General features: G+C 55.4%; 54 protein-coding genes, 1 tRNA gene and 1 riboswitch (1 of these 56 cut by a window edge). Of the genes, 22 read left to right on the top strand and 33 right to left on the bottom strand.

Going from position 1 to position 56805, the window contains the following annotated elements; translation table 11 throughout:
• On the top strand, nucleotides 1-109 hold the 3' end of the coding sequence (locus ACR0EO_RS12030) for a DUF1285 domain-containing protein (RefSeq protein ID WP_480690176.1). It extends 470 nt beyond the left edge of the window; the window shows 109 of its 579 coding nt (coding positions 471-579); its start codon lies beyond the left edge, outside the window; it ends in the stop codon at nucleotides 107-109.
• Here ACR0EO_RS12030 and ACR0EO_RS12025 read toward each other — a convergent pair.
• Complete coding sequence (locus tag ACR0EO_RS12025; protein ID WP_480690174.1) at nucleotides 106-1041, bottom strand: DMT family transporter; 936 nt, start codon at nucleotides 1039-1041, stop codon at nucleotides 106-108. The genes ACR0EO_RS12030 and ACR0EO_RS12025 overlap by 4 nt on opposite strands.
• Before the next feature lie 180 nt (nucleotides 1042-1221).
• On the opposite strand from ACR0EO_RS12025, the gene ACR0EO_RS12020 reads away from it, so the two are divergent.
• Together ACR0EO_RS12020 and ACR0EO_RS12015 are read left to right on the top strand one after the other, a co-directional pair.
• A complete protein-coding gene (locus ACR0EO_RS12020) occupies nucleotides 1222-1971 on the top strand; it encodes a hydroxypyruvate isomerase family protein (RefSeq protein ID WP_480690172.1) in 750 nt (249 codons plus the stop codon).
• An 81-nt stretch (nucleotides 1972-2052) separates the two neighbouring features.
• Entirely contained in the window at nucleotides 2053-2283 is a 231-nt protein-coding gene (locus ACR0EO_RS12015) for a DUF2798 domain-containing protein (RefSeq protein ID WP_480690170.1), read from the top strand.
• A gap of 34 nt (nucleotides 2284-2317) precedes the next feature.
• Here the strand turns inward: ACR0EO_RS12015 and polA are convergent, their stop codons facing one another.
• The 3 genes from polA to ACR0EO_RS12000 all read right to left on the bottom strand — a co-directional run bounded on the left by polA (nucleotide 2318) and on the right by ACR0EO_RS12000 (nucleotide 6155).
• A complete protein-coding gene (polA, locus tag ACR0EO_RS12010; RefSeq protein WP_480690168.1) occupies nucleotides 2318-5116 on the bottom strand; it encodes a DNA polymerase I in 2799 nt (932 codons plus the stop codon).
• 106 nt (nucleotides 5117-5222) lie between these two features.
• Nucleotides 5223-5921: a YrbL family protein gene (locus tag ACR0EO_RS12005; protein ID WP_480690166.1), complete on the bottom strand. Its 699-nt coding sequence runs from the start codon at nucleotides 5919-5921 to the stop codon at nucleotides 5223-5225.
• Between the two features lie 54 nt (nucleotides 5922-5975).
• Nucleotides 5976-6155, bottom strand: coding sequence for a zinc-finger domain-containing protein (locus tag ACR0EO_RS12000; protein ID WP_480690164.1), 180 nt, complete (start codon nucleotides 6153-6155; stop codon nucleotides 5976-5978).
• Nucleotides 6156-6242: 87 nt separating this feature from the next.
• Here ACR0EO_RS12000 and ACR0EO_RS11995 point away from each other — a divergent pair, with 87 nt between their 5' ends.
• The gene (locus ACR0EO_RS11995) at nucleotides 6243-7235 is read left to right on the top strand and encodes an ABC transporter ATP-binding protein (RefSeq protein WP_480690443.1); all 993 of its coding nucleotides are present in this window, start codon (nucleotides 6243-6245) and stop codon (nucleotides 7233-7235) included.
• On the opposite strand, the gene ACR0EO_RS11990 is transcribed toward ACR0EO_RS11995, so the two are convergent.
• Nucleotides 7232-7699 (bottom strand): DUF1203 domain-containing protein, encoded by a 468-nt coding sequence (locus tag ACR0EO_RS11990; protein ID WP_480690162.1) that lies wholly within the window; start codon nucleotides 7697-7699, stop codon nucleotides 7232-7234. The genes ACR0EO_RS11995 and ACR0EO_RS11990 overlap by 4 nt on opposite strands.
• A gap of 120 nt (nucleotides 7700-7819) precedes the next feature.
• On the opposite strand from ACR0EO_RS11990, the gene ACR0EO_RS11985 reads away from it, so the two are divergent.
• The 3 genes from ACR0EO_RS11985 to ACR0EO_RS11975 all read left to right on the top strand — a co-directional run bounded on the left by ACR0EO_RS11985 (nucleotide 7820) and on the right by ACR0EO_RS11975 (nucleotide 12283).
• Nucleotides 7820-10831 carry an error-prone DNA polymerase gene (locus ACR0EO_RS11985; RefSeq protein WP_480690160.1) on the top strand — a complete coding sequence of 1004 codons (3012 nt, stop codon included), beginning with the start codon at nucleotides 7820-7822 and terminating at the stop codon, nucleotides 10829-10831.
• Entirely contained in the window at nucleotides 10788-11201 is a 414-nt protein-coding gene (locus ACR0EO_RS11980; protein WP_480690158.1) for a group III truncated hemoglobin, read from the top strand. Before ACR0EO_RS11985 ends, ACR0EO_RS11980 begins: the two co-directional genes overlap by 44 nt.
• Nucleotides 11202-11347: 146 nt before the next feature.
• Complete coding sequence (locus ACR0EO_RS11975; RefSeq protein ID WP_480690156.1) at nucleotides 11348-12283, top strand: DMT family transporter; 936 nt, start codon at nucleotides 11348-11350, stop codon at nucleotides 12281-12283.
• 58 nt (nucleotides 12284-12341) lie between these two features.
• On the opposite strand, the gene ACR0EO_RS11970 is transcribed toward ACR0EO_RS11975, so the two are convergent.
• Entirely contained in the window at nucleotides 12342-13454 is a 1113-nt protein-coding gene (locus ACR0EO_RS11970; RefSeq protein WP_480690154.1) for an S-(hydroxymethyl)glutathione dehydrogenase/class III alcohol dehydrogenase, read from the bottom strand.
• A 130-nt stretch (nucleotides 13455-13584) separates the two neighbouring features.
• On the opposite strand from ACR0EO_RS11970, the gene ACR0EO_RS11965 reads away from it, so the two are divergent.
• Together ACR0EO_RS11965 and ACR0EO_RS11960 are read left to right on the top strand one after the other, a co-directional pair.
• The gene (locus tag ACR0EO_RS11965; RefSeq protein ID WP_480690152.1) at nucleotides 13585-13875 is read left to right on the top strand and encodes an I78 family peptidase inhibitor; all 291 of its coding nucleotides are present in this window, start codon (nucleotides 13585-13587) and stop codon (nucleotides 13873-13875) included.
• A gap of 60 nt (nucleotides 13876-13935) precedes the next feature.
• Entirely contained in the window at nucleotides 13936-15588 is a 1653-nt protein-coding gene (locus ACR0EO_RS11960; RefSeq protein ID WP_480690150.1) for a DUF6504 family protein, read from the top strand.
• Nucleotides 15589-15604: 16 nt separating this feature from the next.
• On the opposite strand, the gene ACR0EO_RS11955 is transcribed toward ACR0EO_RS11960, so the two are convergent.
• A complete protein-coding gene (locus ACR0EO_RS11955) occupies nucleotides 15605-16330 on the bottom strand; it encodes an SDR family NAD(P)-dependent oxidoreductase (protein WP_480690148.1) in 726 nt (241 codons plus the stop codon).
• A gap of 167 nt (nucleotides 16331-16497) precedes the next feature.
• Here ACR0EO_RS11955 and ACR0EO_RS11950 point away from each other — a divergent pair, with 167 nt between their 5' ends.
• The 5 genes from ACR0EO_RS11950 to ACR0EO_RS11930 are packed head-to-tail and all read left to right on the top strand — an operon-like array spanning nucleotide 16498 to nucleotide 20704.
• On the top strand, nucleotides 16498-17832 hold the full coding sequence (locus tag ACR0EO_RS11950) for an NAD(P)/FAD-dependent oxidoreductase (RefSeq protein WP_480690146.1): 1335 nt from the start codon (nucleotides 16498-16500) through the stop codon (nucleotides 17830-17832).
• Entirely contained in the window at nucleotides 17783-18328 is a 546-nt protein-coding gene (locus ACR0EO_RS11945; RefSeq protein WP_480690144.1) for a hypothetical protein, read from the top strand. Before ACR0EO_RS11950 ends, ACR0EO_RS11945 begins: the two co-directional genes overlap by 50 nt.
• Nucleotides 18328-19551 carry an MFS transporter gene (locus ACR0EO_RS11940; protein WP_480690142.1) on the top strand — a complete coding sequence of 408 codons (1224 nt, stop codon included), beginning with the start codon at nucleotides 18328-18330 and terminating at the stop codon, nucleotides 19549-19551. The genes ACR0EO_RS11945 and ACR0EO_RS11940 overlap by 1 nt, the downstream gene beginning before the upstream one ends.
• Complete coding sequence (locus ACR0EO_RS11935; RefSeq protein WP_480690140.1) at nucleotides 19548-20165, top strand: DUF3833 domain-containing protein; 618 nt, start codon at nucleotides 19548-19550, stop codon at nucleotides 20163-20165. Before ACR0EO_RS11940 ends, ACR0EO_RS11935 begins: the two co-directional genes overlap by 4 nt.
• Nucleotides 20162-20704, top strand: coding sequence for a DUF3833 domain-containing protein (locus ACR0EO_RS11930; RefSeq protein ID WP_480690138.1), 543 nt, complete (start codon nucleotides 20162-20164; stop codon nucleotides 20702-20704). The genes ACR0EO_RS11935 and ACR0EO_RS11930 overlap by 4 nt, the downstream gene beginning before the upstream one ends.
• A 36-nt stretch (nucleotides 20705-20740) precedes the next feature.
• On the opposite strand, the gene ACR0EO_RS11925 is transcribed toward ACR0EO_RS11930, so the two are convergent.
• From ACR0EO_RS11925 to ACR0EO_RS11880, 10 genes are all read right to left on the bottom strand, one after another.
• Complete coding sequence (locus ACR0EO_RS11925) at nucleotides 20741-21814, bottom strand: energy transducer TonB family protein (protein ID WP_480690136.1); 1074 nt, start codon at nucleotides 21812-21814, stop codon at nucleotides 20741-20743.
• The gene (locus ACR0EO_RS11920) at nucleotides 21811-22188 is read right to left on the bottom strand and encodes an ExbD/TolR family protein (RefSeq protein WP_480690134.1); all 378 of its coding nucleotides are present in this window, start codon (nucleotides 22186-22188) and stop codon (nucleotides 21811-21813) included. Before ACR0EO_RS11920 ends, ACR0EO_RS11925 begins: the two co-directional genes overlap by 4 nt.
• A complete protein-coding gene (locus tag ACR0EO_RS11915; RefSeq protein ID WP_480690133.1) occupies nucleotides 22185-22511 on the bottom strand; it encodes an ExbD/TolR family protein in 327 nt (108 codons plus the stop codon). The genes ACR0EO_RS11920 and ACR0EO_RS11915 overlap by 4 nt, the downstream gene beginning before the upstream one ends.
• 31 nt (nucleotides 22512-22542) lie before the next feature.
• Nucleotides 22543-23208, bottom strand: a complete 666-nt coding sequence (locus tag ACR0EO_RS11910; protein WP_480690131.1) for a MotA/TolQ/ExbB proton channel family protein — start codon at nucleotides 23206-23208, stop codon at nucleotides 22543-22545.
• Nucleotides 23205-23636, bottom strand: coding sequence for a hypothetical protein (locus ACR0EO_RS11905; RefSeq protein ID WP_480690129.1), 432 nt, complete (start codon nucleotides 23634-23636; stop codon nucleotides 23205-23207). The genes ACR0EO_RS11910 and ACR0EO_RS11905 overlap by 4 nt, the downstream gene beginning before the upstream one ends.
• A 167-nt stretch (nucleotides 23637-23803) precedes the next feature.
• Nucleotides 23804-26356 (bottom strand): glycoside hydrolase family 9 protein, encoded by a 2553-nt coding sequence (locus ACR0EO_RS11900; protein ID WP_480690127.1) that lies wholly within the window; start codon nucleotides 26354-26356, stop codon nucleotides 23804-23806.
• 41 nt (nucleotides 26357-26397) lie between these two features.
• Nucleotides 26398-27321 (bottom strand): glycosyltransferase family 2 protein, encoded by a 924-nt coding sequence (locus ACR0EO_RS11895; protein ID WP_480690125.1) that lies wholly within the window; start codon nucleotides 27319-27321, stop codon nucleotides 26398-26400.
• Nucleotide 27322: 1 nt separating this feature from the next.
• The gene (locus tag ACR0EO_RS11890; RefSeq protein WP_480690123.1) at nucleotides 27323-28285 is read right to left on the bottom strand and encodes a glycosyltransferase family 2 protein; all 963 of its coding nucleotides are present in this window, start codon (nucleotides 28283-28285) and stop codon (nucleotides 27323-27325) included.
• 27 nt (nucleotides 28286-28312) lie between these two features.
• On the bottom strand, nucleotides 28313-29194 hold the full coding sequence (locus tag ACR0EO_RS11885) for a sulfotransferase family protein (RefSeq protein WP_480690121.1): 882 nt from the start codon (nucleotides 29192-29194) through the stop codon (nucleotides 28313-28315).
• 63 nt (nucleotides 29195-29257) lie between these two features.
• The gene (locus tag ACR0EO_RS11880; protein ID WP_480690119.1) at nucleotides 29258-30058 is read right to left on the bottom strand and encodes a WecB/TagA/CpsF family glycosyltransferase; all 801 of its coding nucleotides are present in this window, start codon (nucleotides 30056-30058) and stop codon (nucleotides 29258-29260) included.
• A gap of 263 nt (nucleotides 30059-30321) precedes the next feature.
• Here ACR0EO_RS11880 and ACR0EO_RS11875 point away from each other — a divergent pair, with 263 nt between their 5' ends.
• A complete protein-coding gene (locus ACR0EO_RS11875; RefSeq protein ID WP_480690117.1) occupies nucleotides 30322-32553 on the top strand; it encodes an exopolysaccharide transport family protein in 2232 nt (743 codons plus the stop codon).
• A gap of 34 nt (nucleotides 32554-32587) precedes the next feature.
• Here ACR0EO_RS11875 and ACR0EO_RS11870 read toward each other — a convergent pair whose 3' ends face one another.
• The 5 genes from ACR0EO_RS11870 to ACR0EO_RS11850 form a co-directional block, all read right to left on the bottom strand.
• The gene (locus tag ACR0EO_RS11870) at nucleotides 32588-32986 is read right to left on the bottom strand and encodes a GtrA family protein (protein ID WP_480690115.1); all 399 of its coding nucleotides are present in this window, start codon (nucleotides 32984-32986) and stop codon (nucleotides 32588-32590) included.
• An 87-nt stretch (nucleotides 32987-33073) separates the two neighbouring features.
• The gene (locus tag ACR0EO_RS11865) at nucleotides 33074-34561 is read right to left on the bottom strand and encodes a hypothetical protein (protein WP_480690113.1); all 1488 of its coding nucleotides are present in this window, start codon (nucleotides 34559-34561) and stop codon (nucleotides 33074-33076) included.
• Between the two features lie 43 nt (nucleotides 34562-34604).
• Nucleotides 34605-35906, bottom strand: a complete 1302-nt coding sequence (locus ACR0EO_RS11860) for a polysaccharide biosynthesis/export family protein (RefSeq protein ID WP_480690111.1) — start codon at nucleotides 35904-35906, stop codon at nucleotides 34605-34607.
• Between the two features lie 44 nt (nucleotides 35907-35950).
• Nucleotides 35951-36655: a sugar transferase gene (locus ACR0EO_RS11855; RefSeq protein ID WP_480690109.1), complete on the bottom strand. Its 705-nt coding sequence runs from the start codon at nucleotides 36653-36655 to the stop codon at nucleotides 35951-35953.
• A 933-nt stretch (nucleotides 36656-37588) separates the two neighbouring features.
• On the bottom strand, nucleotides 37589-38992 hold the full coding sequence (locus ACR0EO_RS11850; RefSeq protein ID WP_480690108.1) for an oligosaccharide flippase family protein: 1404 nt from the start codon (nucleotides 38990-38992) through the stop codon (nucleotides 37589-37591).
• Between the two features lie 458 nt (nucleotides 38993-39450).
• On the opposite strand from ACR0EO_RS11850, the gene ACR0EO_RS11845 reads away from it, so the two are divergent.
• The 3 genes from ACR0EO_RS11845 to ACR0EO_RS11835 all read left to right on the top strand — a co-directional run bounded on the left by ACR0EO_RS11845 (nucleotide 39451) and on the right by ACR0EO_RS11835 (nucleotide 42704).
• Nucleotides 39451-40674: an O-antigen ligase family protein gene (locus ACR0EO_RS11845; RefSeq protein WP_480690106.1), complete on the top strand. Its 1224-nt coding sequence runs from the start codon at nucleotides 39451-39453 to the stop codon at nucleotides 40672-40674.
• A 181-nt stretch (nucleotides 40675-40855) separates the two neighbouring features.
• Nucleotides 40856-41770: a glucose-1-phosphate cytidylyltransferase gene (gene rfbF, locus ACR0EO_RS11840; RefSeq protein ID WP_480690104.1), complete on the top strand. Its 915-nt coding sequence runs from the start codon at nucleotides 40856-40858 to the stop codon at nucleotides 41768-41770.
• Entirely contained in the window at nucleotides 41697-42704 is a 1008-nt protein-coding gene (locus ACR0EO_RS11835) for an NAD-dependent epimerase/dehydratase family protein (protein ID WP_480690441.1), read from the top strand. The genes rfbF and ACR0EO_RS11835 overlap by 74 nt, the downstream gene beginning before the upstream one ends.
• 19 nt (nucleotides 42705-42723) lie before the next feature.
• On the opposite strand, the gene ACR0EO_RS11830 is transcribed toward ACR0EO_RS11835, so the two are convergent.
• The 3 genes from ACR0EO_RS11830 to rfbC are packed head-to-tail and all read right to left on the bottom strand — an operon-like array spanning nucleotide 42724 to nucleotide 45555.
• Nucleotides 42724-44049 (bottom strand): protoporphyrinogen/coproporphyrinogen oxidase, encoded by a 1326-nt coding sequence (locus ACR0EO_RS11830; RefSeq protein WP_480690102.1) that lies wholly within the window; start codon nucleotides 44047-44049, stop codon nucleotides 42724-42726.
• Nucleotide 44050: 1 nt separating this feature from the next.
• Nucleotides 44051-44989, bottom strand: coding sequence for an NAD-dependent epimerase/dehydratase family protein (locus ACR0EO_RS11825; RefSeq protein ID WP_480690100.1), 939 nt, complete (start codon nucleotides 44987-44989; stop codon nucleotides 44051-44053).
• A 35-nt stretch (nucleotides 44990-45024) separates the two neighbouring features.
• Nucleotides 45025-45555, bottom strand: coding sequence for a dTDP-4-dehydrorhamnose 3,5-epimerase (gene rfbC, locus ACR0EO_RS11820; RefSeq protein WP_480690098.1), 531 nt, complete (start codon nucleotides 45553-45555; stop codon nucleotides 45025-45027).
• Between the two features lie 301 nt (nucleotides 45556-45856).
• Here rfbC and ACR0EO_RS11815 point away from each other — a divergent pair, with 301 nt between their 5' ends.
• Nucleotides 45857-47002: a glycosyltransferase family protein gene (locus tag ACR0EO_RS11815; protein WP_480690096.1), complete on the top strand. Its 1146-nt coding sequence runs from the start codon at nucleotides 45857-45859 to the stop codon at nucleotides 47000-47002.
• A 3-nt stretch (nucleotides 47003-47005) separates the two neighbouring features.
• Here the strand turns inward: ACR0EO_RS11815 and ACR0EO_RS11810 are convergent, their stop codons facing one another.
• The 3 genes from ACR0EO_RS11810 to ACR0EO_RS11800 form a co-directional block, all read right to left on the bottom strand.
• Complete coding sequence (locus ACR0EO_RS11810) at nucleotides 47006-47434, bottom strand: hypothetical protein (RefSeq protein WP_480690094.1); 429 nt, start codon at nucleotides 47432-47434, stop codon at nucleotides 47006-47008.
• On the bottom strand, nucleotides 47431-48843 hold the full coding sequence (locus tag ACR0EO_RS11805) for a GMC oxidoreductase (protein WP_480690092.1): 1413 nt from the start codon (nucleotides 48841-48843) through the stop codon (nucleotides 47431-47433). Before ACR0EO_RS11805 ends, ACR0EO_RS11810 begins: the two co-directional genes overlap by 4 nt.
• A 518-nt stretch (nucleotides 48844-49361) precedes the next feature.
• Nucleotides 49362-49437, bottom strand: a tRNA-Lys gene (locus tag ACR0EO_RS11800).
• A 211-nt stretch (nucleotides 49438-49648) separates the two neighbouring features.
• On the opposite strand from ACR0EO_RS11800, the gene dapF reads away from it, so the two are divergent.
• Both dapF and mtaB read left to right on the top strand, forming a co-directional pair.
• Nucleotides 49649-50491: a diaminopimelate epimerase gene (gene dapF, locus ACR0EO_RS11795; protein WP_480690090.1), complete on the top strand. Its 843-nt coding sequence runs from the start codon at nucleotides 49649-49651 to the stop codon at nucleotides 50489-50491.
• Nucleotides 50488-51744 carry a tRNA (N(6)-L-threonylcarbamoyladenosine(37)-C(2))-methylthiotransferase MtaB gene (mtaB, locus tag ACR0EO_RS11790; protein WP_480690089.1) on the top strand — a complete coding sequence of 419 codons (1257 nt, stop codon included), beginning with the start codon at nucleotides 50488-50490 and terminating at the stop codon, nucleotides 51742-51744. Before dapF ends, mtaB begins: the two co-directional genes overlap by 4 nt.
• Nucleotides 51745-51751: 7 nt before the next feature.
• Here the strand turns inward: mtaB and ACR0EO_RS11785 are convergent, their stop codons facing one another.
• The 4 genes from ACR0EO_RS11785 to petA all read right to left on the bottom strand — a co-directional run bounded on the left by ACR0EO_RS11785 (nucleotide 51752) and on the right by petA (nucleotide 55043).
• Complete coding sequence (locus ACR0EO_RS11785) at nucleotides 51752-52165, bottom strand: nuclear transport factor 2 family protein (RefSeq protein WP_480690087.1); 414 nt, start codon at nucleotides 52163-52165, stop codon at nucleotides 51752-51754.
• Between the two features lie 144 nt (nucleotides 52166-52309).
• Nucleotides 52310-53095 carry a cytochrome c1 gene (locus ACR0EO_RS11780; protein ID WP_480690085.1) on the bottom strand — a complete coding sequence of 262 codons (786 nt, stop codon included), beginning with the start codon at nucleotides 53093-53095 and terminating at the stop codon, nucleotides 52310-52312.
• A gap of 17 nt (nucleotides 53096-53112) precedes the next feature.
• On the bottom strand, nucleotides 53113-54444 hold the full coding sequence (petB, locus tag ACR0EO_RS11775; protein ID WP_480690083.1) for a cytochrome b: 1332 nt from the start codon (nucleotides 54442-54444) through the stop codon (nucleotides 53113-53115).
• A 14-nt stretch (nucleotides 54445-54458) separates the two neighbouring features.
• Nucleotides 54459-55043, bottom strand: a complete 585-nt coding sequence (gene petA / locus ACR0EO_RS11770) for a ubiquinol-cytochrome c reductase iron-sulfur subunit (RefSeq protein ID WP_480690081.1) — start codon at nucleotides 55041-55043, stop codon at nucleotides 54459-54461.
• 484 nt (nucleotides 55044-55527) lie between these two features.
• Here petA and ACR0EO_RS11765 point away from each other — a divergent pair, with 484 nt between their 5' ends.
• Nucleotides 55528-55971: a c-type cytochrome gene (locus ACR0EO_RS11765; RefSeq protein WP_480690079.1), complete on the top strand. Its 444-nt coding sequence runs from the start codon at nucleotides 55528-55530 to the stop codon at nucleotides 55969-55971.
• A gap of 13 nt (nucleotides 55972-55984) precedes the next feature.
• Here the strand turns inward: ACR0EO_RS11765 and ACR0EO_RS11760 are convergent, their stop codons facing one another.
• Nucleotides 55985-56599: an FMN-binding negative transcriptional regulator gene (locus ACR0EO_RS11760; RefSeq protein WP_480690077.1), complete on the bottom strand. Its 615-nt coding sequence runs from the start codon at nucleotides 56597-56599 to the stop codon at nucleotides 55985-55987.
• Between the two features lie 54 nt (nucleotides 56600-56653).
• A riboswitch (FMN riboswitch) is annotated at nucleotides 56654-56800 on the top strand.
• Nucleotides 56801-56805 lie beyond the last annotated feature (5 nt).

The raw sequence follows: 56805 nt of genomic DNA, 5'->3' as shown, positions 1-56805 counted from the left end.
GAGTTTCTATCGGCTCGTGGACATCGCCGAACACAATGGTGAATGGTTCGGCGTCTGGTCGGGAGGGCAGTTTTTCCCCCTGATCAAGTCCGAAGATTTGCCAGATTAAGCTGGTTTGGCAACCTTCCTATCCTGCGCCAGCACAACCGCCATGGCAACGATCCCCGCGCCCAGCGCGCGGGTCCAATTCCACTCTTCCCCCAGCACCAGCATGATCAGCATCACGTAGAAGGGTGCGATGTTGATATGGAATGAGGCAAGCGCCACGCCCAGTCTTCCGACTGATGAGATGAACAGAACTTGGCTGACCCCCATCGCCACCAGAGCGTAGATTCCCAGCATACCGATCTGCTGAACGTCGATGGGCGCTGTCGGCATGACCTCCATGCCCATTTGACCTGCCACGAAGAACAGCAGCAACGCTACAACCAGCCCGCCCGCAAAAGTAATGGTGCTGCGTCCGGTCTGGCTGAGTTCAGGAAAATCGCGCGCTGTCGCCATGCAGGCCCAACAGAACAGCCCGGTGGATACGATGGCACAGGCTGCACCAAGCCCCAGTTGAGCAGGAGCTACAGCGCTGGTGGCAATCAGACCACCAACAATCGAAACGATCACGCCAAAGGCAAAGTTCCACCGCAACCGGCGCGTTCCCGTCGCAAGTTCAATAAGTGTGGCAAACAACGGCGCACATGAGGCGATGATGGCCACGGTCACAGGATCGGTCATCTTTTGCGCCAGAATGATCAGGAACATGCCCACACCCAGCATTCCACCAACAAACAACGCGTGCCCCCAACGGGCGCGCAGAACACGGTTCAGGCCATCAATAAAAAGCCAGATCGGCACCATGACTGCCACGGCCAGCAACAATCTAGCCGCGAACAACGCAACCGGAGGCCAACTCTGCAACAGTACCTCAGCCGCTGGAAACCCGGCTGCCCATGTCAACATTGACGCAACAGCCAAGCCATTGCCGGACAAGGCGGAATTTCCACCACCAGACACAGAGAGAGTGTTCCCGCGCACGGGATCAGGGCTCATTGCCATGGGTTCATACCTTCTGTTGGCACGGCGCCGAAAAAATGATTCGCCGTATTCTTCGGAACGTCGCTGATTTGTTGAAAGCGATCTGGCCGATTTTCGACAATCTGTCGTTTTCAGTCCCTTTCACTGAAAACTCGGCACGGTTATGGTTCCGCTACCAACTGCCCGGGGCCACTCATGCCTAAATTTGCTGCCAATATCTCACTTCTTTTTACCGAACTTCCCTATCTGGAACGGTTTCAAGCTGCGGCTGACGCGGGATTTAAGGCTGTCGAGATTCTCTTCCCCTACGAACTGGCAGCAAAGGAAACGCGCCGCGCCCTGCTGGCCAACGGGCTCGAACTTGTGCTGATCAACGCGCCACCGCCCAACTATACCGGAGGCGAACCGGGCTATGCCGCCGTTCCAGACGGAGAGGCAAGGTTCCAATCGGATATCCGGCGCGTTCTCAGGTACGCGGACATGTTGCGCCCGGGGCTGATCCACATCATGTCAGGTTACGCCTCAGGGCCGCGTGCGATGGACTGTTTTGTACGCAACCTGCAATGGGCCGCTGATTTTGCACCTCAGCAAAACTTTACGATCGAACCACTCAACCCGGTTTCGCAGCCGGGGTATTTTCTTAACGATTACGACCTGGCGATCGAGGTTCTGGACCGCGTGGATCGCCCCAACCTAGGCCTGCAATATGACAGTTTTCACGCCCACATGATTCATGGCGACGCGCACGCTGTCTGGAACCGTTACCATCCTCGTGTGACACACGCACAGATCGGTTCTGCACCCGACCGTTCCGAACCGGGACGCGGCCCAACTGATTTCGCGTTACTCTTCGAGGCAATGGAAACAGCAGGTTACACTGGCTGGGTCAGTGCAGAATACTCGCCGTCCAAACCTCGAACGACTGAAACATTGGGGTGGTTGTAGCGTAGTCAACCGAAAACGAATTGTGGCATTTGGGCTTATAATGCCGCAAACCAACAATTCACGAACACAAGGATGCCTGCAATGATCCCTGCCCGCTTTGCCCGCGCGTTGTTCAGCCTGATCATGTCTGGCCTTATGTCCTGCATCGTGACTGGCATTGCAACGGTCAAGGCTATTGGTATGGGACCTACCACCTTACAAGATTGGTTGGCATCCTGGGCCTTCTGCTGGCCCATTGCCTTCACCGTCATCCTGCTGTTGGGGCCCGCTGTGCAACGCTTCGTCAACCGTCTGGTCAGCCCCCAAGACTGACCCGCTTCGAAGAGGGCCTGACGAGCAGCGCGCCTTAGTGTGCCTCGGCCCAGTTGGCGCCCTGTCCGGCATCCACACTCAGCTTCACATCCAGTTTCACCGCCGGATCTGACGCGCCTTCCATCACGTCGCGCGCTACGTCGATCACCTGATCCACTGCACCTTCCGCCACTTCGAACAGCAATTCGTCATGTACCTGCAGCAGCATCTTGGCGGGCAGCCCGTTGATCGCGCCCGGCATACGTACCATCGCGCGTCGGATCACATCCGCTGCGGTCCCCTGAATCGGCGCGTTGATCGCCGCGCGACGCGAGAATCCTGCATGCGGCCCCTTGGCGTTGATCTCGGGGGTATGAATTTTGCGTCCAAACAACGTCTGCACATAGCCATGCTCTTTGGCGAACGCGACCGTATCATCCATATAGCGCCGAATACCCGGGAACCGTTCGAAGTAGCGGTCGATAAAGCCCTGCGCCTCGGCCCGCGGGATGCGCAGATTGCGCGCCAGACCAAAGCCCGAGATGCCATAAATTACACCAAAGTTGATCGCCTTGGCCTGACGGCGAATGTCTGGTGTCATCTCGTCAAGCGGCACGTCGAACATCTCAGAAGCCGTCATGGCGTGAATATCCAGCCCATCCGCAAACGCCTGTTTCAAGGCTGGAATATCAGCGATATGCGCCAAAATCCGCAGTTCGATCTGGCTATAATCGAGGCTGACCATTACATTACCCGGCTCGGCGATGAACGCCTCACGAATACGGCGGCCTTCCTCAGTCCTGACGGGAATGTTCTGCAGGTTCGGATCGGTCGAGGCTAGACGACCCGTATTGGCCCCGGTGATCGAATAAGACGTATGCACCCGGCCCGTATCCGGATTGATATGAGTCTGCAGCGCATCCGTGTAGGTCGATTTCAGCTTGGACAGCTGCCGCCAGTCCAACACGCGGCGCGGCAGTTCGTGTTCGGTCGCCAGATCCTCGAGAATATCAGCCCCGGTCGAATATTTGCCAGTCTTGCCTTTCTTGCCACCTTCGAGACCCATCTTGTCGAACAGGATTTCACCCAGCTGCGCGGGCGAGCCGACGTTGAAGTTCTCACCAGCCAACTCGTGGATTTCAGACTCTAACCCGGCCATTTTCTGCGCAAAAGCATTCGACATCCGGCTTAGAACATCGCGATCGACCTTGATGCCGTGCATCTCCATTTCTTTGAGAACGGGCACCAAGGGACGTTCGAGCGTTTCATAGACTGTCGTCACTTGCACCCGGTGAAGCTGTGGCTTGAACAATTGCCAAAGGCGCAGCGTGATATCTGCATCCTCAGCCGCGTAGGCTGTGGCCTCATCAATCGCGACCTTGTCAAAGGTAATCGCGGATTTGCCCGACCCTAGCAGCGGCTTGATTGGGATTGGCGTATGGGTCAGATAACGTTCGGACAGCGTGTCCATGCCATGCCCATGCTCACCGCCATGCATCGCGTAGGACATCAGCATCGTGTCGTCGATCGGTGCAATCTCTATGCCGTAGCGCGCAAATATCTTGGCATCGTATTTCATGTTCTGCCCGATCTTTATGATCGAGGGATCTTCGAGCAGCGGTTTCAACAGTGTTAGAGCCTCTTCCAGAGGCATTTGCCCCTCGGCCAGCGCGTCCGATCCAAACAGATCATCAGCGGATCCATCGCGGTGCGTCAGTGGGATATAGCAGGCCTCACCAGCCTCGATACTCAGTGAAATGCCCACCAGATCGGCGATCATTTCATTCAGACCAGTGGTCTCAGTGTCCACCGCAACCCAGCCACGCTCATAGGCCTGATCGATCCATTTCTGCAGCGCGCCCGCATCCCGCACGCATTCATATTTTGAACTGTCGAACGGGATCGCTTCAGCCTCAATTTCTTCGGCAACAGGCGTGGGAGCGTCGGCAATGACCGGGGCCTCGGCACCCAGTTTGTCTGCAATACGCTTTGTGAGGGTGCGGAACTCCATATCTGCGAGAAAGCCCAGTAGGGTCTCGGGATCGGGGTCTTTCACTTCAAGATCGTCGAGGGTGAAATCCAGAGGTGTGTTCTCATCCAACTGAACCAACTTTTTCGACAGCTCGATCTGATCGCGCTTTTCGATTAGCGTCTGGCGGCGCTTGGGCTGTTTGATCTCTTCTGCGCGATCCAGCAGCGTTTCAAGATCGCCATATTCGTTGATCAGCAAAGCCGCTGTCTTAACCCCGATACCCGGCGCCCCAGGTACGTTATCCACGCTGTCCCCGGCCAAGGCCTGTACATCAACCACGCGCTCCGGGTCCACTCCGAACTTTTCGAACACACCATCCTTGTCGATGCGCTTGTTTTTCATCGCATCCAGCATCTCGACCCCGCCGCCGACCAGCTGCATCAGGTCTTTGTCCGAACTGACAATAGTCACGCGACCGCCGGCATCCCGCGCCTGAACAGCAAGCGTAGCTATGATGTCGTCGGCTTCGTACCCCTCAAGCTCTTTGCAGGCGATGTTAAAGGCGCGCGTCGCCTCACGGGTCAGAGGCATCTGCGGGCGCAGATCCTCGGGCATAGCCTCTCGGTTGGCCTTATAGAGATCATAAAGGTCATTTCGGAACGTATGTGACCCCTTATCAAAGATCACGGCCACGTGGGTCGGCGCGTCTGGCCCGGCATTCCCCTCGACATACTTCTGCAGCATGTTGCAGAACCCGGACACCGCGCCAATCGGCAATCCATCGGATTTCCGAGTCAACGGAGGCAGCGCATGATAGGCCCTGAAAATAAAGGCGGATCCATCGATCAGATGCAGATGACACCCTTTTCCGAAATTGCTCATGCGCGCTCTCCCTGTCGGTCAGGGACGGTTCTGCCACAGGGCCGGACGGGTGGCCAGTCAAGATCGCGCGTTGACCGTGAATCAGCGGCACGGTTTCCATGCCCAGTCAGGCGGCGCTGAACTTCCTGAGCGACTTGTCCCAATTCAACCCTGTACGCTCGGCGATCAACTGCATCTGCTTGTTCAACGAGCGATCGTTCAACTTTCGGCTCAGGGTACGCAGGGGGACAAGATTACGTTCGCCATACCCGTCAATCAGAAAAAACATGCGGGCTTGGTCACGGACCCCGTAGACAATATTCTGCTCGTGAATGTCCCGCCCTACGATTTGAAATTCGTATAGCTTATGCACAAAGGCATTGAGTTCAGCCAAAGTTTCGTTGTTCAAAAGCTGCCGTTTGCACATCCATAGAAGGTGGTGCGCAAGATCGCCATCCTCGGATTGGATCTTTTCAACGACGACCCCCGGCCCAACATTTGTTTGTGCAATTCCAAACGATCGCGCCAAAGGTAATGTTCCGATGGCCTCGCCGCTTTTCAAAGCGGCCTTCATCTCGCACTCGATCTCTTTCAGCGCGTTGCGAAAAGCAGAATCCGGCAAAAGCCGACGAACCAGTCGCTTAGAGAAGGACCGGTTCCGGCGCGTTCGCGGCCTTGTCACCTTGATCAAAAGCTCTGGTTGACCCGGGTAGGCATACACATCTCTGTGGCCACCCGTTGCAAGAAGGTCCTGATCCGACAGTTGCAAAAGCTGCACTGAAAAGAGCATCGGGCCTCCGTCCTGCACTGTGTCACCAACACTCATCCGAGCTTCGACGAATGAAAAGCCCGCAATGACTCAAGTGACTGTTCCAGCTTCTCAGCTATTTGCTTCAGTCCCCGAAAGCACGTATTTGCAGTCGCAGTAGGGACACTCGACCCAGCCGGTATCCTCGGGAATTTGCAGCCAGACGCGCGGATGGCCCAATGCACCTTCACCGCCATCACAGGCGACACGGGCAGTTTCGACGATCTTGGTTTCCGGCGCTTCGATTGTCACAGCTGGCGATCCTTCTTCGGTTGTCGGCCTCGCGGGCATACATTAGGTGCGTTTATGAGCGATGAGCAAACCGGGGGCAAGAGCCACATGAGCGATGCGGCAATCAGGATTGAAGGGCTGCGCAAGACCTATCGCGGCGGCAAGGGGCAACCCGAGAAACATGCGTTGAAAGGTGTTGATCTCACTGTCCCGCAAGGATCAGTGTTTGGCCTTCTGGGCCCTAACGGAGCCGGAAAATCTACTCTGATCAACATTTTGGCAGGCCTGGTCGTGAAATCTTCTGGCTCTGTTTCTATCTGGGGATACGACCAGGATCAGAACCCACGCCAGTCGCGCTCCGCAATTGGTGTTATGCCGCAAGAGCTGAATCTTGACCCGTTCTTTACCCCACGTGGGGCTTTAGAGGTTCAAGCCGGGCTTTATGGGGTACCCAAGGCACAACGCCGCAGCGACGAGATTCTCGCCTTGGTGGGCCTCAGCGACAAAGCCGAAGCGTATGCCCGCACCCTTTCCGGTGGGATGCGGCGGAGGTTGCTGCTGGCTAAGGCGCTGGTGCATCACCCAAAGATCCTGGTTTTGGACGAACCTACAGCCGGCGTGGATATTGAGTTGCGCCAGATGCTTTGGACCAACGTGCGCAAGTTGAACGAACAGGGCATGACCATCATCCTGACGACTCATTATCTGGAAGAAGCACAAGAGATGTGTGACGAGATCGCCATTATCAATCATGGCGAAAAGATCGCGCAGGATAGTACGGCTAACCTGCTGGGCCGCATGGATAGTCGAACCATGGTGATTGTCCCCGACAACCCAGTCGCGGAACTTCCCGCAACTGAGGGGGTCGAGGCTGCTCTGCGCGAAGACGGCAACCTTGTACTGCAATATCGCAGCGCCCAGACCAGCGCCGAACAGGTTCTGGAATCCGTCCGCTCTGCCAATATTCGCATCCGCGATGTCCGTACCGAAGAAGCCGACCTTGAGGACGTCTTCCTAGCGCTGACCTCCAGCCGCGCGGATGAACCGCCTGCGGATGATCAGGACCAGCCGCGTCGGGGTATGCACCGGGTCAAGCTTTAAGCCCGGTCAATCCGCGCATGGTAGCAATTGTTTAGCGCCGATCGGATGTGGATATAGGCGACATCTTCTCGGGCAAAGATATCTTCGGCGGCTTGGTGTAACTGTGTCTGCGGCGCGATGATCCCAGTGCCATAGACGATCCGATCATCCGACCCGTACCCCTTGATCAGATAGTTAGGGGAAGCTGTCAGCGCTTCGGGTAATTCTGCAGGCTCTTCATACCGTTCACAAGACTCTAAACAAAGGTAAATTGGCCCTGTTTCTGCGAAAGATTGCGTCTTGGGGAAAGGCCGATGAGCCAGAACCAGCATCTCTTTGCCTTCTGGAATATAGGTCAGACAATGACGGCATGGATTCCCCTGGCCGTTCGATACGACCCGCTCTGGCGGATTGCCGTAACCATCCAGGGCACCGTTCCGGTAGGCCTCAACCTGTTCGGTAGGGAGGGCAGAAATTCTAAGCATGGTATGTCTCCTTCTCTGCCTCGAACATGCCGGTCATCTTGTGCCTGGGCGACCCGTTTCCTGCGCAATGCCTCAAAGGACTCGAAAAAGAACAAAACGTGAATATAATAGTGACTCGCCATGTATGCTGAGCTGTCAATCACGTCGAATTTCACATTCCTCACCGGGGCCTCACACCCCGAGGAGTATATGGAGCGTGCCGTCACCCTCGGCCTGCCCGCTATTGCAATCGCTGATGACAACTCGGTCGCTGGAATCGTGCGCGCCCACACTCAGGCGCGCGAGATCGTCCGCAAAGTGCGTGAGAGGCTGGAGTGGGAGGCGCAGAACACGTCAGTCGGTCCGCCCTGCCCGGATCACATTCCCAAGCCGCCCTCTTATCCCATCCACGCGGTACCCCGCCTGATCCCGGCAGCGCGATTGATTTTCACCGACGCGCCCACTGTCACCGCCCTGCCCCTGAACCGGCAGGGCTGGGCTAACCTGTGTCGCATCCTATCCAAAGGTCGCTTGCGTGCTGAAAAAGGGGACTGCATCCTGCACCTGTCCGACCTGCTCGAATTCTCCGACGGCCTCCACCTGCTGCTCTGGTCACAGGTGGTCCGATCTCCGGGCGGCGCGAGCGCATGGCACACACAAGCGCAACAGCTGGCGCGCCGCTTTGCCGGGCGGATACATCTGTTGATGCAGCCTCGGTATGACGGTGCAGACAATAGGTTTTTCTATTTATTAGAGACTGAATCAAAGGAACTCAGCATTCCAACACTTGCCAGTGCTACACCGATGATGCACCACGGAGCGCGCCGCAAACTGGCCGATGTGCTGACCGCAATTCGGCTAGGCCGCAAAGTCGATGAACTGGGCCGTGACGCGCTGGCTAATGGCGAGCGGCGTCTACGATCCGAGTCCGAGATGCTGCGTATATTCAAAGGTCACGAAGGTGCTGTCGCCCGCGCCTATGAGCTTAGCGAGCAGCTCACATTCTCACTCGACGAGTTGCGCTATGAATACCCCAGCGAAGGCAGCGAGCAGGAGCCCCCTACCGAACGCCTGCATCGACTGGCCCATGAGGGGCTGAAATGGCGCTATCCGGCAGGCGCGTCAGAGAAGGCCAAGAAGATGCTGGCGCATGAGCTGACCCTGATCGGCAAGCTGAAATACGAGCCCTATTTCCTGACCGTCCGCGACATCGTCCATTTCGCTCGCTCCCGCGGCATCCTCTGTCAGGGGCGCGGTTCAGCGGCCAATTCGGTGGTCTGTTTCTGCCTCGGCATCACAGAGGTCAGCCCCGAGATGGGCACGATGGTCTTTGAGCGCTTTGTCTCCGAGGCGCGCGATGAACCACCCGATATCGATGTCGACTTCGAACACGAACGCCGCGAAGAGGTGATCCAGCACATCTACGACCGCTATGGTCGCCACCGCGCCGGTCTCTGCGCCACCGTCATCCACTATCGCGGCAAGCGCGCCATCCGCGAGGTCGGGCGCGCCATGGGTCTGACCGAAGACACGATCTCGGCGCTCTCTTCACAGCTCTGGGGGTTCTTTTCGGCCGCCGGGCTCGAAGCCCAACGCATGCGCGAGATTGGCCTCGACCCCGAGGACCGGCGCCTAAAACAGACTCTAATGCTGGTCTATGAGATCAACGGTTTCCCCCGCCACCTATCGCAACATGTGGGCGGCTTCATCATCACCGAGGGGCGACTGGACGAACTTGTCCCCATCGAAAACGCCACGATGGAGGACCGCACGGTCATCTGCTGGGACAAGGACGACATCGACAGTCTGGGCATCCTCAAGGTCGATGTCCTCAGCCTCGGGATGCTAACCTGCATCCGCAAGGCGTTCGATCTGATCACCCAGCACCACCAGACCGGCTATACGCTGGCCACCCTGCCGCCCGAGGACCCCACGGTCTATGACATGCTCTGCAAGGCCGACAGTATCGGCGTGTTTCAGGTGGAATCACGCGCGCAGATGAACTTTCTGCCCCGGATGCGGCCGCGCAATTTCTATGATCTGGTCATCGAGGTCGCCATCATCCGTCCCGGCCCCATTCAGGGCGACATGGTCCACCCCTATATCCGCCGCCGGAATGGCGAGGAGGAGGTCAGCTTCCCTTCGGACGAATTGGGTGAGGTGCTGGGTAAAACGCTGGGCGTACCGCTGTTTCAGGAACAGGCGATGCAGATCGCCATTGTCGGTGCGGGCTTTACCCCGGAACAGGCCGACCGGTTACGGCGGTCTCTGGCCACCTTCAAGAAGCATGGCAATGTCAGCGAATTCCGCGCCCTGTTCCTGCGCGGGATGGAGCGTAACGGCTATGAGGATGATTTTGCCGAGCGATGCTTCTCACAGATCGAAGGGTTCGGGTCATATGGCTTCCCCGAAAGCCACGCGGCCAGCTTTGCGCTGCTGGTCTATGCCTCGGCCTGGATCAAATGCCACCACCCGGGGATTTTTGCCTGCGCGCTGCTGAACTCGCAGCCGATGGGGTTCTATGCGCCCGCCCAGATCGTGCGGGACGCACGCGAACACGGGGTTCAGGTGCGCCCGGTCTGCATCAATGCCAGCTTCTGGGACAATGTGATGGAGCCCGATGGCCATGGCGGGTTGGCCCTGCGGCTGGGCTTTCGCCAGATCAAGGGGCTAAGCGAAGAAGATGCCAGCTGGCTCACCGCCGCGCGCGGCAATGGCTACCATCAGGTCGACGATGTCTGGCGCCGTGCGGGCCTTGGCCCTTCGGTGATCGAACGCCTGGCCGAGGCTGATGCCTTTGCCGCCTGCGACCTGACCCGGCGCGAAGCACTGTGGCAGGCCAAGGCGATTGCGACCGCAAAACCGCTGCCGCTGTTCTCGCAGGATCTGGAGGGCGAGGCACTGGACGAGCCCGAAGCATACTTGCCGCAGATGACGCTGGGTGAACAGGTGGTCGAGGATTACGTCGCCACCCGCCTCAGCCTCAAGGCGCATCCGGTGGCCTTGATACGGCACCTGCTGACACCGGAGCCGCGCGACAAAACCACCTCTGTAGCCTGGCAGCAGAAAGAGGTACTGCCCAAGAACAGAGTCGAAACCCGGGGCCGTAATGACCAGACCCACCTTGCCTCCGCGCTTTCCCGCAACACCTGACCAAATCAACGCGCAGGTCCACGCTTTCTATGCCCGAGTGCGCGAAGACACAGTGCTGGGGCCTGTTTTCAACAATCACGTACACGACTGGCCCGCACATGAAGAAAAGATCGCCGCTTTTTGGCGCAATGCGATTCTGTTCGAGCGCAGCTATGACGGAAACCCGCAACGGGTTCATATCGAACGGCCGGACGTGAAACCCGAGTTCTTTGCCCATTGGCTGGACCTTTTTGAAGAGGTCGCAACCCAGACGCTGCCCCCGGAAACAGCCACTCCGTGGGTCGCTTTGGCCCGGCGCATCGGCGTAGGCATGAAAGCGGGCGTTCAGTCCGCACGCCAACCCAAGGACGCGCCACCGATCCTGCGATGAACGCAGGTCATAGCGGTCATGCAATGTTAGCGATAAAATAGGGGCTATGCGCCTTGCCTAAATGCGTTTAGTCAGAGGCAAGACAGCCCCTCTGCGCTGCTATTGGCACATCGCCGCCACACCGATCATAACCCGAGGCCAAATCCATGAGCACTCAAAACACCACCCTCCGGGGCCTTGGCTATGCGTTTGCAGGTTTTGCGGTCTTTGCCAGCCATGATGCGCTGATCAAGGTGCTGGGTGACACCTATTCGGTAATGCAGATCATCTTTTTTGCCACGCTGTTCTCGTTTGTGCCGATGGCGGTGACAATCCTGACAGATCGCACCACCGGGAACTTCTTGCCGCGCCACCCGTGGCTGGTGCTGCTGCGGTCGACCTTGGTGGTGACGTCCATGGTCTGCGCTTTCTATGCGTTTTCGGTACTCCCGCTGGCCGAGGTCTATTCGCTGCTCTTCTCTTTCCCCCTGATCGTTACCGTCTTGTCGATCCCCATTCTGGGCGAAGTTGTCCGTGCCCAACGCTGGGCCGCCGTCGGTGTGGGCCTGATCGGGGTGTTGATCGTCCTGCGACCAGGCGCGACCGAGATCACTTTGGGTCATCTCGCCGCGCTGACGGCAGCGTTTTGCAGCGCGTTCGGTTCGGTCCTCGTGCGCAAAATCGGGAACGAAGAACGTTCGGCCGTACTAATCCTCTATCCCATGCTGCTGGCCATCGTGGTGATGAGCCTTTTGCAGCCGGCCGTCTACCTGCCACCGTCGCTACTGCATCTGGCAATGATGGCGCTGGTTGGCGTATTTTCCGTGATCGCACAGCACCTGATCATTCTCGCCTACCGGGCTGCGCCTGCGGGGGTCGTAGCCCCCAGCCAGTATAGTCAGATCATCTGGGCTACGTTATTCGGCATGATCTTCTTCAATGAACGCCCAGACGGCTGGGTTGCGGTCGGGGCTAGCATTATCATTGCGTCCGGCGTGTTCGTTGTGTGGCGTGAAAGCCGGTCAAATACATCGGCCAACACACCTGTTCTCAGAGTTCGGTCTCCTCGGTCGGATACCGGAGCTTCCAGACCCGGCCAGTAGCCAGAAAAAACGGCGCGCCAATCAGCGCGCCGTTGAAAGATAACCAAAGCTTGAAACCTTAGTAGACGACAACCGAGCGGATGCTTTCGCCCTTATGCATCAGGTCGAAGCCATGGTTGATGTCGTCCAGACCCATGGTGTGAGTGATCATCGGGTCGATCTCGATTTTGCCTTCCATGTACCAGTCGACGATCTTGGGAACGTCGGTCCGGCCGCGCGCGCCGCCAAAGGCGGTACCACGCCACGAACGGCCAGTGACCAGTTGGAACGGACGGGTCGAGATCTCAGCGCCAGCAGGCGCCACGCCGATGATGATCGACTCACCCCAACCTTTGTGCGCCGCTTCCAGAGCGGTCCGCATCACGCCAACATTGCCGGTGGCATCAAAGGTGTAGTCCGCGCCACCCTTGGTCAGGTTGACCAGATACGGCACCAGGTCACCTTCAACCTCGGTCGGGTTCACGAAATCGGTCATGCCGAATTTGGTGGCCATTTCAACCTTGGCTGGGTTCAGGTCGACACCGACGATCTGGTCGGCTCCGGCAAGGCGCAGGCCTTGGATCACGTTCAGACCGATGCCACCCAGACCAAACACGATCGCGCGGCTGCCGATTTCCACCTTGGCAGTGTTGATCACTGCACCGATGCCGGTGGTAACACCACAGCCGATGTAGCAGATCTTGTCGAACGGCGCGTCCTCACGCACTTTGGCCAACGCGATCTCAGGCAGAACCGTGTGGTTCGCAAAGGTCGAGCAGCCCATGTAGTGCAGGATCGGGTCGCCATCCAAAGTCGAGAAGCGCGAGGTGCCATCGGGCATCAGGCCCTTGCCCTGCGTCTCACGGATCGCTTGGCACAGGTTCGTCTTGGGGTTCAGACAGTATTCACACTCGCGGCATTCCGGAGTGTAGAGCGGGATCACATGGTCGCCGGGCTTCAAGCTGGTCACACCGGGGCCAACTTCGACCACGACGCCTGCGCCTTCGTGACCCAGAATGGCAGGGAACAAGCCTTCGGGGTCGGCACCCGACAGGGTAAATTCATCGGTGTGACAGATGCCGGTGGCTTTCATCTCAACCAGAACCTCACCCGCTTTGGGGCCTTCGAGGTTCACTTCCATCACTTCCAAAGGTTTGCCAGCCTGAACGGCAACGGCTGCACGGGTACGCATGGTAATTGTCTCCCAGTCAAATTTGACCCGACCCTGCGTCAAATGCAGGGTGTTTTCAACTGCCGTTTCGTGACAGATTGGCTAATGACTTGATATTGCAGAAACGACATTGCCGGAAAGAGGAGCGCCAATGCGCCGTTTTATCCTGATTCTAATCCTGTTGACCGCGTGCGCCGAGACGGCGACAGCGCCACAAGACGCCCGTCTTGGAGCCGAGGCGGCCCCGGTTGATCTGGCCTTTTGTGAGGGTGAGGCCTTGGCCGACTCCGTTGGCCAGCCGGTTTCGTCCATTCAGGGTCAACTGCCGGAACGCACACGTGTATTGGGGCCGGACGACATTGCCACGCAGGATTATCGCATCGACCGCTTGAACGTGTTCGTGAATGGTTCCGGAGTTATTCAGCGCCTGACCTGCGGGTGAGCGTGGACTCGGCAGGCGATTCTACGATAAGAACGAATGGAGAACATTTGATGTCTGCCGATGCCCAAACGCCGTATACTTTCACTTTGGTTCCCCCGTCTGGGGGCTGAACGGCTGGTCCGCGCCGCGCGGGGCCTGCAAGCTGGTCCTCTGGCTGTTGTGGCCGAGCAGGCGAACATGCAGGTCGTCACCTCGCTGAATGCCGAAGCTCAGACCGCCGGGTTGCGCGTCGGTCAGCCGGTACGCGATGCGCATGCCATGTGCGCAAGCCTTATTACCCGCCCTCGTAACGCCCCGGCCGAGGCGGCGTTTCTGACTGCGCTGCGCCGCTGGGCGGGTAAGTTCAGCCCTTGGGTCGCCGAAGAGGCCCCTGACGGGTTGATCGTCGATCTATCGGGCTGCGCCCATCTGTTCGGCGGAGAAGAGACCCTGCTAGGCGTCCTTGAAACCGACTGTGCCGATATGGGCCTGAGCGTACAGATGGGTATCGCTGATACGCTGGGTGCAGCCTGGGCGCTGGCGCGTTATGCAGGGCAAGAAGCCACGTCCGACCGCAACGGCGACGCCATCAGCCAAGAAGCCCGCGCCACTCGCGCCCGTGCCACTAAAAGACGGCACTGGACCAAAGGCGGGGCCGCGCCACAGGTGATGGCGTTGGGCGGTGGCGCGCGGATTGCAGCACCAGGGCAATCCTATGGCGCGCTCAGCCCTCTGCCCATCGCCGCGCTGCGGTTGGAGGATCAGACCGTGGCGCAACTGAATCGCTTGGGCCTTCGCCAAATCGGTGATCTGCTGGGTCAACCACGTGCCAGCTTGGCACGGCGCTTTGGACGTGGGCTGGTTCTGCGGCTGGATCAGGCCATGGGCAGCGCGCCCGAGCCGGTTTCCCCCGCGCGTCCGCCGCATCACTTTGCGGTACGGATGACTCTGCCAAACCCCATTGGGTTAATCGAGGACCTGATGGCTGCGATCGACCGGGTGTTGCCGACACTCTGCGCCAAGCTGGAAGAAAAAGGCCGCGGCGTCCGCACCCTGCGGCTTGAAGCGCATCGCGCCGATCAGGCGGCTGAGATTGTCGAGGTCGGTCTTGCGCGACCGACCTTTGACAAACATCGTATTCGCCCTTTGTTAGAGATGAAAATCGACAAGATCGACGCGGGCTATGGCATCGATATGCTAAGGCTAGAGGCAATCCAAACCGAGCCCATCCATGCCCGCACCATGACAGGCCATGCCGAGGCCCGCCGCGCCGTCCGCGACCGGTTAGAAGGCAACACGGCCGTAGATGACCTAATCGGAAAATTGGGGGCTCGAGTGGGGTTAGAGGCGATCACCCGGCGCCATCCTGCAGCCTCACATATCCCCGAGAAAACCGCCCAGACATTAGCCGCCGCATGGTCGGAACCCGCACGCGACTGGCCTGTCCCGCCGCGCCCTCGGCCTCTTCAGATGTGGCAGCCCGAGCCGGTGATGGCGCCGGAAACCCCGGATGTACCCAGCGCCTTTCGCTGGCGGGGGCGCGACTGGCAACTGGCGCAGGCCACAGGCCCAGAGCGGATTGCGCCAGAATGGTGGCTGGACGATCCCAATTGGCGCAGCGGTGTGCGAGATTACTGGGTTGTGGTAACTGAACAGGGAGAGCGGTTATGGCTGTTTTATGGCCATGGCGGCACCATGTCTGCTGGTTGGTTTTGCCAAGGGCAATTTGGCTAATACGGCTTATTAGTGTCTATTTTCCACGATACACCAGCCAGTCAGGCAGGTAATCAATTAGGCGAACAACCCACGAGAAAGGCGCAGGGAAATCGGTGCGGAAGCGGCGGCGTGACATCGCCTTGACCACCCGATCCGCCGCATCCTCAGGCGTCATTATCATCGGCATTTTGAAATTGTTCTTCTCGGTCAGCCGTGTCTTGATGAAGCCCGGATTGACGATCCGCACAGTAACCCCAGTTCCCGCAAGATCGAACCGCATGGTCTCGGCCAAAGACACCAGCGCCGCCTTGCTGGCCGCGTATCCCACCGCCTTAGGCAAACCGCGATAGCCGGAAAGAGAGCCGATAAGCGTTATATCCCCACGACCCGAACGCACAAATCCGGGAACTGTTTCACCCAAAACGCGTAACGCGCCAGTGTAGTTCACATCGGTCATCGCCAAAACGGCAGCTGTGTCCCAGTCTCCTGAACCCATCGGTTCATACGCCCCGGCGTTGTAAACCAGCCCATCAACCTCACCGGCGTCGGCTGCGGCATGGCGCACGGAATCCAGATCGGTCACATCACAAGGCACGGCCCGCGCATTGGGCAGCGTCGAACAAATCTCGGCAAGGCGATCGGAACTACGCGCAGACAGGATTAAATGTGCGCCCTGACGGCTCAGAGCCAAAGCCAACGCACGACCCAAACCTTCGCTGGCGCCGATGATCCAATAGGTTTTTCCTTCGAAGTTACTCATGCCCCTGCCGTTCATTTGATGTGTGAAGTCTTACGGCCGGGAACAGGCGCTGGATCACTTCAGCAGACGTCACGACATAGTGCGCTGAAGAAAAAAATCTAATCTGATTGATCCACCCCCGCATATGATGCGTATCCTATTGTAAAATGTCGCACAAAGAGGATGGCATGTTCGACGAAACCCGAGGCGTACGCAAGAAAATCGCAGTAGTAGGTGCAGGTATCTCTGGTCTGTCGGCTGCTTACTACCTTTCCGAAAACAACGATGTGACTGTTTTTGAGGCCGAACCACGACTGGGCGGCCACGCACGAACAGTTATGGCAGGTAAAAACGGGGACCAACCTGTCGATACCGGGTTCATCGTATTCAACTATGCCACCTACCCCTACCTGACACGGCTGTTCGATGAACTGAACGTACCTGTAATGAAGTCCGAGATGAGCTTTGGTGCCACAATTGACAATGGTCGGATCGAATACGGGCTGAATAACCTGCGGACGCTGACCGCGCAAAAACGCAATCTCGCGCGCCCCGCCTACTACAAGATGATTGCCGACATTCTCAGGTTCGGCAAAGAGGCTCCAGAGGCCGCCAAGGATGATAACACTACAATCGGAGAACTGGTGGACCAACTGCGTCTGGGTCACTGGTTCCGCCATAACTACCTGATGCCCATGTGCGGTGCGATCTGGTCCACTCCGGTAGAGTTTGTTGATCAGTTTCCGGCGAGATCGCTGGTGCAATTCTTCCGAAACCACGCACTGCTGGCCAGTGGTCGCGCCAAACAACACCAGTGGTACACGGTCAAGGGCGGCAGCATCGAATATGTTCGCCGGATCGACGCCGCCCTGCGTGCGCGCGGGTGCGAGATTCGTCTGGCTTCGCCTGTTGATCATGTTCAGCGCGACGAAACCGGAGTGAGCGTCCACAGCCAAGGACAGGTCGATCTGTTTGATGAGATCATCCTTGCAACCCATTCGGATCAATCACTCGCCATCTTGGGTGATGCGGCCACAACAGAAGAAAAGGCCGCATTAGCCTCTATTCGCTACCAGCCCAACACTGCTGTACTGCATTGCGACCCGCGTCAAATGCCGCGCCGACGCGCATGTTGGTCCAGTTGGACGTATCGCTCGCAAGCCGGGAATGTAGGCGTCACATATTGGATGAACCGTTTGCAAAACATTCCGGACAGCGACCCGCTGTTCGTAACGTTGAACGCATCCTCAGAAATTGCGGCGGATAAAATCTATGATCAGGTCGAATTTGCCCATCCGGTATTCGACAAAGCGGCCCTGAAAGCACAGGGACAAATCCGCGAAATGCAGGGACAGAACCACACTTGGTTTGCCGGTGCCTACAATCGGCATGGTTTTCACGAAGACGGGATTGCCAGCGCGATGCATGTCGTCGAGCGCTTGAACGGCACCCCGCAAACACTCGGAGCTGACAATGGCATTCTTTCAAAAGACCCGGCCATCCCTGCCTCGGTCGACATCTAACGTTCTGCGTACTGCGCTGCTGTCCATCTGCCTACTGGCCCCCACTGGGACACTGGCATCATCCGGCCTGAATGAACTGGGCGATCCGCAATTGCGGGGTTCAGCAACGTTTCGATATCTTGGCTTGCCGCTGTACGATGCGCAGTTGTTTACGCCAGGGGGTGCAGCATTCAGTTGGAATGATGATTTCGGACTACAGCTGCAGTATCGACGCAACGTGACGCAAAAGGCGCTGGTCAACTCGACGTTAGACGAGATGCAGCGGATCGGCCGCGCGGCACCTGTACGCAATCAGTTACAAGCCTGCTTCAAGGCCGTCAAAAAGGGAGATCGCTATCTGGCGGTGTCCGAAGGGCCTGACAAGGTTTCCTTTTGGCTGAACGGCCGCAAAACCTGCACGATGTCCTATCCCGGAATCAAGCGCAGTTTCATGTCTGTTTTCTTAGGTGAGAACACACGTTCTGCGGCGTTTACACAACGGCTCCGAGGGCAGTGATGCTATACCCGCGAGTCAGCCTCTATGCGTTGATGTTGGCGGCGGCGGGCATCCCTCTTTACATCCATCTGCCGCGCTTTGCTGCCGTGAATCTTGGTATCGGGCTGGGTGTGATCGGAACCGTTCTGCTGGTTATTCGCATTGTCGATCTGGTGCAGGATCCGCTGATCGGGTGGGCCATCGACCGTTGGCCTCGGGCGCAACTCTTGTTTGCCGCTGCTGCTGCGATTGGTTTGGCAATCGGGTTTCCGTTATTGTTCGGCCTCCCCGAAGGAGCGAGTGTCGCCGTATTAGTATCTGTTTTGGTACTTCTGTTCTCGGCCTATAGCCTAGGTACGATCCTGCTTTATGGCCGTAGTGCAACGTTGGCCAAACAAGCTGATGCCAAAGAACTGATGAAGCTGGCCGCATGGCGCGAGGGCGGGCAGTTGACCGGAGTTGTACTGGCCGCAAGCACCCCCGCCTTGTTCGTAGCCTTCGGAGCCAGCGCGCAAGGATACCCGGCGTTCGGTCTGTTTCTGGGCTTGTTGGCCATTCTTACTCTGATCCTTACCCTCCCGATCTGGCGTCGCACCCCGATAACAGGCGAAGGGCTGTCCTTCTCTGGCTTAGGACAGGCAGGTGCTCTGCGCCTTCTGTTTTTGGCGCTGGTTAACAGTTTGCCAGTAGCGATCACCTCAACCCTATTTTTGTTTTTTGTTGAGGACCGTCTGCAACTGCCGGGAAAAGCCGGGCCACTGCTGATCCTCTTTTTCCTAAGCGCCGGCGCCAGCGTTCCGCTTTGGGCAAAGCTCAGCAACCGGATCGGGCCAAAGCAAACCCTGATGATTGCCATGCCTTTGTCGATAGCGGGCTTTATCGGAGCGGCCACACTATCCGCCGGAAACCTGACCGGATTTGCGGTGATTTGTCTTACGTCCGGCGCGGCGCTTGGGGCTGACATGGTGGTGCTGCCGGCCATGTTCTCGGTAGTGCTGACGCGCGCCGGACTGAATGCCTCAGCAGCCTTTGGCATCTGGTCCTTTGCAGGCAAACTGGGCCTTGCGCTTGCTGCCTTTTTTACACTGCCGCTGCTTGAACGCAGCGGATTCAATCCCGGGCATTCAAATTCGGCAGAGGCGTTGCGCACACTCAACCTCGCTTATGCCGTTCTGCCCTGCATCCTTAAACTCGGAGCGTTTGGACTGGTCCTGACGCTGCCTACGGAGGTCTCAGCCAAATGACGTTTGTAGCTATTCTCCTGCTCACCATCCTTGCTCTGGTCGTAGCCCAGCGCCGCTTCCTAAGCTTCCGGTCACAGTCGCCCAAAGACTATTCCGGGACCGGACCAGACTTTAAGATGAAAGAAAACCTGAACGGTGAAATTCTGTCCGAAGGGTTGATCTATGGACCCAACGGCAAGATGTCGAACAGCTTTGTTGCCCGCATGGTCGGTGAATGGGACGGCAACAAAGGAACGCTGGCCGAGTACTTCACCTATTCCAACGGTAAGAAGATGACCCGCAAATGGTACCTTACCTTGGGCACAGGCAACACATTCACTGCGATGGCGGATGACATCGTAGGCGAAGGTCTGGGCACCATTTCAGGCTCTACCGTTAAGCTGACTTACCGGATTGTTTTGCCCGAAGACGCAGGAGGGCACACGCTGGACGTAACCGATTGGATGTATCTGACCGAAAACGGCGTGATTATGAACAGATCCGAGATGCGCAAATTCGGCGTCAAGGTCGCCGAACTGGTTGCCACTATGCGCCCTGCGCCCGAGGCGAAGACAACCCATGTCAGCGGATCAAACGGATACGACGCCACCGCCGAAACAAGGACATTGCAATGATTGCGCGTCGCTATCTGATTGCCGCCCTGGCGATCCTGGGGCTTGCCGTTCTGGCCGCGTGTTCAGCCAAGCCGCGGGTGCCAAAGTCCTTTCTGTCTGACAGGCAGTTGAACCTCGAAGAGTTTTTTGAAGGTAAGACAGTTGCTTATGGTCAGTTTCAGGACATTCTCGGAAATGTTCCCCGTCGCTTTACCGTTGAAATTGACGGCAAATGGGATGGCGATACCCTGACCTTGGTTGAAGATTTCGTTTATGACGACGGCACAACCGAACAACGTATCTGGACCTTGACGAAAACTGGCCAAGACACGTGGACCGGAACCGCACCCGGCGTTCTTGGCACAGCCAGCGGGATCGAGCGCGGCGACACCTTCAACTGGAAGTACAAGATCGACCTTCCGGTTAAGGACGGCACCATGAGGGTCAATTTCGACGACTGGATGTGGCTGTTGGAGGATGACCGGTTGCTGAATCGCGCCTATGTCTCGCGCTATGGCGTCCGACTGGGTGAGGTCATTCTGTTCTTCGAAAAGCTTTAGGTCGGGCATCATCCGGACCACAAACCATCGAACTGGTCAGTTGCTGTTATAGAAAAAGGACAGCTTACGGCTGACTCCTCCGGGCGGTTTAGGGAACGGTGAAGCAGCACGAACTTGCGCCTTTGCCGCGCGCTCAACTTCCGCTGTTCCGCTGCTGTCGATGACATCTACCCATGCCAATGTTCCGTCCGGATTGATCTCAAAGAATACTTTCGCAAAACCCCGGGCTGACGTGTAAACGATGGGCGCTCGGTTCAGGTGGACCAAAACGCGCCCGGCATAGTTGGTTCTGTCGGAATTTCCGGGGCCACGTCCGCCCGAACGATTTCCGCTGCTGCTCTGCGTAAAGGCATCGACGCCCCGCCGCCGATACGTGGTCAGAGGTGACTCAATTTCCCGCGATGGGAAACGCAACGCGCTGAAGTCTCTGGATCCGCTAAGCGTGCCCTGCGGTTCAGTGTCAGGGCGCCGATCTGGCAAACGCGGACGAAGCGAAGACGTCACAGCCCGCTCTGTTGGTTCGCTCTCTTCTCCGGCATCCGCAATGTCGGCTTCGACCGTTTCACTCTGGATAGGCTCTGCGACTTCAACCGACGGCACGGGAGCCTCGGACACTGTTTCAACTGCGTCTGAAGCGCCTTCGGGCGTTTCCGGGGTTTCCGAAGGCTCAGCGGTCGGAGTCTCATCTATGTCGTCGCTCGCTTCGGCTTCTTCAGTCGCAGCATCTGGTGTTGCAGCTGGCTCTGGTTCAACAGGCTCTGGTTCAAGCGGGCGCACCACTTCGGAGGTGCCTGTATCAGGCGCGAAAGTGCGTTGCGGATTATCTGACGCGACGTGCACTTCGCTGGTTGGAATTTCGGCGGGTTCAGGTGCCGGTTCAGGCTCTTCCTCGACCGGAGGCTCCGGAGCCTCGGCAGGTTCGGGCTCAACAGGTTCGGTTACGTTTTCAACAAGGTCTTCAAAACTATTGCCCAATTCGACCGCATCCGAAGGTCTGGTGCCGCCCGGTTGCTCTGTCAATCTTGGGGCCGTAACGCTCAGCCCCATCGCATGCAGAACCAGCGAGACGACAACGGCAATAACCGCAATGACGACCGAGCCCCGGATCATTCCAGCGCCTTTTCGGTTACAACAAAAACGGACACCGCCCCCAAACGACGCAATTCTCCGGTAACCTCGATCAACCGAGACCCCGGTACAGCACGATCCGGCACTATGCGCACCGGGCCTGGATCACGTTCCGCCATGTAGGCTTCGGGATCCATTGGCGCTCCGCGATAGCTGAGAGTTCCATCTTGATGCAAAACTAGCGCATCAGGTGGTTCACGCCCTTCCAGCTCAGAGGTGTCGACGAGGTTCAGATCAGGGTCAAGCGGCGAGGCCACTGTGCCGGCGATCAGAAAAAAGATCAGCATCAAGAAGACGACATTGATCAACGGGATCGTCGAGTCGCGTTTACGACGTTGGCGAACAGACCTGATCATTCCAGCACCAAAACGCTTAGGCCTTCACGTCCGCGCAGTTCGACCAAAAAGTCTACCAAGTGCTGCGCAGTTGTATCGGGATCAAGGCTGACCAGCACCTGCCCGCTTGTAACCTGAGCGGTCAGTTCATCCACCGTTACAGGCGAGCCGTTCAGAACCAGCCGTTCTGCCCCCAATTGGACAAAGACCCGGTCCTGTGGCGCATCACCTGACGCGCCTCCGGTTGTGGCATTGCTCAACTCGATCTCGCCGTATTTCGAGAAGGTCGAAGTAAGCATGAAGAACATCAGCAACAGAAAGATCACGTCGATGAGGGGTGTCATCGCCAATGGTCTTCGGACAAAGGGTGCTGCGTTACGCATGTCCGGGCGCGACCGCCGCAGGTTGGCTTTCATCTACTTGTGGGATGGTTTGCCCCGGCACAAGAACCGTGCGCAGCGCCTTGTCGGCAAACACGCGCTCCCGCGCTGTACGGCTTTCGAACCATGACAGAACCATCGAGGTTGGCATTGCGACGGCCAATCCCACGGCTGTCGTAACCAACGCCACCCAAATGCCGCCCGCAAGCAAAGACGGATCCACAGACGATCCGGCCCCCTGAAGAGTTTGAAACGCCTCGATCATGCCAAGCACCGTACCAAACAGCCCCAGCAACGGCGCAAGCTGCGCCACAGTATCCAACAAGCGAAAACCACGCTCTAGCTCTGCCAGCGCCAGACCGGCCTCAGCGTCCAACCGCTGATCAAGTCCAGGTGCATCAGGTGCGTCCATTGCAACGCCGACAAGCGGCGCCAGGTAGCTATGGCTCTTGGCCAATCTGGCGCGCGCGGTTTGCTTGTCACCTGCATCCCAGGCGGCTAACGCCTGGGACAGAACCCGATGCCGTCCAACCCCGGACGCCGTGAATTGCCACAGTTTGTAAAGCGTAACCGCAACCGTCACCACGGACATGGCAATCAGTATTCCGACCACCGGCCCACCAAGGGCTAGTATTTCGCGCAACGCGTCAAGAACGCTCATCCCAGAAGCTCCACATCTGTCCGACTACTTAAGGTAATGGCTTTCAGGCAGATTTCACTCTCAGAACCACCGATGACACAGCTATTTAAGCCATTGATCAAAATACGGCCGATATTACTGCAAGTCACACCCCTGACATCAAACTGGCGCACCCGCGGTACATCTGAGGGCAAATCCCGGAAATTGTACAAGGTCAGTGTCACAACCCCGCCCGACGCATCAAATACAACCGTTTCAAAGCTGGCAGTATCGATTGCAGTACCCGTTTGGTTTTGAGCCACAAACGTCAGCCTGCAAGCACCTTCTACATCTTGAACTGTATTCAGTTCTACTTGCAGGGTACCGGATGTGTCTTCTGCGGATTGCGCCAACGCTGTTAAGGGCGATATTGCGAGACTTGCGGCCAAAGCCAAACGGCGAAACATCATTGATGCGCTCCCAGTTGTTCAACGTAGGACTAGGGCGACCGGCGACGCTTTGCCGACGCTGTATACGTCATATCCAAGACAGTCAGGACACGAAAGGGCTGCCGACGTCATTGTGAAAAATGAACAAATTCGCGCGCATAGGGCTTTGATCAGCATGCGCTGCGTCGTTACTGCGAAGGTTCCGCCTTTTTCAGGTTCACAGTCGCGCAGGCAACCAGCCATTCCAACACATTTGCCTTCATGTCGTGTTCGGCAGATATCGCAATCGTGGTGCTTTCAAATATCTGAGCATAGATCGGCCAGGCATCCTGATCGGGTGGGTAAATCGATCCTTCGGTCTTTTGCTTTTCCCACTTGTGCATTTTGCCACCGGCAACGCCAAAGCTTATCTGACCAGGGATGGGAGGTTTGCCTTCACCATCCTTGTACAGCGGGTCCGCGAAATCCCTGTGCCCAAGGCCTTGCACAAAGCTTGTATTCGACGAATTGCAGCCAAGGCCAAACCACATCCCCTCGACGGCGGCGGCATGCATTTCTGCAGGCAATTCCTGATTGTCAGAAAAGTACAACGCGAAATGCGCGGCTCTCCAGTTTGATCCCGGACCAAAACGCAGCCAGCCTCGGCCCCAAGGGTAAGTCTGGGTGTTGTGTAATCCATAATCCCGCCCCATGCGTTTGCCCTTCAACGCTCTGTTTTTGATCCATTTTCTTATTGCAGAAACGACAAGTGGATTGGTCTGTTGGCCTTCACGCTCAGCCAAAACGTATTCAAAGTTGGAGAACTGAAACACTTCTTTCTTTATCCCACCTGCCGGAGTAGCCGCCTGTGGCACAAATGGGTTGTTGTCTTCGTACACCGCGCGAGCAGTCGCATCCCCACTGGCGCGGAAAATACCGGCTGCGGCAGCGACACGTGCCCGGGATACGACACTAATCAACGGGTCGGGCTCGGCTTCCGGATCACCACCATAGGGATTGCCGGACAAGAACTCTTGCTCTGCCCAGTACCAGGCTTTTACCGCCTCTTCGATCAGCGCATCGCCCAACGCGGCATCCCCGCAAACGGTTTTAATGACATGGCCCAGCTTTGCAGCGCTGATTGCGAACACATAGGAAGCCCAGTCTTCCTCTTGGTACGCATAGGCGATCTGAACCGGGTTCCACGACACTGACCCGAACACGCCCGAGTTCGAGTATTCGACACCGCCGATGATACCACCATCCTCAGTTTGGGTTCTGCGCCATAGCGAGATACCCCAAAGCGCCTCGTGGATCAGGTCAGGCAGAATTGTCTGCCCATCGCCCTGATCTTCCTCGGATTTACGCGCCTGAACGTCCGGATGCGCAAAGGGCTTGCCACTTTCCGGCAAGTTCAAATGTAGTGTTTGCGCGTATTCAAAAGTCTCGACGAGGTGTGCCATGTGATAAACAGCATCCATGTGCTGAATACGCCGGTCCCAATCTCCTGCATCGTGCCACCCGCCCCAGGCATTGGGGCTGGCTTCTGCAGACGACGACTTGGGCGCTCCCACCGGCCCAATGGCTCCGATGGGCTGCTCTGCGAGGATTTTTCCCGCATTGCCTTTGCCATACCCTTCTGAAGTTGATCCCAATTTAACATTTGTCTTCCATACGGTTAACCCATCCTCGGGATGGCCGTTGCGCGGACGGGTCCGGCCTTCGCCATAAGGTTCCGCGATTTCACAACCGGACCTTTGGTGAAAATACCAACGGGCGGCGAGCCTGAGAGCTTCTTCGTACGGGGTCGCTACAACCCGGAACGGAAACGAAACGCCAAACCCGTCGACATGCATTTCGTATTCGCCTTCCAGATCAAGGTCCGAGAAATCGGCCTCAAATATATCGCAGCCATTAAAATTCTGCTCTTTCCTGTGCGGCTCGGATCCCGGTTTGGCCAGCATCAAGCTGCCTTTTCGAACAACTGAACCGTCCCCAACTGACACCAGGCTCCAGCTGGTGGGTTGCGAAAGTACAGCATCAGTATTGCCGCTTTGACCGTCGTTGTCGTGCCCCCACCACGCACCGACATAAGCCTTTTTGGGTCCGTCCAGCGGGTAACCCGCCTGGCACACATGAACAGCCTCGCTGAACAGATCCGACGATTTGCGTTGTTCAACTTCGGAAACCGACGGCCCCTCGAGTGTTACGACCGCCCCGTCAGGTATCACGCGATCCAAAACCAGCGTCAGTTGATGCCGCTTGGTGCTTTCCCAGATATGCTTTCCCAAAGACAGAGTGCGGATCGGAACTGTCTTGCGATAGACAGAAATGACTTCTGCTCGGGCACCATCAATACTGACGCGCCATCTTCCGGGTTGATCTGCTTTGCGATCCTCACGGAAGCCAGACAGACGGGTACCTCTGATAACCTCTGGCCAGGCAGTGAACTCCTGCGGTTGGGAAACGTTCACATCCCCCGAGAAATAACCCGCTTCACCATTCAACCTTCCTACGGAACCATAAGAGTCAAACGGATCAGGCGACCATTTAAGGCGGTCAGTTGCTGCAACCGGAACCACTTCGGGCACATTGAACAGCGTATCGACAATGGTCAGTTGGACAGTGTTTTCCCCGGTGAACCCAACCACAATCTCAGGCGCTTCGTCCGCAGAGGTGACTGAGGCCAATGCCCCGACAAATGGCGTTGAAAATGCCAAAGCGGTGCCCTGCAATAAAACTGCACGCCTAGAAAACGTCATCTGAATTTGCTCCCCACGGGTTTCCCCGCGTAAACGGTAACTTATTTCCCTGACCGGTCCAAACTCTGCAAAAACCGCCAAACCAACTTGGGTCGCAGCACGCTGTCCGGATACAGAACCACGCCGCACATCCCCTCGAACAAGGCCGACGATTTGCGGCCATACTGATATTGATTTCGGACACCCGACCAGAAAACATCAATCTGCCGCGCTCGCAAAAGAGATCCCAGCTGCGATCCGAACCTCTGCTGCATATCCGGATCAGCCGCGACCTTTTGAATGCTGGGAACCCGGCGCGCAAAGACCGAACCCCGCGCCTGATGGTTGGCCCCACTGGCGACCTGCCGGTACAACAAAAGCGCAGGCCCATCGATTACGGCGAACTCCCCTCGCAGAGCCAAGCGGCACCAAAACTCCCAGTCTTCGCCCTTGATTAGGGTCTCATCATAGCCACCGCACTGCCTTGCAATTTCAGTCCGCAAGGCCAGTGCACCACCGTTGACAACAAAGTTCTTGCGCAGCAATGCGGCCAACTGATCCTGTGGTGGAACCAATAAGCGATTGTCCGATCCGCGCATCGGGTTTCCGTCAACGTCAATCCTCTGCACCCCCGCCAGCGCAGCGATCGCTTTGGTTGTCGTTAGCGTTGTGAAGTAAGCCTGCAAAGCATTGGGTCGCAGCAGATCATCGGCATCCAGGAACAGAACAAACTCGCCCTGGGCGCGGCTCAGACCCAAGTTTCGTGCGGCACTTACTCCTTTGGCCGGCCCTTGCATCACCTGAAATCTGTTGTCGTTTTGAGCGAAGCCTTCGACGATGCTACGCGTGGTGTCCGTTGATCCGTCATCCAGACAGACCACTTCGAAATTGTGGAAGGTCTGCGCCTGAAGGCTTCCTAGCGTTTCGGCAATATACCGTTCCATGTTGCGGGCCGGGATGACGACCGAGAAATCTGGCTGTGCCATATCAGCGCCCTCCGATCCTGTCGCCCTGAACGGCTGCGCTGCTGTATTCGGCGAAATCGACCCGCATTAGACCCGCGATCATTCCACCACCGCGACAAATTTCGAGTATGCCGCGATACCACCTGGCCTGAGAGCCAAAGCCGAGACAAAGGCACATAGCGATGCCCCAACCGATAGCCCCCAAACTTTTGACAGCTCGCATAGCAACGCCCCGACGCCGGATCAGCGCGATACGACTTAGCGTGTTACCCATTCGGAACCATCGCCGCGCAAGCCAGCGCAGCGTTATCCTGTTTTCAGGTACGTCATCCCAGACCAACGCATCGGCGGCAGCACGGATTGTGCCCCCGCTCTCCCGGAGCCGGGAAAAGAACTCTTCATCTTCGCCCCCAGTTTTATTGAACCGCTGGTCGAACCTGAGATGGCGCTGGTGGATTTCTGCAGCTTTCACCAGCGCGTTATTGGTCGCAGCCGAAACCCGCTCTGCGCCCTGTTCGTACGGACCCATGCGAAAAAGATTCAGAGCTTCGATCCAATCAGGGGGCGTCTTTCGGTACCGGGGTTCGACCGGTCCCTGCACTGCAACAGTTCCAGGCAGCGCGATCGTCCGAAGCATCTGGTTCAACCATTGCTCTGACGCGTGTTCGTCATCATCCAAAAAAGCAACAAAGTCAGCATCTTGCGGCGCTTCCGCCAACGTTCGATTACGGGCCGACACTATCCCCGGGTTCGGCTCAATCACATAGATTACCGGCCATTTGCTCAGGCCTTGAATCTCACCCAACGTCGCTTCGGCCGTAGCCTGAGGCGCGTTATCTGCGATCACGAGCGTCACCCGCGCCTGATCCGCGGTCAATTTTTGGGCATTAAGGCTTTGGATTAAAGCCCGAAGCCCCTGAGGTCGCATACAAGTCGCGATACAAACGGCGACATGGGGAGTGTTATCTTTCGAGTTGCCGGTCATTGCCGGATCGCTGACATGGCATTCATTTCAGCGCCCCCCACCAAGATTGCCAGAGTGCAAATCCTGCCAAGTTGCCCAAGGCAAATTGGGGCGGCCTGTCAGCTCTGCCACATACTCCATATCTGGTTTGAACTGATCGGCCAGCATCCGGCGTGTCTTGTCCGTAGGCGGCGCAACCGAGGTTTTCAGGTGCTGCCGGTTCATCGACAGCGCCTGCTTCAAACCCGGCAATTCTTTGATCGTTTTCACCGCCCCATCCATTCCAAACGACCGCATAACGTCGCCCCCTAGCCGCAACGACTTTTGCAGTGTTTTATTGCGATAGGTGATAGTTTCGTGAAAACGCCCGGACACTGCGTCAGGCTGGTCCTCGGATGAAATCCCAAGATGGGCGCAGACTTGGTCAAATGCGCCATCAGGGTTTGCTGCAATGTCCTCAGAGAATAGAACCAGAAGGGCATCGCGATCAAAGCAGGCCAACCAGTTTTCCAGATTTGTTTTGTACTGACTTTGTCGGACGTAAGCCGGGTTCCGCGCCAGCCCCGCCTCAAACGACGTCGAAGACGCGATGTGGCCTTTACGTATCTCATGCATGTGGTTTGAAATTACCCGCGCCACCGGATCCCTGAGAATACAGATCAGCCTCAGGTCGGGATTGTAGTCCCGTGCCCTGCGCGGTGCGTCGCAACTAAAGAAATAGGTCGGAGAGCACTCACCCCTAATGTTTCCGTCATGCCCATCGGAAAAACAGTTTTCGTACCACGCGTAGCCCCGGTCAAAATTCGCGGTAAAGAAATTCAGTTCTTTGGCATCATTGGTCGTAACAGAGTTGTGCCCGGACAGAACGTGATGCAGCCAGGTTGTTGCAGCCTTTTGGGCGCCAATGCCAATAAAATCCACTTTTGTCACTCGAAACCCCCTCAGCCCACTGAACAGTTCGGAAATTCGAACGTGGGCCAAAACCTAAAAACATCATCTGCGCGCAAAGCGCTTGGGCACCTCTTTTCTCAGAACAATGCTCAGCGCGTGCGGCAGTGTATGCAGGTACCGTTTGATCAGATATCTCGGACCCGTCGCCACGCGGTGAAGCCACTCCAAACCCATCCGCTGCATCCAGTGCGGCGCCCGTGGGTAATCGCCCACTACATAGTGAAAGCATCCGCCGCACGTCACAATCCAGGCGCAATGATCCAGTTTCCGCGCAATCCGGTCCGCAAAATACTGTTCCTTGGGTTTTCCCAAACCAACCCAAAGAACATCGGCCCCGCTGTCATTAATATCGGCTACGATGGCGTCTTCCTCAGAAGGGTCAAAATACCCATCTCTGCGGCCGGCCACCTTCAACCCCGGATACAGCTGAACCAAACGTTCTGCGCAATCGCGGTTAATGTCCTCTTTCCCACCCAGCAAATAGAAACTCAGCCCATTCTTGGCGGCGACTTCTGCAGCCGAGTGAATGAAATCTGTAGTTGCTGTGCGTTCGGGGATCGCTTGTTGGCGATGAGAGAGCCGGGACGCCCAGACAACGATCTGACCATCCGCGTGCACAATATCAGCCGCGTTCATAACTTCGGCAAACTTCTCATTACTTGCGTAGAATGAAATGGCCTGAGCATTCGAAGAAAACACTGTCAACGCGCGATCAAGTTCCGAAGCCCTGCGGCGTTCCACATCTTCGAGCATCGCTGTTGTTAATTCAGCGTCACTTGCAATCGCCACAGGCACACCCCCAACAAATGCATGCGGCAAACGCTTTTCGAGAATTTTATTCATCACAAAGCCAACTGGTCAAAAATACTGGTTACGCCCTCAGGTTAGTGCAGCCCTACCGATTCTCGCTATTAAATACTCCCACAACTGCTCTGATTATTGCCACATCTGCATCAGAATTGCCGATAAGCGCTAAAGTTTCTTCCTTTTAGCATCCAATCATGGTCTTCTGATCCCATTGTTGACGTCATTTGATGTTTTTTCTGTTTTTAAAGGCCGCCTCGGCCTATGTTTAGGTATACCTGTGCAACATTTGTTTTTTAGTTATGACTGATCAGTACCGCAGAGGATTGGATTTGGAGCTTTCGGGGGCGGGCATCGCTTCGGCAGGTGACTCAGAACTCAGAACGCTTTCAAACGTAGCCTGGGCAATTAGACGTGCGTTCCCTTGGATTGTGCTTTTTGGGTTTATAGCCGCCGTCCTAGCTTATCTTTTCACTTACACATCTGACACCAAATACACATCCAGCGCGAAAGTCATGATGGAGACGCGCGTTCAGACAGAAACGCAGTTCACGCCTCATGTCTCGGGCCTGCCGCTTTCACTGACATCTTTGGAGAGTGAGCTGGAACTGTTGCGGTCGACGGATCTGATCGAAAGCGTTGTTGACCTTATGGAGCTTCAATCCGATCCGGAATTTGCCGGTGAGGAAGGCGGGTTCACACTGAATCCCATCACGCTGGCTCGGCAAGTCAAGAACGGTCTGGTTAACATAATCTCAGGAAACGGCGAGGACGGAGCTGGGGACGCAGAATCCGAAGCTATTCTTCTGCGCGAAACGACGATCGACAACCTGCGTAAGTCCACTCAGATCGAACAGGTTGGCGACATTTCGGCCGTGTACCAGATACGCGTCACATCAAAATCACCGCAAAAAGCCGCCGAAATCGCTAACAGCCTTGCGACAGAATATCTTTCGATCCTGACAACAATGAAGCGCAACGATCTGGGCCAGTCGCAACAGTGGCTTGCCATTCGGATCGGCCAGTTGCGGGAAGACCTGAACAGCCTCAGCTCGGACCTCGAGGCGCACTCAATCGAAGCACCGTTTTCGCCCGAGGAATACGCAACAATCAAAGCTCAGCGGATCAAAGCGGAAAAACGTTCACAGCTTGTGGAAGAAGAGCTTCTACAACTGCAAGAACAGACTGACACGATCAGCCAGCTGCGTACGTCCGGCAACATTCAAGAGGCAATAGACCTGACTGTACGAGCTGGCTTGGTGACACGCAGCCTGGATGCTGCGGCGAACCCGGATGAGGCTCTCGCCGCACTGGACACGGCGCAAGCCCTGATTGATCAAAGGATCACCGTGATGTCCGGGCAGCTCGCTGTCTTGGGTGAAAACATCGGAACCTTTAAAGAGCAGCAGACTTTGCAGGTTCAGCATGACTCTGTGACAAAGCGTATCGAGAACGAAATCCTGGTAACTGAGGCCATTTATCGAGACTTCGTTTCACAGCTGGGACGTCGCGCGGAACAGGGCGAGTATCTGGATGCCGGGGCTCATATCATTGAAACTGCACGCGTTGCGATCGACCCATCAGAACCCAGACGTGCGCAGGTTTCGATTGCAATTCTGTTTGCCGTCATTTTTGTCGGCCTCGGCCTGACTGTCGTTCGGGAGTTGCTGCAAAAAAGACTGAGAACCACGTTCGAATTCGAAAGCACAACCGGGGTCAAGTTGTCGGCAATTGTTCCCGAAGTCCAAAATGAATCGCCCTTCGAAACATTCTTTACCGAAGATGGCAAGCTCGACCCCGAGCTTTTGCACTTTGGGAAGAAACTGCTGGCAAGCAAGGATATTGGTCTTAGGGCATTGCGCCATGACGGCGACGTTCCTTCGGTGCCCAACCCCGCAGGAGTATTCTCCAAGAACGGCGACGGTGCCCCGGACCAGCAGGTCTCGGAAGGTGGCTGCTTGGTGATCTCCGGTGCCTCTTCTTTGGCAGACGAAGGCAAGACGTCATCACTTCTTCTCATTGGCTCTGTTTGTGCCGAAGCTGGGTATCGAACGCTAATCGTGGATTGTGACACCGCAGGTTCCGCGTATCGGGACTTGTATGAAATGACACCGGCATCACAGGAAAAAGTCGGTGAAAAGCCAGAGGCGCTGGCGAATTTTATTGTGGCCACGCCTCAATCGGGTCTGGGCGTACTGCCCCTGATCGGCCCGGATATCTCGGACGAAAAAACCAGAGATGAAACCGAGTTCCTGTGCTCTCCTGCATTCCAGGCGCTGCTTTCGTCACTGTCCGACATGTATGACGTTATTCTGCTGGACACGCCGCCTTTGTTGTCCGCCGTCGAAGCTGCATACTTGTCTCAGCTTTCACAGCGCGTGATCCTCTTCACCCGATGGAACAACACGCCGCAGAAATCCGTTCTTCAGGCCATGCGCGAGTTGGAAAACGCAGGAATTAGGCCATCCGCTCTGGTTGCGACGCGGGTCAACATGAAGAAAGTCAAACTCTACGGCGACCCGGTTCTGGGTTAACCGGCTGCAGGCGAAACGCGCCGCGTATTCTCTGTTATTGCGAAGATGACCGCGAACCCAGAATACGGCGCGAAAACATGAAATTGATCATCATTCCAGCCAGTGTCGACGGCACCAACGCGACCACCGGATAGGCATTTGCAATCTGGTTCACGTGGATCAAAATGACAAATACCAGGTAGTTGATGGCCATGCCCGCACTCATCGCCAAGACATATCTAAAAAACTCTTTGAATGTGGGCGGCTTGCGAGTAGCGAAGGTAAACGTCCTATTCAAATACCAAGTGGTGGTTACCGCCCCCATAAAAGACAGAAGCCGCCCAGCCTCGGGAATTAGTCCCACCACCTCGGTTGAAAAGAGCAGCAGCGCGGCATCCACCACGAAGGCAATGCCCCCCACAACCGCGAATTTCATAAACTGAGAAGACGGCATTTTGATCGCTTCTTTTCCAGTGCCCACAGTTTACAAACCCATCGCGCCCCGTGTTTTGTCAACAGGTTTTTACCTGCGCAGTGTTGGTCAGTTGTGGTGATCAGGGTGCCTAACTTTTGGTTGATGGAAAGCAAGCAGACAAGCCAGGAAAGGCAACAACCAAATTAGGCGCGCCTGATAGCGGTGATGCGGGTCGGACAGAATTCCGCAGACCGCCGCATTCAGAACAAGTGTAAGCAAAACAACAACGCCCAGCGCCAATGCGACATCCGACACCGGCCGGGATACATAGACATAAATCACAATCACCAAGCTAAACGCGACCGTGACGTAGATAATAGCCGTCAGGGCGGCAAAGGGAAAACTTCCCGAAACTGCCAGAGACTGCCCAAATCTCTGCAGATTAGTTGGGCTCATGAACCTCGGCGCGTTCTCGGCCATGACTCTTTTGGCTGTTCCGAATTCATACAATCCGAACTGGCTTTGTTGCTGAGCAAAGTTGCCAAATGATGCGCTAAGCTGCATGCCCGGCCGCTTGAGCGCAGCTGTTAGAAACACTGAGAAGTCCTCATCACTGAGTCGTTGTTTCGTCTCGGCATCCGCAGTTTGATAAACCCCGTCAGAGCTCCAAAGAAAATGCTGCGACTCATGGTTATTCAGCGGGGCTACGTTGCAGATTGCAAACTCATACGCCTCGCAATCACTTGCAACTAGCGCAGCAACCGGGCCGTCCTCGATACCTCGCGCAGTCAAAAATGGCAGGCTTTGTGGCCACATTCCAAAGACAGCCTGCGAGGTGAATGCAAAAACAAAAGTGGCAGCTATCCCAAGGGCCAGCGCAGACAACGATGCAAACCAACCGGTAAGGCTGAAACGAAGCCTGGGCCAGATCGTCAGTATCACGAAAGCGCTAAGTAGGCCGACAGTCAAAAGAACGTGGCTGCTGTGAAACGCAACGGCTGCAAGCAGCACCGCCCAACAAAAGACCGCTTCGACGGTCGACAAATTGGGGCGGCAAAAGCAAAGCAAAAACAAGCAAAACGGTACCATTGCAGCAAAGACATCCGGCATAGCGTATGCGGTGAAATAGGGCAACGGCGTCGCCAGCATGCAAATGACACCGGCGATAAGGTAAGGCTTTGCAGGGTACTGAGGACAGATCTGTTTTGTAACCAACCAAGCCGCATAGGCCACTGTGATGGCCTGAACGAGCACCAGCAGAAACGCCTCGGCGTTCAGGAAAAGAAATACAAAAACACCGTAATACGGCGATCGAGACATGGGTATGGCAGCTTCATAATCCAGCGCGCCGGTCCCGTTTTGCAACGACCCGCTCAAGATATCTGCAGGTGTGACAACAGCTTCGACACCAGTAGGCGCACCTATCAAAGTATAAACGACCGCCTTGCCCGCATTGTAGTATCCATGAGTATCAAAAAAGATGAATGGATAGCCGTTTATTAAGGACGGCACCGTTTGCAAAATCGCAAAACAACTCACCAGAACTGCAACTCGGAACGTTGTAAGACGAGAGTCTTCTGATTGAAGGATAGCTGTCGATCTGCTGTGTACCATTCCGAAAATCACTTTGGCTCAAAGAACCTCACTCGGTCGGCGGTTACTCGGTTAGCGGGGCCCCGGGTGCCATTTCCTCGACCTCGATTTCCACACTGTCCCCGGGCATCAATTGCGTCAGCTTGTCGGCTTCGAGCATTTGCAACTGGCCGCTCACCAACCGGTAAACTGTAACCGAGTAGTCGATGTCAGTGATCAGGCTTTCGGTTCCAATCTCGTTCGACGCCCCTGCAAGATACTTTGAGATGGTGTCCATCTGCACGCTGGCATCGCGTAGGACCAGGCTTGCGTCTCTGCGCTCTTGCAACAGACGCAGGGAACGTTCTTGCTCGTACAGTTCCCGGTCTCTTTTCAACCTAGTCAGGATCAGGCTGGTGGTCGCCAGATCTTCCTCGACGTCCAGCAGGCGGGTTGCTGAAAGAACCGTGGTACGACGGGTGTCAGCCAGCCGGGATCCCGGTGCCAAACCTCGATCGACCAAACTGACAACGCGCGCCTCTTCTTCCTCATCAGCAGCCAGCGCTTTGGCCAACTCCGTCTTTTGCTGCTGAAGAATCCTAATCCTTTGTTCGGCCTGATCTTCTGCATCCTCGAAATAGTGTCGCTCGCCGGACTCATTCTGTTGGTTGATATTGCGGATCTTGATTTGTTCAGAGACCAGTTCCTCAAGAACCTTTTGCGAAACGGAAACCTGCCCAGCAATCGGTTGCGGGTGGCTCAAATCATTCAAAAGTTCGGACGTCGCGCGCCAGATCTGGACCATGGAATGCGCGTGCTCCAGCGCGGCTTGACCGTATGCTGTCTGCCACCGCATCAATTGAATGGGGTCGATCGAGACATCGTCGGTCAAGAGCTGGCTTCGAACTCCACCCGCCAGTGCTACGGCCTCGCGCGCTGTTATGGCAGGGCGATAGTCAATCTGACCGGTCCGAGCGACATCACCGCCAATGATAATCGGGCGGTATCCATTTCGGGTGATCTCAATCTCATCTCCATCCAATTGAATGATGAATATCTGACCATCCTGATTGTATTGCTTGACGATTTTGCCAGCGGCATCCAAACGAACAAGCCGCTCCAGTTCGTCCGAGGACAATCCCTGCGCCTGAAACTGCCCAAGCCATTGCAGATTGACGTCTCCATGCACATCGATGTTGGCGTCAAAGGACAGATCATCCAGCCCCGTCAGAGTCACCTGAATGCTATCTCCGGGTTCCAGGTTGAAATCCGCGACAGCGGGCGCAGCCTGCAAAAAGGCAAGAACCGACAACGCGCCGACACTTCTGAGGATATGCCGGGAACGACCAGACCACCCCTTACACAATACACTCTTAAACTGTTTCATTCTCAGGCCACCACATCTTGTTAAAGGCGTTTAGCCGTTGGCGTTCAGCACCCGGTCGCGCTGCACACGGCTCCGATGGTGCGGAACAGAATTTTTAAATCATACCACAAACCAATTTTGTGCGCATAAGCACTGTCGAAAATGGCGCGGTGCGAAAACTCCACATCGTTCCGATCCGACACCTGCCACAACCCGGTAATGCCGGGCTTCATCAGGTTGTACTCCCGCCCCGGGTACAGAGCTTGCTGTTCCGGCATCATTGGGCGCGGTCCAACAAGGCTCATATCTCCGATCAGGACATTCCACAGCTGTGGAAGCTCATCCAAAGAAGTCATCCGGATAATGCGCCCGAATTTGGTCACGCGCGGATCGTTTTCCAGTTTTTGATGACTTTTCCATTCAGCAGCCGCCGCCGGACATTCGCGCAGGTGCTCTTCGAGCTTCTGCTTGGCGTCAGGCACCATCGAACGAAATTTGAGGAAATCAAACTCGCGGCCACCGATACCCACGCGTCTTTGTCTGTAGATCGCCGGGCCTCCATCGCACTTCACCAAAATGGCGATGAGCAGCATCAGCGGCAACACAAACGGCGCACCAAGCAAAACAAGAGAAATGTCCAACAGACGCTTCCCCTTGACCGCATAGAAACTTTTCAGATTTTCATGCTTAACATCGTCACTAGTAACGCGTTGATTTGGATTATATATTTTCGTATCTTCTAACGGAATTGAACCTCGAATTTGGTTCATCTTAACCCCCAAAATAATTAACACACCGGGTACTATAATGTGCACCCGGAACTATCTAACCGTGCAACACACCCGCCAAAACCGCGCCCTTAAGTCAAACGGCGGCGTCAGCGTTTCAATTTTCTTCGCTCGATTTAGGGGTCTTACGCGAACAATGCGTGTTCCCACCCTTATTGTACCCGACTCAATAATACTCAAATGTCGGGATATTGCCCGGCGATATGATCGCACTTCTTAATACTTGTGACAACTTTTTTGTTACGAAGCCTCGGCATCGCTGCTTAGTGGCCGCCTATTTTTAAGGCAACTGCAGCTCGGAAACATCCAGATACTAAGTCTAATTCAAACGTTTGAATGGATGGTTGAGCAAAAACAACAGGTTCGTTGAAGCGGGATTACCCGTTCTCACCCTGCTCAACTTTTGAAGGCAATTTGCCATCTAACTTCAAGCGTAGCTTGCGGCTAAATGCAATGTGCAGAACGGCAATCAAAAGTGGCGAAAAACAGCCGATCAAAACGCTTCCAAGCACTGCGGAACCGGTACTCGTGCCAGACACGACAAAGGCCACGAAGCACAAGGCTGCGACCAGCGGACCTGAAAGTAAGTAGACGACTAACATTTGGTACTTGGCTCTAGCATTTTGGGTCTTTGGCGTTTCCTGTCGATCAGCCTTTAATGACCTCAGATTGTGCGTTTTTTGCGGCGGCGCTATTTAACTAAGAACACAGCACGCCATTTACCATTACCTGACACATAATTTTGAAGTCTACGCAATAATATCATCATATTTTAGCAGTCACGAGGCATCAGTGACAGATTAAGAAAATGACCGGGCGTAATTTGGCAAAAATGCAACCGTTTACATTCTGAGTCCTGAAGGAAATTCGGTGAACAAAAGTCTGGGTGAACGCTCGCATGCGGTTCGGTGCCCTTTATAGAATCATCCTTTTGACCCTGTCCCAAGCGATAACAGCCGCGGTTTGGCGGACTAAGACAAGGCAAACAAACATCGCCACCGAGCCCAGCACCAGCCAGGTAAACTGCAAGGTCAGGGTGGCTGCTCCGTCTGCGATAAATCCGAATGGGGCAAATACCAAAGCACCCGCCAAAGCCTTCATAATCTCGGGCACCGGGACTTTGAGCGGGTCAATCTTGCGCCCAAAATGATAATACACGCTAAAACTGAATATACCGCTCAGCAGGTATGCATACGGCGCTCCGGGAGCGCCAAACGCATAAATCATCACAAGGGACAGACCAGCATGCACAACCAAAGATCCAAATGTGATGCCAAGCTGCAGCCCGGTTTTCTTTGAGCGCATGAACGAATAGCTGAAGTACGAGCCCTGCAGACCAATGATGAAGGCCGCTATTGCCAATAGACGAAGATATCCAGCCGTTTCGGCGGCGAATTCGGGGTCAAAGAGCAAGTTGGCAAACACACCGGCCGAACAGATCAACGCGGTTACGATCGGCATTGCGATCAGCATTAGAAACGAAAAATACTTCTCTAGGACGGAATCCGACGACTTCGTTCCCCTGACTTCCTGCGCCTCAAATACTGAGGGTGCAACCACATTGGACAACGTGCTCATCGTCAGCCGCAGGGCACGTGTTGCCAAAGTTTGCGCGGCAGCAAAATAGCCAGCTGCGTCAAGCCCCACGAAATATGCCAGTAAGGCTTGCGAGGACATTGCAAAGAAAGTCGAGCCCGACGTGACCACGGCAAGCGGGAAGCCGAACTTGAGATAGGCCCGTGTAGCAGCAACCCTTGGAAAGTAGATACCCGATCTGCGAATTGCTATGACCATTGCATACGCTCCGGTCAGCGCTGCGCCGAGGGAAATGCCGACCACAGCGCTCTTGTAGCCACCACCGCCCAATATAAGAGCAACGGCAACAGACACTCCCAATAGATGTCTCAACAGGGTTACAACTGCGTACTTTGGGCCTTCGTTATATTGCCGTAGACACACTGTGCCCAATTCGTGCACCGCGTGGCTTATGCAAAAGATGGCGGCGAACAGAAAACTCTGTGCCCATGTTTCTGGAAAGATCAGAAAAGTAGCACCGACCAAAGCAAGCAGAGCGACAGCAATCAGAACGCCGGCTCCGGTCACGGTGCCGATTGTTCTACCTTCAAACTCTTTGGCGTGATGAAACCGGCCAACCGAGATAATCAACCAAAAGAACGTGAACGAATAGAGCAGAGTTCCGAGCAACAACGTCAGCGTGTACCGCCCGAACTCGGCCGGGCCCAGCACACGAGTCATCACTACGAGAATAGCGATCGAGATAACCGCGGACAGCATTCGAGGAATAAAATACCAGGTCATGACAGACCACGTCCTGAAATCGGTAGCTGTAGACCCATAAAAACCCAACCGCCGGAAACCGGCATCTACTCAAAACAACAAACTGAGGTCTTTCACGACAAACTGGCCGCAACCCCCGCTCCTGCCTAATGAAATTGGCCTTGCCCGAGGGCACTTGCCGGCACAGGAACAGCATTCGTTAAAACATAACCAGACCCTGTTGTCGATTTCACCGGTATTTTTGTGAAACGGCTGGAAAAGCCAGCTTCTGATTGCGGGAACCATCACAAGATGGACAAAAACGCCCGAGTTTTGTTAGTTTCGTAAACAGTCATATCTTTTTTTGGCGATTGAATCCCGATTTCGGGAGTTGAGTTTTTGAGTTTAAAGAGTGCGCAATGACGGTTTCGCATCGCAGTATTCCCCATAGACAGGGGGCTGGAACGGCGTTCCATCACATCGTTTTAATGGTGTGCCTCATGTACTTGATACTTGTGGGCACAGACCTTCTGACCATCGTTCTATGGAAGAACAATCTGGCCAATAAGCTGGAAATCCTGACGCTCGTACCGATTCTGGCAACGACCTCTTTGTATTACCGCCACTTGCTGCGCGGGACATTTGCAGCACCCGAGCTTACGATTCTGACGCTTTGGACGACGCTCTCGATGGGCTGGAGCGATTTTCCAATGCTATCTCTGGAAAGAGCCATTCCATTGTTAGTGACGACGGCATTTGGCCTAGCGCTGGCCAGTATGATGTCGATGCGAGGACTTCTGCTGTTCTTTGCTGCCTTCTTTAGCACTGTTATGGCCCTTTGCGTTTTGGCGATCGCGACACTTCCACAAGCGCGCGGAATTCCTCCTTGGGGAGACACCTGGAATGGAATCTACGGACACAAGAATGAATTGGGCTCTACAAGTGTTCTGGCGTTTCTGACCTCTTGCTTCGCGGTGCAGCAAACCGCGGGCAGGCTGAAAACCCTGTTTATGATTTCGGCCATTGTTGCCTTTCTATTGCTGCTCGCCTCTGAGTCCAGAACAGCGCAAGTCATCGGAATAGTGGTAATCACCGGATACTTCACCAGTCGTATCTTCACCGGGAAAGAAATGCTGTGGGCGATTGGGTTCATTCTGATTTCGGTCTTTGCGATTTGCCTGATCACTTTCATTCTCGCCTCGCCGATAGCCGAGCCGTTTTTTGCAATGATCGGACGTAAACCCACGCTGTCGGACAGAATACCCATTTGGACCATTGCCTGGCCCTTTGTGATGGACAAATTCTGGTTCGGCTGGGGCTATTTGGCCTACTGGTACGAAGAAGCTACCCACCTTCGAATATTCGCAAGTAAAGCGAAACTGGGATTTGTCCCCCACTATTCGCATAACGGCTTAATTGAACTGTGGCTGAACGCAGGATTCGTGGGCGTGGTTCTTTTCTTTGTGGTCTTGGTTAGGTTCTTCGGCTCGGCGTTTTATTGTCTGCGCCGCCTCGGCAGACGAGACGAAGTTGCCTTTGTTTTCACCCTCGGCATGACGTTCCTGTTCCTAAACATCACGGAAAGCGAGATTCTCAACCGTCTTTCTGCCAGCTGGATCATCTTTGTCGCCTTTACCACCAAGACGAATCTCGTCGCCAAGGCTCTGCGCGCCACCCCTACCCCCGGGTACGGGGCGCCGCCGACCCTTGCTCGCTCCAGTTAGGTTTCCAAAACGTCACCCCAGAGAGGAATGGTAGTTAAATGTTTCTGTTTTGCGTACAATTTCAAAGAGCGTCCTCCCCCTCAAAGATTGACAGGGGACCACCCGTTATTGTCGACTTTGCCTATTAGAAGACCTTTTTGAATGCCTTTTTTTCATCTTCATATCCTTTGGGGAGGCACCATTGAAAACAGCCATATTTGCGGGTGGTAAAGGCTCGCGCCTAATTGAAGAAACCCGCGTCCGCCCCAAGCCATTGGTGGAAATCGCCAACCGGCCAATCCTGTGGCATATCATGCAGCACTATTCGACCTATGGTCATCATGACTTTGTGCTTGCGCTTGGATACATGGGCGATCTGATCAAGCGGTATGTCTCGAACCTGTGTCAGTACGAAGGCAACCTTCGCATTGACTTCAGCGAGCGGGAATTGTTTGGCGATCCACACTTCGACAACGGATTTCCCGAGGATCAAACGCCGCCTTGGACCGTCGATTTGATCGATACCGGTATGGACACCATGACCGGCGGGCGCCTTGCTCGTTTGCAGCCCTATCTGGGCGACGAAACCTTTATGCTGACTTACGGGGATGGGGTTTCGAATGTCGATCTGGACGCGCTGCTTGCGTTTCACAGGTCCCACGGCAAGCTGGCCACCATCACGATGGTTCGACCGTTGACGACCTTTGGCCATTTACAAGTGCGCGAAGACGGCTTGGTCGAAGGTTTTATGGAGAAACCGGAAACTGCAGCAGACTGGATTAACGGCGGTTTCTTTGTATTGGAACCCGGCGTTTTTGATGCCGTCGCCAGCGTCAATGGCGACGAGATTATGTGGGAAGAAGGACCACTGCCCAAGCTGATGGAAATGGGTCAGCTGATGGCCTACCGCCATCCTGGGTTCTGGTATTGCATGGATCACCTGGCGGACAAACGCCGACTTGAGGAGATGTGGAAAAATGGCAACCGTCCGTGGGCAACTTGGGAACATTCAAAAGGTTCTGTTAACGGGTCATCTCGGCTACGTGGGGACGGTCACCGCCCCGGTATTGGCCGAGGCGGGAATCCAGGTGACTGGGTGCGATATAAATCTCTTTGATCGCGCTGACTTTGCTCCCGGCGGGACGGTTCCCGAAATCCCTAATCTGGGTAAGGACATTCGTGATCTGACGGTTGACGACCTGCAGGGCTTTGACGCCGTCGTGCACTTGGCGGCTCTGTCAAATGATCCGCTGGGTCAGCTGCGCCCTGGCCTGACGCAGCAGATAAATCACGAAGGCACAATCCATCTGGCGAAGCAAGCAAAGGCAGCTGGCGTATCTCGGTTTGTCTTTGCCTCTTCCTGTTCGAATTACGGCCGCGCAGGCGAGGATTTCGTCGATGAGAATGGCCAGCTGAACCCGCAGACCGACTATGGTGTGTCCAAGGTTTTAGCTGAACGCGACCTGAAGCCGTTGGCCGATGATAACTTCACGCCAACCTTTCTGCGTTTTGCCACTGCATATGGTGCAAGTCCGCGCATGCGGTTCGACATCGTGCTGAACAACCTGATTGCACACGCCTACACGTCAGGACGCATCCTTATGATGTCGGACGGGACACCGTGGCGCCCGATCATCCATGTCGAGGATATGGCACGCGCCTTTTTGGCGACGCTGGCTGCAGACCCCAAAGTCATTTCGGGCGAGGCCTTCAACGTTTGCCGGACTGAAAACAACTACCAGATCAAAGATCTGGCAGAGATCGTCGCTGACACGGTGCCAGGAGCTGAAATTGATTATGCTGCAGATGCCGGGCCGGACAATCGCTCGTATCGCGTAAGCTCGGCCAAAATCGAAAAGTGCATTCCGGGCTTCGAACCGAAATGGGACGCCGTGCGAGGCGCTCAACAGCTTTATGAGGCTGTCAAAGCATGTGACCTCAAGGTAGAGGACTTTGAAGGCCGGAAATACAAGCGACTTGCCCAATTAGAGGCTCTGCTGCAGGAAAACCAGCTGGATCAAGACTTCCGACGCAAGGAACCGATCGCCTGAAAAGGCGATCGGTCAAAGATCAGGCAGGCGCGGCGATCTTTTCAAGGACGGTACGAGCGCCCCGCTCACCGGACTTGAACGCCTCGTCGGTCCATTGATATCCCCATTCGCCAAAGCGGCCGACGTAGTGAATACCAACCTTGTTGAGCCATTCATGCACGATCGGCAGGGCTTCTTCACGGTCCAGGTCGAAGATGATATTGGCGTGGGTGATCAGCCGGGCGTCGGTGTGCAGGATTTTCTCATCCTTTTCGATCAGACCGATCTTCACCAGATCATCTATCACTGGCTGAATCAGGTCTTCTGGTGACACGTCCAACGGCCGGTATTTATGCGAGTAATAGCATTCCGCCTGAATAGAGCCGCAACCCGGCGGGCAGGTTTTTGTCGACATCTTGTGCGGAAAGCTCAGCCGGGTGAAGACGATGTCCTCGTCGTAAATGTAAGTCCAGGTCGCCGGTGTGAAGTCATCGCGGGCCAAACCAAGATTAACAGTAACGCAGGTGGTACAAGCCAGTTTCGCCGCAGCCTCGCGCACGTGATCCGGCGCACCTTTGACCATGGGGATCAAATCTGGAAGCGGTATAGAAGAAATCAGATGGCCATACTCTTCGACCACCCCGTTTTCGAACTGGACAGTCCGTGCTTCGGGATCGATCGCGACCACCTTGTGGTCCAGGTGCAGGTCGGTCTTTTCCATAAATGGCTTGAGATACGAAATGAAACCGCCTTCGGTCGGATAGCGGAAATCGGTGATGTAATGCACGTCTGGCGTTTCAGCGAAAATCGCGCCACGAATGACTTCGTCCATTGTGGGCCGATACAGACGCGGCCCCATCCAAACAGTGCTCATCTGGTCTGCGTCGACCGTATGGTATTTCTTACCGTAAACGGCAGGGAAATGGGTGCCGAAGGTTTCCCCAAAGACCGAGATCAGCCATTCAAGATAATTGGCCGGCTTTTCCACAACTTCCTGTTTGGACGCTTCAATGAAGTCCAGAATGCACTGTGTTTTTAATTCGTCCGGCAAGTTGTGTAAGTTAGCCTGCGCTGGGTGTTTTACCCACGCCCCGTGATAATAGTTGTTCACGTAAGCCTGCAGTTTTTCGTACTTACCATCTACGTTTTCGGCAAAAAGATCTTGAATACGTGGATCTTTCGAAAACGAGATGTGCGGGCCGTCGTCAAAGATAAAGCCGCTGTCATGGGTAAATGTGGCTGTATGCCCACCCGGAAAGGCGTTCTTGTCATACATTCGGCTGGAAACGCCAGCCCCATGCAACTCATGCGCTGCACCAAGCCCCGACATACCGGACCCAAGGATAACTATGTTCTGATCACTCATATCAACTTTCTTTCGCAATTTCACGGCGCCACCATTCGATGGTATCCGCTACTCCGGTTTCCAATGAAAATTTCGGTTGCCACCCCAGTTGGTCCCGCAGCTTTCTGCTGTCGGCTTCAACCAAGGGCGGATCGCCAGCTCGAGCTTCGCGGGCACCCAGACGGATCAAGTCTTCGGCTCCGATTTGTCGGCCGATTTCCTGAATTAACTCGGCCAACGGAATTGCTTCGCCGCTGCCAATGTTGAATGGTCCTTTTTCATCGCTGAACAGCAATGCGACCATGGCAGACGCCACGTCCTCTACATGCAGAAAATCTCTTTTCTGTGTCCCATGCGTGCAGAGCGCCTCACGGTTCTCAAGCAAAGACAGGATTACATCCGCCGCAAGCCGCCGCGGGTTTTCACCCGGGCCATACAAAAAGAACGGCCTAGCCCATGCCCCCGACAAACCCAGCGCATCGCATAGCGGACCAAACGCAGTGAACAACGCAGCCTTGGCCGCACCGTACTCAGTCGCTGGCGCCAAAGGGGTTTTGTCCTCGTGCAGCTTTATGGGTTGAGTCCAGTCGTACTCCATACAAGAGCCGCAAAACGTCACCCGTTCTCCACCAGCTTCGGCAAAGGCAAACAACAAATCGATTGAGTATTGAAGCCAGCGAAAATTCTCGAGCGATTGCTGATTACCAGGCCCCATATACCAAGCCAGAGCCAGCAAATGACTGGGTTGATGCTTTTGCAGCAGCGCATTCACGTCCGCAGCGTCGGTCATATCCACGCTAACCCAAGTCACATCCCCTTCGATCTGCGGTGGAGGATCGGTTCTATACGTGGCGATCACCGAATGCCCGTGGTTAATCAGCTCGCGGACCGTTGCACACCCTATGAATCCTGCGGCGCCTGTGACCAATACAGTTGATGTCTTTTTGTTCGAAGGCGTCATGGAAAAAGGTGCTTTCCTTGGGTGCTCCGCGAGAATCAGCGCTCAATCAGTGGCCAACTCACATCTTTTTCGGAAACAATAGTTACAGGTTGCGGCCATTGTATATTGAGTGCCGGATCATTGTAGCGAATCCCATGTTCAACACCGGGTGTGTAAAACTCGCTTGCCGAATAGTAGGCCTGTGCCCCGTCGGTCAGGGCCAGATATCCGTGCGCAAACATTTCGGGCACGTATACCGCGCGTCTGTTCTCAGCAGAGAGTTCAGTGCCGAAATGCTGCAGATAAGTGGGGCTATCCGGCCTTAGATCGACAATCACATCGTAAATAGCGCCGCTGATACAGCGCATGAACTTGGCTTCGGTCGCAGGGGCCTGCTGGTAATGCAAGCCGCGCATGGTTCCTTTTTTTTCATTATATGAGAGGTTTACTTGGGCAACGGTTGGCTTAAGACCGTGTTCTTCAAATTCATTGGCGCAAAAAGCCCGTGCAAAGAAACCGCGATCATCAGAGTTTTCCTGAAGCTCAACGACGAATGCACCCTGTAAATGGGTTTCGGTAAAAATCATTAAAAATCCGCCTTTATGAACGGCAACCACTTAAACGCGCCGAAGCTCACTCATAAAGCCTGCCAGAGGACATTGAGACTGAGTCCGACTCCAAAACTTAAGCAGACAATCAAGTATTTTTCCATAAATTTCCTCCAATTCAGGCCCCACGGCTTTTTAGGGGCCAGTTCATTGGCAGATTTTCCACCCTTAGGGTCGGTCTTTTCCCTTCACACCAGAGCCCGAGGAAGAATTTCTTTGAAACAAAGGTATCGACGGTATGTAATGCGTCTATTGTTCATTGCCTTTGAAGGAATATCGTTTGACCCAGTCAGCCCATTCCGCAGCTGAGCGGCGAAACCTGCTGATTTTTTCCCAGCGTAATTTGAATGACAACGTCTCACGGTGTTCCGGTTTCGAGTTCGAGGATGTTCTTGCCGAAATCGAAGACGCCGAGATTGTCGCCCCACGTCTCAAAAAGGCGAAGAGGTTGCCATACGACCCCAAAAGGTGGCTTTCCAAACGCAGTGATCTGTTTAAGTACTGGCCATCCGGAGCTCAAAACACACCTCTGGATCGGACCTACGACATCTTTTTCTGTAACGCACAGAAACCGCTCGAACTGTTGGCGTTGGACGCTGTCCCAGATTGGCGAGAGAAATCCAATTTGGCGGTTTGCGTTCTAGAGGAGGTCTGGGCCGGTGAGCTTGAACTGCATTTGCCTCTGATCAAATCCTTATCAAAATTCGATCTCATCGGCTGCGCCTTTGCCGAAGCCTGCGAGGCATTGAGCAAGATCACCGGCGTGCCCGTTATCCATCTTCCCGGGGCAGCAGATATGGTGCGTTTTGCCCCACAGTCGCTGCGTTCTGCCCGACCGATCGACATCTATTGCATGGGCCGTCGCCGCCCCGAGTTGCACGAGCGCCTGTTGAGAGTGCTGAAAGAACGTGATGGTTTTTATCTGTACGACTCAGCCACCAAACCACCAATTACCGCGGATCATGCAGTTCACAGGGATCTGCTGGCCAACTTGGTACAGCACTCCAAGCTGTTCATGGTGGATATCGCAAAGGTGGGTCATACCGATCAGCGGGCGGGAAGCATCGCATGGGGCCCCCGGCACGTCGAAGGCATCGCTGGAGGTGCCGTACAGGTGGGTTATGCGCCGGAAACCGAGGATTACCTATCCTATTTTGACTGGCCAGAGTCCGTGACCCGGCTGTCAGAAGATCCCGATCAGGCTATCGCGCAAATTGTAGCTTTGCTGGACGACGCTGAAGAACAGCAGCGCATGCGCGAGATCAATATGGCTCAATCCCTGCAAAAGCATGATTGGATGAATCGCTGGGCGGAAATCCTTGCTCACCTCAATCTGCCAGAATCCGAAGGGATGGCGCACCGGCGGCAACAACTGTCCAAGATGGAAGCAGACTTGGTACAGCGCCAACTGGCCTCTGTTCAATGACGTTTAGACCATCCCCATATACGATAGCTGGTTGGCGCAGGTGAACTCAAAGGGCTGGAATATTCCGATATACTCCAGCTCAACACCCGTCTCTGACGCGAGCACGATATTGGTCGAAGTGGCAAACTTGACCACTATACTGCGTTCCATATCTTCGCTTTCGTCTCGGATAACCGGCAAGTTCTGGACTCTGAAGTTGAAAACGGCGTTGGCCGCGTGCCCCAGAAAGCCTTTGCTTAACAGAAAAGCCTCGTATTCCTCACAGAACTCAACGGCTGCGGGGTGTACAGACACTTCGGGGCCGTAGATTCGGGCGATAACATCCTGCGCGTGATCCCTGATGGCTCCTGGGCTTATTCCCAACCTTGCGCCAAGCCCAACGGTTGCCAGACAGACGCTTCCCAGCAAGATTGTTCGACGCGATATTCTCATCCGACCACCCCTGCTGATCGAAGAGACATGGCTGACAACGTCAATGAGGGGTTGGCTGGAGAGCAGGTTGGAAATGAACCGGCCCCCAACGCAAAAACATTCGGCGCTTCGTGCAAACGCTGGAACTGATCCACCACACCTAAGGCGGGGTCATCGCTGATACGATGTGTCCCTTGAATATGTGCCTGACCAGGCAACACTTCGGTGGAGTTGATGCCGTCCAGTTCATCCGGAATGATGCCCGGCAAGGAGTCGAACGCGCGCTTTAACCCACGATAGGCGTAGGGATGGTGACCGATCCATTCGATTACAGGTTCATCGCTTTCAAGCAGAACCCTGTTTTCGGCAACGGGTAAGTCCTCGGCAATTAGGGTTAGGACAAGCCTGTTGGTCCATTTCCCAACCTCTTCGCGAATATTGGGTGGAGTGTTCGAGCTTTCGATTAGGACAGCTGCAGCCTCGGTCCGGTCAATGTTATGGTAGAACTGATAGCCGTGACTGGTTTCTGCTGTGCCACCAAAGTAGTTCTTCATTGTCGCCGTATCTATCACAACGATCTGGGACGCTTCCTCGTGCAGGTAGCGACCAAGAGCCGGCGACGAAAAACCCGAGCGTAACATGATTGCCGCATTGAAAATCGCGTTGGCGGCCAAGGCAAACAAACCGGCCTTAACATTCACCTCTTCGCCTTCGGGTCCGCGTAAAACGGCACGAGTAGCGCGCCCTCCCTCAATCAAGACTTCTCGCACTTCTGTTTCCAAAAGATAGTGAGCCCGGGGGTGGGTAAGACGATCGAACCCATTCAAAACGGTGAACTTGGCACCTGCCGGGCACAGCCCACAAACGCCGTTGGCGCAACAATGCGGTCGTGAGCCCCCGTTCGAGCGCGCTGTGGGCATCGGCACCCAGGTGTCGCTACATGACCTCAAAACGATGTCCGACCGGGACAAACGATGCGGTGGAAAGGGAAAGGGGTTATCGCGGGGAATGATGTGATCAGACCCACCCCCCGCAATCTCCATCAAGTGTTCTGCGCGTTCATAATATGGAACCAAATCCTCATAGAGGAATGGCCAGTCCATCCCCACCCCGAATTTGGACTGCAGTACAAAGTCATCCGGATGGTACCGGGGAGTATCCCCCCACCAATAGTTGGAATTGCCTCCAAAAGTGGTGAAGCTCATCCAGTTCTTTTCCGCCCCGGACGTATTGCGCTGCTTGATTTGTTCAAGAACCTGCCAGCCATCACGGACTTGCACTTCGTGCGATCGAAAGGTTCCCTTTTCAACTATGAGAATGTCCAGATCGGGTGGTAAGCCATGAGCGAAAAACATCGCAGCAAAACTGCTGCCAGCAATCACGACGTCCCATTCGCGAGACATCGCTTCCGCAATACCAATTCGATTCATCACGTTCACCGACGCCCCAATGGGGCGGTTACCAAAAGCACTCGTTTAACACACATAACTACTTACAGCTTTGAACAAACTGCATTTTTTGTCAAATCAATACGCACATACGGCCTAAAACGACGCAAATGTGGCACTCAGATACCGATGGGGAAAGCTTGTTTGCGGGAAAGCGATTTACGCTCTTACGATCAACATTCTCGGACTGTGAGCCATTCGCGACCGTGATGATATCAGACGGCTAGACTCTCTTGTAGATTGTCGTTCAGACCCGCAAAAAGCACTAAGAGAACCAATTTTCACCTATAGTGACTTGAGTGGCCCAAATGTTGGTTCAGCAATAGAACTGACAACCAGCGGTTAGGCTGGCAGCATTCTAGCTCGGCTTCTTCGATCCCATCTTTAGGCAATCGGCGTGCCTTTGACGTTAGATGTGAAGGGTGAGCTATAAGCCTAAGCACAAGCCAGCCTGACACGACACACTGCTCAGGCATACTTAGTCTCTTCTACAGAAAAAGTGGTGAGCCGTGCAGGATTCGAACCTGCGACCCACTGATTAAAAGTCAGTTGCTCTACCAACTGAGCTAACGGCCCACTCTTTCGTTGGATCTTGTCGATCCGTGGCGCTCTCTAAGGCATTTTCCCAACTGGGTTCAAGTCCTTATTTTGCACCTCGTTTCGCCTTCACTTAACTTGTTTCCAGCGTCCCGATAGGCGGCCTAATTAGGCAGGTGGCGCGGGGGGGTCAACCCCTTTTTTCAGGAATCTTCACCACAGGGTGGATTCCTTTCCAACGCAGGGTTATATGCGCGCCATGCAACGAATACTGACCTCAGGTTTGCCCTTCATGAAGATGCACGGGCTGGGCAATGACTTTGTCATTGTGGACGCGCGCGCGCAGAACGTTGAAATCACGCCCGCTCTGGCGCGGGGAATCGGGCATCGGCAGTTTGGGGTTGGATTCGATCAGCTCGCCGTGATCGAAAACGGCGAATCTGATGCGCATCTTGTTTTCTACAACGCGGACGGTTCGACCTCAGCCGCATGCGGAAACGCGACGCGTTGCATTGCTCGGTTTCTGATGGAGGAGACCGGCAAATCAGAACTGATCCTGACCACAGAGCGCGGCACGCTTTTTGCGCGCGATGCCGGAAATAACCTGACTTCGGTAAATATGGGACAGCCTCAGTTGGACTGGCGCGAGATTCCGTTGGCCGAAGAAGTCGACACACTGGAACTGCCGATCGAAGGTGGCCCAACCGCCACCGGCATGGGCAATCCGCATTGCACTTTCTTTGTCGAAGATGCCGAGGCGATTCCGCTGACTGAGTTTGGCTCGCGCTATGAATACCATCCTCTCTATCCCGAGAGAACAAATGTGCAGGTGGCACAGGTCATCGGGCCTGACCACATCCGCATGCGTGTGTGGGAGCGTGGTGTGGGCATCACATTGGCGTCCGGGTCTTCTTCTTGTGCGACTGCCGTAGCCGCCGCGCGGCGCGGCCTTACAGGGCGCAAGGTACAAATAGACCTAGACGGTGGCACCATATGGATCGACTGGCGCCAGGATGGGGTCTGGATGACCGGGCCGACCTGCCATGTGTTCTCGGGCACTCTGACCCCCGAGTTTCTGGAGTCGCTGGGATGAGTGCCCCCAAATTCACCACACTGGGCTGCCGCCTTAACGCCTATGAAACTGAGGCGATGAAAGAGCTGTCTCAGCAGGCCGGCCTGACCGATGCCGTCGTGGTGAATACCTGTGCCGTAACTGCCGAGGCGGTGCGTAAGGCGCGGCAAGAGATTCGCAAGCTCCGCCGTGAAAACCCAAACGCACGGCTGATCGTGACCGGCTGCGCCGCTCAGACCGAACCTGAGACGTTTGCGCAGATGGAGGAGGTCGACGCAGTCATCGGCAACACCGAAAAGATGCAGCCTGACACCTGGAAAGGCATGGCCGCTGATTTCATTGGCGAAACTGAAACCGTTCAGGTTGACGACATTATGTCAGTCACCGAAACCGCCGGTCACCTGATCGACGGGTTCGGAACCCGGTCACGCGCCTACGTACAGGTTCAGAATGGCTGTGACCATCGCTGCACTTTTTGCATCATCCCCTATGGTCGCGGGAACTCTCGCAGCGTCCCGGCGGGTGTCGTTGTTGATCAGATCAAGCGGCTGGTGGACCGTGGCTATAACGAAGTCGTCCTAACAGGCGTAGACCTGACCTCTTGGGGGGCTGACCTGCCGGCACAACCCAAACTGGGCGATCTGGTGATGCGCATCCTAAAACTGGTGCCTGACTTACCACGCCTGAGGATCAGCTCGATCGACTCGATTGAGGTCGATGAGAACCTGATGCAGGCCATCGCGACCGAGCCGCGCCTGATGCCCCATCTGCATCTGTCACTGCAGCACGGAGACGACCTGATTCTGAAACGGATGAAACGCCGCCACCTGCGCGACGATGCCATCCGGTTCACCGAAGAAGCCCGCAAGCTGCGCCCCGAGATGACCTTTGGCGCCGACATCATCGCGGGCTTCCCGACCGAGTCCGAGGCGCATTTCGAGAACTCGCTAAAACTGGTCACAGATTGCGATTTGACCTGGTTGCACGTCTTTCCCTATTCCAAGCGTGAAGGCACACCTGCAGCCCGCATACCACAGCAGATCAACGGAAATGTTATCAAGGACCGAGCCGCCCGCTTGCGCGCTGTAGGCGAGTCTCAGGTCGCCAGGCATCTGGCAGATCAAATCGGCAAAACCCATCACGTTCTGATGGAAAACCCGCATATGGGCCGGACCGAGCAATTCACCGAAGTCGCTTTTGAAGCTCCGCAGATCGAGGGGCAGATTGTGAAGGCGACCATTTCCGGTCATTCAGGCAGCCAGCTGACTGCGTGAAACTTGGTCAGCCGGTGACAGCTGAAATGGCGGCCGTATCGTAGAACTCTTCGTATTCGCAGACCAGGCCGTCGCGAAACCGGCAAATGATCACAATCGGTGTTTCAACTCTTTTACCAGAGCCTTTGTGGATCCACGCGCACACACCGATGCCGACGACACGATTGTCTTGCGCGATAGTGTCCTTCAGGGTCCAGTGCTCCATTTCGAAGGCGCTAGTTAGGTCTTCCAAGTATTCCTGCATCTCAGCCCGACCATCGCGTGCGCAGCTGAAGTCCAGCCCGTAACGCCCTCGGCCCAGTGAGCGCATACAAAGATCTTCGGTTGTGTACTTTTCCCACATGGCGACGTTCGATGCCTTGCAGTCGTTCCATTCCGCGAAAGCTTTCCGCATCTTTTCGACATTGCTTTGGGTGTCCAATATTCGTCCTCCTAAATTGATTTGGTCAAAAATTAAGGGCCCTCGAAACAATAAAGGGCGGGTCAATCATAGCATCCGGCCACCTGAAAACAAAAAAGGCCCGGTGCAAAGCACCGGGCCTTTGAAATCAATGGAAAAGACCGTTTAGCTGGTCTTTTTACCCTTAACACGCGCCCACAGGCGTTTGTTAACCAGGTACAGCAGAACCGACATAACGGAGAGGAAGATCACCCCGACAAAGCCGGAATACTTGCGTTCCATCATCTTTGGCTCAGCGGTCCACATCAGGAAGGCAGCGATATCCTCTGACATGGCTTCTACAGTGGCCGGGTGACCGTCTGCGAACTCAACCAGATCATCTGAGATCGGCGGTGCCATCGAGATCCAGCCACCGGGGAAAGCTTTGTTCTCATAAAGAACGGTGCCTGCCTCTTCTTTTTCCTCACCGGTGTATCCGTCCAGCAGCGAGGCGATGTATTCTGCGCCACCCATGCCTTTGACCAACTGGTTGATACCCAGGCCATAAGGGCCGTGGAAACCAGCGCGGGCCTTTGCCATCAAGCTAAGGTCCGGCGCGCCAACACCATCATTGGCCGGGAAGTGGTCGGTCGGGATCGCCGGGCGGAAATCATCCAGCTCAGGATCGAACACTTCGAAGTTGGCCGCCGAGTACGCGATAACTTCTTCTTCAGAGTAGCCCAACGCTTCGAGATCACGCAAAGGAACGTATCTAAGGCCGTGACAGGCTGCACAAACCTCGGTGTAGATCTGCAGACCACGCTGCAGCTGGTTTTGATCCCAGGTGCCGAAGGGGCCTTCGAACGAAAAGTGGAAGTCCTCGATATGCTGCTCACCGCCACCTGCTGCAAATGATGCAGCAGGGGTCAATGCCAGAGCAAACGCGGCGCCGATTGCAAGTTTCTTGAACATGTTTCCGGTCCCTCTTCTTACTCGGCCGGCGTGGCGTCGGCGTCAGCCTTGCCATAATGCGCGTTGAAGTCTTCTTCGATGGTTTCCGGCTGGGCATCGGGTTTTTCGATGACTCCCAGGATCGGCAGGATCACGAAGAAATAGGCGAACCAGTAGGCGGACGCGATCAGCGAGAATGTCGCATAGGGCTCTTCCGCAGGCATCGCACCCAGCCACATCAGGGCAAAGAAGTCGATGATCAGCAGATAGAACCACCACTTGAACATCGGACGATACTTACCCGAACGTACGGTCGAAGTATCCAGCCAAGGTGCCAGAGCCATCGCCAGGATCGCACCGAACATCGCCAGAACACCAAAGAACTTAGCGTCGATGATGCCGCCGGTGATGAAGCTGGCGAACTGAACGACCCAAACCTCACCGGTGAAGGCGCGCAGGATCGCGTAGAACGGCAGGAAGTACCATTCAGGAACGATGTGCGCAGGAGTAACCAGCGGGTTGGCTTCGATGTAGTTGTCCGGGTGGCCCAGATAGTTCGGCATAAAGCCGACAACGGCCCAGAACACGACCAGAATGACGGCCAGAGCGAACAGGTCCTTGATTACAAAGTAGGGCCAGAACGGAAGCGTGTCTTTCTCGGCATCAGCTTTCGACGTACGACGAACCTCAACACCTGTGGGGTTGTTGTTGCCAGTGGTGTGGAAAGCCCAGATGTGCACGATTACCAGCGCCGCGATAACGAACGGCAGCAGATAGTGCAGCGAGAAGAAGCGGTTCAGCGTGGCGTTATCCACCGCGGGCCCGCCCAGCAGCCAGGTCTGGATCGCATCACCAACGAATGGGATCGCGCCAAACAGGCCAGTGATAACGGTCGCACCCCAGAAGGACATCTGACCCCAAGGCAGAACGTAGCCCATAAAGGCAGTACCCATCATCATCAGGTAGATAAGCATCCCGATGATCCACGTGATCTCACGAGGGGCTTTGTACGAGCCGTAGAACAGGCCACGGAAGATGTGGATGTAAACCGCAACAAAGAACAGCGATGCGCCGTTCATATGCAGGTAACGCAGCATATAGCCGCCATTCACGTTGCGCATGATGTGTTCGATGCTGGCAAAGGCCAGGTCAACATGCGGGGTGTAGTGCATCACCAGAACGATACCGGTGACAATCTGCAACGCGAGGCAGAAGGTCAGCACGATACCCCAGATCCACATCCAGTTCAGGTTCTTGGGTGTAGGAATCATCAGGGTGTCATACAGTAGGCCGACGATGGGCAGGCGGCTGTTCAGCCACTTTTCGCCGTTTGTCTTCGGCTCGTAATGATCGTGGGGAATTCCGGACATTAGTTAGGTCTCCCTTAGCCGAGCTTGATTGTGCTGTTGTCTACCCATTCCGCGGGGGGAACAGGCAGGTTTTCTGGCGCGGGGCCTTTACGGATACGACCAGCAAGGTCGTAGTGCGAACCGTGGCAGGGGCAGAACCAGCCACCAAAGTCGCCAGCATCACCCAAAGGCACACAACCCAGGTGTGTACATACGCCCATCTGTACCAGCCATGCCCCAGGGGCTTCGCCTTCTGGCGATGGCATCACGCGGTTGGCGTCGGTTGCAGGTGCGTCGGCCGGCAGGTTCACGTTACGTGCCAGCGGGTCAGGCAGTGCGGCAACGCCTTCAGCGTCCTGTTCCTGCGCTTCTGTGATCTCGGCACCGGTGCGGTGACGGATGAAAACAGGTTTACCCAGCCACTTTACGGTCAGCTGCGTGCCCGGCTCAACGCCGCTCACGTCCACGCGGATCGAGGACAGCGCCTGAACATCTGCCGATGGATTCATTTGGTTGACGAGGGGCCAAACAGCTGCCCCCGTAGCAACGACACCTGCGCCGCCAGCGACGTAGTAGAGGAAATCTCTGCGGGTGCCTTCGTGGTCTTCAGCGTGGGACACGAGGTTATCTCCGATTTTCTGGCGCCCACGAATGGGCATAAAGCTCGCGCACCGCACGGATGCGGTGTCTCAACGCGGGTATCTAGCCGGGAGAAATCGGTTCGTCCAGCGGTCATAGGCGCGCACTACGCCGCATCTGGGCATTCATGTCACAACGGAGGGGCAAATTTTCAAGCTTCTGACGGGTTTAAGCGGGGAAATCCGCCGAACGAACGAGTGTTGAACTACCCTGATTCGAATTCGCGACTCACCTAAACAGGTCCGCCAATAAGACACGCCAAAGCCCCGGCCCAACCTCGCCACGTTCAAAGTTTTGACGAACTTTTGCCACGCAAATTTCAACTTTAGCGCGAATTTGAGATAGCTAAATTATGAGCATAAAATAGATGTTTCACAACCACTTACGGTTGTTTGATTTCGATTGCACTTTTAACGGGAATGCAGGAAGGCGCAGCATACGCCAAATCTTAGCAGGACGTTCTCTATGTCAAAGTTCTTTGCATCTGCGCTGGTCTTCGTACTGGCTCTCTCGTCTCAAGCCACGGCCGCCGGTGATCCGGCGAAAGGTGAAAAACTTTATAACCGCTGCTCTTCTTGCCATGCGATCATCAAAGATGGCGAAATTCTCGTCAAAGGCGGAATTACCGGACCGAATCTCTATGGTGTGGTCGGACGCGTTGCCGGATCTGAAAACGACTATCGCTACGGCAGCGAGCGGCTTCCGGTCGGCATGTTCACAGATGACATGATCCGCGCCGGGGAAGAGGGGCTGGTTTGGACCCAGGAAAATATCGCAGCTTACTCAAAAAACCCCATCGTTTTCATTCAGGAATATCTGGGCGACGAAACCGCTCGCCCGAATATGAGCGTGAAGTTGAAAAAAGGCGCTGACGACATCGCAGCCTATTTGGCGACGTTCAACGAATAAGCACCCTGGCTGGTCACGTTTCCCGCATTAACGTGGCCAGCTGCGTGACCTCGGCGCCGAATCCAGCTGACTCCACGTGATCAGCTGCAGCAAGACGCATTTCATCTGTTTTGTTCTGATTCAGCTTCCACGTACCCTGGATATCCTCCACGTGCAGTTTGCAGGGCACAATCATTCGCATCATGCGATCCAATGCCCCTTTAGACATCTTATCAGCATGCCAAGGTGGCTTGGGTAACAACCGCTGCTCATAGAATGCGGACTGCCGGTCCAGAAGACCACGCAACTCGGCTTGCGGACGCAACTCAAGCTGCCCGGCAAGTTGCACGGCCACATAGTTCCATGTCGGCACCTGATCCTCGGCCCCGTACCAATCAGGCGAAACATACCCATCAGGCCCTGACACCGCGATTTTGGCGCTTTGCATCTTGGTCAACGTTCTGACGATTGGATTCGACCGTACCAGATGCAGCTCGGCAATCGTTCCGTCTTTGCTCAGCAAGAAAGGAACATGGCTGATCAACGGCGCGTCCTGTGTCGACACGGCCAACACCCCAAAGGAACGGTCACGCGCAAAAGCGATGTTACGGGTGCGCTCTGCGGTGCGAAATGCGGGGTTCGGGTGCATAACGGTCCTCCTCGCAAACCTCTTGCAGAACCGTTCCGTTCTATGCAAGGTCCGCCTTGTTCTCAGGGCGGGGTGAAATTCCCCACCGGCGGTATGCGGGCATGACCCGTAAGCCCGCGAGCGGCCTTGGTTGTAGAGGTGTCAGCAGATCTGGTGAGAGGCCAGAGCCGACGGTTAAAGTCCGGATGAAAGAGAACGTGCTGATG

It is taken from the genome of Ruegeria sp. BE9 (assembly GCF_056538765.1).
This window is presented reverse-complemented; position numbering and strand designations above follow the sequence as displayed.

Coding starts and splice junctions, on each gene's coding strand:
- ACR0EO_RS11865 (WP_480690113.1), bottom strand. CDS start 34,561: ATGGTACACAGCAGATCGACAGCTATCCTTCAATCAGAAGACTCTCGT.
- ACR0EO_RS11895 (WP_480690125.1), bottom strand. CDS start 27,321: ATGGCACAGCCAGATTTCTCGGTCGTCATCCCGGCCCGCAACATGGAA.
- ACR0EO_RS11990 (WP_480690162.1), bottom strand. CDS start 7,699: ATGCTTAGAATTTCTGCCCTCCCTACCGAACAGGTTGAGGCCTACCGG.
- dapF (WP_480690090.1), top strand. CDS start 49,649: ATGCGCGCCATGCAACGAATACTGACCTCAGGTTTGCCCTTCATGAAG.
- ACR0EO_RS11760 (WP_480690077.1), bottom strand. CDS start 56,599: ATGCACCCGAACCCCGCATTTCGCACCGCAGAGCGCACCCGTAACATC.
- ACR0EO_RS11945 (WP_480690144.1), top strand. CDS start 17,783: ATGGCATTCTTTCAAAAGACCCGGCCATCCCTGCCTCGGTCGACATCT.
- ACR0EO_RS11915 (WP_480690133.1), bottom strand. CDS start 22,511: ATGACACCCCTCATCGACGTGATCTTTCTGTTGCTGATGTTCTTCATG.
- ACR0EO_RS11810 (WP_480690094.1), bottom strand. CDS start 47,434: ATGAGAATATCGCGTCGAACAATCTTGCTGGGAAGCGTCTGTCTGGCA.
- ACR0EO_RS11875 (WP_480690117.1), top strand. CDS start 30,322: ATGACTGATCAGTACCGCAGAGGATTGGATTTGGAGCTTTCGGGGGCG.
- ACR0EO_RS11950 (WP_480690146.1), top strand. CDS start 16,498: ATGTTCGACGAAACCCGAGGCGTACGCAAGAAAATCGCAGTAGTAGGT.
- ACR0EO_RS11995 (WP_480690443.1), top strand. CDS start 6,243: ATGAGCGATGCGGCAATCAGGATTGAAGGGCTGCGCAAGACCTATCGC.
- ACR0EO_RS12020 (WP_480690172.1), top strand. CDS start 1,222: ATGCCTAAATTTGCTGCCAATATCTCACTTCTTTTTACCGAACTTCCC.
- ACR0EO_RS11925 (WP_480690136.1), bottom strand. CDS start 21,814: ATGATCCGGGGCTCGGTCGTCATTGCGGTTATTGCCGTTGTCGTCTCG.
- mtaB (WP_480690089.1), top strand. CDS start 50,488: ATGAGTGCCCCCAAATTCACCACACTGGGCTGCCGCCTTAACGCCTAT.
- ACR0EO_RS11940 (WP_480690142.1), top strand. CDS start 18,328: ATGCTATACCCGCGAGTCAGCCTCTATGCGTTGATGTTGGCGGCGGCG.
- ACR0EO_RS11830 (WP_480690102.1), bottom strand. CDS start 44,049: ATGAGTGATCAGAACATAGTTATCCTTGGGTCCGGTATGTCGGGGCTT.
- ACR0EO_RS11845 (WP_480690106.1), top strand. CDS start 39,451: ATGTACTTGATACTTGTGGGCACAGACCTTCTGACCATCGTTCTATGG.
- rfbC (WP_480690098.1), bottom strand. CDS start 45,555: ATGATTTTTACCGAAACCCATTTACAGGGTGCATTCGTCGTTGAGCTT.
- ACR0EO_RS12005 (WP_480690166.1), bottom strand. CDS start 5,921: ATGAGTGTTGGTGACACAGTGCAGGACGGAGGCCCGATGCTCTTTTCA.
- ACR0EO_RS11890 (WP_480690123.1), bottom strand. CDS start 28,285: ATGACCGGCAACTCGAAAGATAACACTCCCCATGTCGCCGTTTGTATC.
- ACR0EO_RS11765 (WP_480690079.1), top strand. CDS start 55,528: ATGTCAAAGTTCTTTGCATCTGCGCTGGTCTTCGTACTGGCTCTCTCG.
- ACR0EO_RS11930 (WP_480690138.1), top strand. CDS start 20,162: ATGATTGCGCGTCGCTATCTGATTGCCGCCCTGGCGATCCTGGGGCTT.
- petB (WP_480690083.1), bottom strand. CDS start 54,444: ATGTCCGGAATTCCCCACGATCATTACGAGCCGAAGACAAACGGCGAA.
- ACR0EO_RS11850 (WP_480690108.1), bottom strand. CDS start 38,992: ATGACCTGGTATTTTATTCCTCGAATGCTGTCCGCGGTTATCTCGATC.
- ACR0EO_RS11935 (WP_480690140.1), top strand. CDS start 19,548: ATGACGTTTGTAGCTATTCTCCTGCTCACCATCCTTGCTCTGGTCGTA.
- ACR0EO_RS12025 (WP_480690174.1), bottom strand. CDS start 1,041: ATGAGCCCTGATCCCGTGCGCGGGAACACTCTCTCTGTGTCTGGTGGT.
- ACR0EO_RS12015 (WP_480690170.1), top strand. CDS start 2,053: ATGATCCCTGCCCGCTTTGCCCGCGCGTTGTTCAGCCTGATCATGTCT.
- ACR0EO_RS11965 (WP_480690152.1), top strand. CDS start 13,585: ATGCGCCGTTTTATCCTGATTCTAATCCTGTTGACCGCGTGCGCCGAG.
- ACR0EO_RS11860 (WP_480690111.1), bottom strand. CDS start 35,906: ATGAAACAGTTTAAGAGTGTATTGTGTAAGGGGTGGTCTGGTCGTTCC.
- ACR0EO_RS11880 (WP_480690119.1), bottom strand. CDS start 30,058: ATGAATAAAATTCTCGAAAAGCGTTTGCCGCATGCATTTGTTGGGGGT.
- ACR0EO_RS11970 (WP_480690154.1), bottom strand. CDS start 13,454: ATGCGTACCCGTGCAGCCGTTGCCGTTCAGGCTGGCAAACCTTTGGAA.
- ACR0EO_RS11870 (WP_480690115.1), bottom strand. CDS start 32,986: ATGCCGTCTTCTCAGTTTATGAAATTCGCGGTTGTGGGGGGCATTGCC.
- ACR0EO_RS11900 (WP_480690127.1), bottom strand. CDS start 26,356: ATGACGTTTTCTAGGCGTGCAGTTTTATTGCAGGGCACCGCTTTGGCA.
- ACR0EO_RS11920 (WP_480690134.1), bottom strand. CDS start 22,188: ATGATCAGGTCTGTTCGCCAACGTCGTAAACGCGACTCGACGATCCCG.
- ACR0EO_RS11905 (WP_480690129.1), bottom strand. CDS start 23,636: ATGATGTTTCGCCGTTTGGCTTTGGCCGCAAGTCTCGCAATATCGCCC.
- polA (WP_480690168.1), bottom strand. CDS start 5,116: ATGAGCAATTTCGGAAAAGGGTGTCATCTGCATCTGATCGATGGATCC.
- ACR0EO_RS11910 (WP_480690131.1), bottom strand. CDS start 23,208: ATGAGCGTTCTTGACGCGTTGCGCGAAATACTAGCCCTTGGTGGGCCG.
- ACR0EO_RS11985 (WP_480690160.1), top strand. CDS start 7,820: ATGTATGCTGAGCTGTCAATCACGTCGAATTTCACATTCCTCACCGGG.
- ACR0EO_RS11825 (WP_480690100.1), bottom strand. CDS start 44,989: ATGACGCCTTCGAACAAAAAGACATCAACTGTATTGGTCACAGGCGCC.
- ACR0EO_RS11805 (WP_480690092.1), bottom strand. CDS start 48,843: ATGAATCGAATTGGTATTGCGGAAGCGATGTCTCGCGAATGGGACGTC.
- ACR0EO_RS11980 (WP_480690158.1), top strand. CDS start 10,788: ATGACCAGACCCACCTTGCCTCCGCGCTTTCCCGCAACACCTGACCAA.
- ACR0EO_RS11780 (WP_480690085.1), bottom strand. CDS start 53,095: ATGTTCAAGAAACTTGCAATCGGCGCCGCGTTTGCTCTGGCATTGACC.
- ACR0EO_RS11975 (WP_480690156.1), top strand. CDS start 11,348: ATGAGCACTCAAAACACCACCCTCCGGGGCCTTGGCTATGCGTTTGCA.
- ACR0EO_RS11955 (WP_480690148.1), bottom strand. CDS start 16,330: ATGAGTAACTTCGAAGGAAAAACCTATTGGATCATCGGCGCCAGCGAA.
- ACR0EO_RS11960 (WP_480690150.1), top strand. CDS start 13,936: ATGCCCAAACGCCGTATACTTTCACTTTGGTTCCCCCGTCTGGGGGCT.
- ACR0EO_RS11855 (WP_480690109.1), bottom strand. CDS start 36,655: ATGAACCAAATTCGAGGTTCAATTCCGTTAGAAGATACGAAAATATAT.